This is a genomic window from Thermus sp. (assembly GCF_056332225.1).
In genome coordinates this window covers 1-54,147 of sequence record NZ_JBWGQW010000006.1, presented here as the reverse complement: position 1 = coordinate 54,147, position 54,147 = coordinate 1, and the positions used below count along the sequence as shown (strand labels likewise).

The 54,147-nt window shown below is 68.7% G+C and carries 57 protein-coding genes; 39 read left to right on the top strand and 18 right to left on the bottom strand.

Annotation, left to right across the window (positions count from 1 at the left end; genetic code table 11):
• The first annotated feature begins 42 nt into the window (after positions 1-42).
• From AC01Y6_RS02490 to AC01Y6_RS02480, 3 genes are read left to right on the top strand one after another with little or no spacing between them, the layout of a single operon-like run.
• Positions 43-735 carry a sulfurtransferase gene (locus AC01Y6_RS02490; RefSeq protein WP_476670080.1) on the top strand — a complete coding sequence of 231 codons (693 nt, stop codon included), beginning with the start codon at positions 43-45 and terminating at the stop codon, positions 733-735.
• Positions 732-1,355: an MBL fold metallo-hydrolase gene (locus AC01Y6_RS02485; RefSeq protein ID WP_476670079.1), complete on the top strand. Its 624-nt coding sequence runs from the start codon at positions 732-734 to the stop codon at positions 1,353-1,355. Before AC01Y6_RS02490 ends, AC01Y6_RS02485 begins: the two co-directional genes overlap by 4 nt.
• Entirely contained in the window at positions 1,343-2,098 is a 756-nt protein-coding gene (locus tag AC01Y6_RS02480) for a zinc ribbon domain-containing protein (protein ID WP_476670078.1), read from the top strand. Before AC01Y6_RS02485 ends, AC01Y6_RS02480 begins: the two co-directional genes overlap by 13 nt.
• Before the next feature lie 98 nt (positions 2,099-2,196).
• On the opposite strand, the gene AC01Y6_RS02475 is transcribed toward AC01Y6_RS02480, so the two are convergent.
• Positions 2,197-2,628, bottom strand: a complete 432-nt coding sequence (locus tag AC01Y6_RS02475) for an OsmC family protein (protein ID WP_476670076.1) — start codon at positions 2,626-2,628, stop codon at positions 2,197-2,199.
• 76 nt (positions 2,629-2,704) lie between these two features.
• On the opposite strand from AC01Y6_RS02475, the gene AC01Y6_RS02470 reads away from it, so the two are divergent.
• The 5 genes from AC01Y6_RS02470 (at position 2,705) to truA (ending at position 7,995) form a co-directional block, all read left to right on the top strand.
• Positions 2,705-3,481: a metalloenzyme gene (locus AC01Y6_RS02470; RefSeq protein WP_347241405.1), complete on the top strand. Its 777-nt coding sequence runs from the start codon at positions 2,705-2,707 to the stop codon at positions 3,479-3,481.
• A 70-nt stretch (positions 3,482-3,551) separates the two neighbouring features.
• Positions 3,552-4,535 (top strand): iron ABC transporter substrate-binding protein, encoded by a 984-nt coding sequence (locus AC01Y6_RS02465; protein ID WP_428715812.1) that lies wholly within the window; start codon positions 3,552-3,554, stop codon positions 4,533-4,535.
• Positions 4,536-4,648: 113 nt separating this feature from the next.
• On the top strand, positions 4,649-6,196 hold the full coding sequence (locus tag AC01Y6_RS02460) for an ABC transporter permease (RefSeq protein ID WP_428720037.1): 1,548 nt from the start codon (positions 4,649-4,651) through the stop codon (positions 6,194-6,196).
• Positions 6,175-7,224 carry an ABC transporter ATP-binding protein gene (locus AC01Y6_RS02455; RefSeq protein ID WP_428722270.1) on the top strand — a complete coding sequence of 350 codons (1,050 nt, stop codon included), beginning with the start codon at positions 6,175-6,177 and terminating at the stop codon, positions 7,222-7,224. The genes AC01Y6_RS02460 and AC01Y6_RS02455 overlap by 22 nt, the downstream gene beginning before the upstream one ends.
• Positions 7,225-7,233: 9 nt before the next feature.
• The gene (truA, locus tag AC01Y6_RS02450) at positions 7,234-7,995 is read left to right on the top strand and encodes a tRNA pseudouridine(38-40) synthase TruA (protein WP_476670073.1); all 762 of its coding nucleotides are present in this window, start codon (positions 7,234-7,236) and stop codon (positions 7,993-7,995) included.
• Positions 7,996-8,012: 17 nt separating this feature from the next.
• Here truA and AC01Y6_RS02445 read toward each other — a convergent pair whose 3' ends face one another.
• The 4 genes from AC01Y6_RS02445 to AC01Y6_RS02430 all read right to left on the bottom strand — a co-directional run bounded on the left by AC01Y6_RS02445 (position 8,013) and on the right by AC01Y6_RS02430 (position 12,667).
• Positions 8,013-9,200, bottom strand: coding sequence for an ABC transporter permease (locus tag AC01Y6_RS02445; RefSeq protein WP_428722272.1), 1,188 nt, complete (start codon positions 9,198-9,200; stop codon positions 8,013-8,015).
• A gap of 9 nt (positions 9,201-9,209) precedes the next feature.
• A complete protein-coding gene (locus AC01Y6_RS02440) occupies positions 9,210-10,220 on the bottom strand; it encodes an ABC transporter permease (protein WP_347240603.1) in 1,011 nt (336 codons plus the stop codon).
• A gap of 73 nt (positions 10,221-10,293) precedes the next feature.
• Positions 10,294-12,162, bottom strand: coding sequence for a peptide ABC transporter substrate-binding protein (locus AC01Y6_RS02435; protein ID WP_476670071.1), 1,869 nt, complete (start codon positions 12,160-12,162; stop codon positions 10,294-10,296).
• A gap of 124 nt (positions 12,163-12,286) precedes the next feature.
• Complete coding sequence (locus AC01Y6_RS02430) at positions 12,287-12,667, bottom strand: HesB/IscA family protein (protein WP_476670070.1); 381 nt, start codon at positions 12,665-12,667, stop codon at positions 12,287-12,289.
• Between the two features lie 71 nt (positions 12,668-12,738).
• On the opposite strand from AC01Y6_RS02430, the gene AC01Y6_RS02425 reads away from it, so the two are divergent.
• From AC01Y6_RS02425 to speA, 5 genes are read left to right on the top strand one after another with little or no spacing between them, the layout of a single operon-like run.
• A complete protein-coding gene (locus tag AC01Y6_RS02425) occupies positions 12,739-13,869 on the top strand; it encodes a M24 family metallopeptidase (RefSeq protein WP_476670068.1) in 1,131 nt (376 codons plus the stop codon).
• Positions 13,870-13,894: 25 nt separating this feature from the next.
• Entirely contained in the window at positions 13,895-14,827 is a 933-nt protein-coding gene (locus AC01Y6_RS02420) for a ribose-phosphate diphosphokinase (RefSeq protein WP_347240607.1), read from the top strand.
• Entirely contained in the window at positions 14,827-15,537 is a 711-nt protein-coding gene (locus tag AC01Y6_RS02415) for an alpha/beta hydrolase (RefSeq protein ID WP_428715822.1), read from the top strand. The genes AC01Y6_RS02420 and AC01Y6_RS02415 overlap by 1 nt, the downstream gene beginning before the upstream one ends.
• Positions 15,527-16,081, top strand: a complete 555-nt coding sequence (locus AC01Y6_RS02410; protein WP_476670066.1) for a DUF72 domain-containing protein — start codon at positions 15,527-15,529, stop codon at positions 16,079-16,081. Before AC01Y6_RS02415 ends, AC01Y6_RS02410 begins: the two co-directional genes overlap by 11 nt.
• A gap of 15 nt (positions 16,082-16,096) precedes the next feature.
• Positions 16,097-17,989, top strand: coding sequence for a biosynthetic arginine decarboxylase (speA, locus tag AC01Y6_RS02405; protein ID WP_476670082.1), 1,893 nt, complete (start codon positions 16,097-16,099; stop codon positions 17,987-17,989).
• A gap of 115 nt (positions 17,990-18,104) precedes the next feature.
• Here speA and metK read toward each other — a convergent pair whose 3' ends face one another.
• Positions 18,105-19,283, bottom strand: a complete 1,179-nt coding sequence (gene metK, locus AC01Y6_RS02400; RefSeq protein ID WP_347240655.1) for a methionine adenosyltransferase — start codon at positions 19,281-19,283, stop codon at positions 18,105-18,107.
• 88 nt (positions 19,284-19,371) lie between these two features.
• Between metK and murI the strand changes: the two genes are divergently transcribed.
• The 12 genes from murI (at position 19,372) to AC01Y6_RS02340 (ending at position 32,500) form a co-directional block, all read left to right on the top strand.
• Positions 19,372-20,145: a glutamate racemase gene (murI, locus tag AC01Y6_RS02395; protein ID WP_428719949.1), complete on the top strand. Its 774-nt coding sequence runs from the start codon at positions 19,372-19,374 to the stop codon at positions 20,143-20,145.
• Positions 20,146-20,473: 328 nt separating this feature from the next.
• A complete protein-coding gene (locus AC01Y6_RS02390; protein ID WP_347240610.1) occupies positions 20,474-21,313 on the top strand; it encodes a metal ABC transporter substrate-binding protein in 840 nt (279 codons plus the stop codon).
• Between the two features lie 556 nt (positions 21,314-21,869).
• A complete protein-coding gene (gene rdgB, locus AC01Y6_RS02385) occupies positions 21,870-22,481 on the top strand; it encodes an RdgB/HAM1 family non-canonical purine NTP pyrophosphatase (RefSeq protein ID WP_428716782.1) in 612 nt (203 codons plus the stop codon).
• Positions 22,478-23,509: a hypothetical protein gene (locus tag AC01Y6_RS02380; protein ID WP_428721824.1), complete on the top strand. Its 1,032-nt coding sequence runs from the start codon at positions 22,478-22,480 to the stop codon at positions 23,507-23,509. The genes rdgB and AC01Y6_RS02380 overlap by 4 nt, the downstream gene beginning before the upstream one ends.
• Positions 23,510-23,661: 152 nt before the next feature.
• Positions 23,662-24,855: a sugar ABC transporter substrate-binding protein gene (locus AC01Y6_RS02375; protein WP_476670063.1), complete on the top strand. Its 1,194-nt coding sequence runs from the start codon at positions 23,662-23,664 to the stop codon at positions 24,853-24,855.
• A gap of 59 nt (positions 24,856-24,914) precedes the next feature.
• Complete coding sequence (locus AC01Y6_RS02370) at positions 24,915-26,243, top strand: ABC transporter permease subunit (RefSeq protein ID WP_476670062.1); 1,329 nt, start codon at positions 24,915-24,917, stop codon at positions 26,241-26,243.
• A complete protein-coding gene (locus AC01Y6_RS02365; protein WP_476670061.1) occupies positions 26,244-27,563 on the top strand; it encodes a sugar ABC transporter permease in 1,320 nt (439 codons plus the stop codon).
• A gap of 4 nt (positions 27,564-27,567) precedes the next feature.
• Positions 27,568-27,855: a nucleotidyltransferase family protein gene (locus tag AC01Y6_RS02360; protein ID WP_347240616.1), complete on the top strand. Its 288-nt coding sequence runs from the start codon at positions 27,568-27,570 to the stop codon at positions 27,853-27,855.
• Entirely contained in the window at positions 27,852-28,184 is a 333-nt protein-coding gene (locus AC01Y6_RS02355; RefSeq protein WP_476670059.1) for a HepT-like ribonuclease domain-containing protein, read from the top strand. The genes AC01Y6_RS02360 and AC01Y6_RS02355 overlap by 4 nt, the downstream gene beginning before the upstream one ends.
• A complete protein-coding gene (locus AC01Y6_RS02350; RefSeq protein ID WP_476670057.1) occupies positions 28,181-29,893 on the top strand; it encodes a glycoside hydrolase family 13 protein in 1,713 nt (570 codons plus the stop codon). Before AC01Y6_RS02355 ends, AC01Y6_RS02350 begins: the two co-directional genes overlap by 4 nt.
• A gap of 5 nt (positions 29,894-29,898) precedes the next feature.
• The gene (locus tag AC01Y6_RS02345) at positions 29,899-30,225 is read left to right on the top strand and encodes a hypothetical protein (protein WP_428719944.1); all 327 of its coding nucleotides are present in this window, start codon (positions 29,899-29,901) and stop codon (positions 30,223-30,225) included.
• 22 nt (positions 30,226-30,247) lie between these two features.
• On the top strand, positions 30,248-32,500 hold the full coding sequence (locus tag AC01Y6_RS02340; RefSeq protein ID WP_476670055.1) for an endonuclease MutS2: 2,253 nt from the start codon (positions 30,248-30,250) through the stop codon (positions 32,498-32,500).
• Here AC01Y6_RS02340 and AC01Y6_RS02335 read toward each other — a convergent pair.
• Positions 32,484-32,822: a DUF1640 domain-containing protein gene (locus AC01Y6_RS02335; RefSeq protein ID WP_476670054.1), complete on the bottom strand. Its 339-nt coding sequence runs from the start codon at positions 32,820-32,822 to the stop codon at positions 32,484-32,486. The genes AC01Y6_RS02340 and AC01Y6_RS02335 overlap by 17 nt on opposite strands.
• A gap of 69 nt (positions 32,823-32,891) precedes the next feature.
• Entirely contained in the window at positions 32,892-33,293 is a 402-nt protein-coding gene (locus tag AC01Y6_RS02330; RefSeq protein WP_476670053.1) for an acyl-CoA thioesterase, read from the bottom strand.
• A 49-nt stretch (positions 33,294-33,342) separates the two neighbouring features.
• Here AC01Y6_RS02330 and AC01Y6_RS02325 point away from each other — a divergent pair, with 49 nt between their 5' ends.
• Positions 33,343-35,037 (top strand): M3 family oligoendopeptidase, encoded by a 1,695-nt coding sequence (locus AC01Y6_RS02325; protein ID WP_476670051.1) that lies wholly within the window; start codon positions 33,343-33,345, stop codon positions 35,035-35,037.
• 26 nt (positions 35,038-35,063) lie between these two features.
• Positions 35,064-35,516, top strand: coding sequence for an arsenate reductase ArsC (locus AC01Y6_RS02320; RefSeq protein ID WP_428719940.1), 453 nt, complete (start codon positions 35,064-35,066; stop codon positions 35,514-35,516).
• On the opposite strand, the gene ubiE is transcribed toward AC01Y6_RS02320, so the two are convergent.
• Positions 35,513-36,217, bottom strand: coding sequence for a bifunctional demethylmenaquinone methyltransferase/2-methoxy-6-polyprenyl-1,4-benzoquinol methylase UbiE (gene ubiE, locus AC01Y6_RS02315; RefSeq protein WP_428716472.1), 705 nt, complete (start codon positions 36,215-36,217; stop codon positions 35,513-35,515). The genes AC01Y6_RS02320 and ubiE overlap by 4 nt on opposite strands.
• A gap of 49 nt (positions 36,218-36,266) precedes the next feature.
• Here ubiE and AC01Y6_RS02310 point away from each other — a divergent pair, with 49 nt between their 5' ends.
• Together AC01Y6_RS02310 and AC01Y6_RS02305 are read left to right on the top strand one after the other, a co-directional pair.
• Positions 36,267-38,081: an ABC transporter permease gene (locus AC01Y6_RS02310; RefSeq protein WP_476670050.1), complete on the top strand. Its 1,815-nt coding sequence runs from the start codon at positions 36,267-36,269 to the stop codon at positions 38,079-38,081.
• The gene (locus tag AC01Y6_RS02305; RefSeq protein WP_428719938.1) at positions 38,078-39,001 is read left to right on the top strand and encodes an ABC transporter permease; all 924 of its coding nucleotides are present in this window, start codon (positions 38,078-38,080) and stop codon (positions 38,999-39,001) included. Before AC01Y6_RS02310 ends, AC01Y6_RS02305 begins: the two co-directional genes overlap by 4 nt.
• Here AC01Y6_RS02305 and AC01Y6_RS02300 read toward each other — a convergent pair.
• From AC01Y6_RS02300 to AC01Y6_RS02280, 5 genes are read right to left on the bottom strand one after another with little or no spacing between them, the layout of a single operon-like run.
• Entirely contained in the window at positions 38,989-39,246 is a 258-nt protein-coding gene (locus AC01Y6_RS02300) for a hypothetical protein (protein WP_347240628.1), read from the bottom strand. The genes AC01Y6_RS02305 and AC01Y6_RS02300 overlap by 13 nt on opposite strands.
• A complete protein-coding gene (locus AC01Y6_RS02295; RefSeq protein WP_347240629.1) occupies positions 39,243-39,779 on the bottom strand; it encodes a flavin reductase family protein in 537 nt (178 codons plus the stop codon). Before AC01Y6_RS02295 ends, AC01Y6_RS02300 begins: the two co-directional genes overlap by 4 nt.
• Positions 39,776-40,543, bottom strand: coding sequence for a PSP1 domain-containing protein (locus tag AC01Y6_RS02290; RefSeq protein ID WP_428719937.1), 768 nt, complete (start codon positions 40,541-40,543; stop codon positions 39,776-39,778). The genes AC01Y6_RS02295 and AC01Y6_RS02290 overlap by 4 nt, the downstream gene beginning before the upstream one ends.
• Positions 40,540-41,349 (bottom strand): DNA polymerase III subunit delta', encoded by an 810-nt coding sequence (locus AC01Y6_RS02285; RefSeq protein WP_428716466.1) that lies wholly within the window; start codon positions 41,347-41,349, stop codon positions 40,540-40,542. Before AC01Y6_RS02285 ends, AC01Y6_RS02290 begins: the two co-directional genes overlap by 4 nt.
• Positions 41,316-42,038: a metallophosphoesterase family protein gene (locus tag AC01Y6_RS02280; protein WP_347240633.1), complete on the bottom strand. Its 723-nt coding sequence runs from the start codon at positions 42,036-42,038 to the stop codon at positions 41,316-41,318. The genes AC01Y6_RS02285 and AC01Y6_RS02280 overlap by 34 nt, the downstream gene beginning before the upstream one ends.
• 23 nt (positions 42,039-42,061) lie before the next feature.
• Here AC01Y6_RS02280 and AC01Y6_RS02275 point away from each other — a divergent pair, with 23 nt between their 5' ends.
• Positions 42,062-42,685, top strand: a complete 624-nt coding sequence (locus tag AC01Y6_RS02275; protein WP_476670048.1) for a hypothetical protein — start codon at positions 42,062-42,064, stop codon at positions 42,683-42,685.
• A 12-nt stretch (positions 42,686-42,697) separates the two neighbouring features.
• Positions 42,698-42,898: a hypothetical protein gene (locus tag AC01Y6_RS02270; protein ID WP_347240636.1), complete on the top strand. Its 201-nt coding sequence runs from the start codon at positions 42,698-42,700 to the stop codon at positions 42,896-42,898.
• A gap of 25 nt (positions 42,899-42,923) precedes the next feature.
• Here the strand turns inward: AC01Y6_RS02270 and AC01Y6_RS02265 are convergent, their stop codons facing one another.
• Positions 42,924-43,343: a hypothetical protein gene (locus AC01Y6_RS02265; protein ID WP_476670045.1), complete on the bottom strand. Its 420-nt coding sequence runs from the start codon at positions 43,341-43,343 to the stop codon at positions 42,924-42,926.
• Between the two features lie 109 nt (positions 43,344-43,452).
• Positions 43,453-44,418, bottom strand: a complete 966-nt coding sequence (locus AC01Y6_RS02260) for a tetratricopeptide repeat protein (protein WP_476670043.1) — start codon at positions 44,416-44,418, stop codon at positions 43,453-43,455.
• On the opposite strand from AC01Y6_RS02260, the gene AC01Y6_RS02255 reads away from it, so the two are divergent.
• The 3 genes from AC01Y6_RS02255 to AC01Y6_RS02245 all read left to right on the top strand — a co-directional run bounded on the left by AC01Y6_RS02255 (position 44,375) and on the right by AC01Y6_RS02245 (position 46,194).
• Positions 44,375-45,595: an MFS transporter gene (locus AC01Y6_RS02255; protein ID WP_476670042.1), complete on the top strand. Its 1,221-nt coding sequence runs from the start codon at positions 44,375-44,377 to the stop codon at positions 45,593-45,595. The two genes, AC01Y6_RS02260 and AC01Y6_RS02255, sit on opposite strands and share 44 nt — an antisense overlap.
• A gap of 81 nt (positions 45,596-45,676) precedes the next feature.
• Entirely contained in the window at positions 45,677-45,940 is a 264-nt protein-coding gene (locus tag AC01Y6_RS02250) for a septum formation initiator family protein (RefSeq protein WP_347240640.1), read from the top strand.
• Positions 45,937-46,194, top strand: coding sequence for a hypothetical protein (locus AC01Y6_RS02245; protein WP_428720301.1), 258 nt, complete (start codon positions 45,937-45,939; stop codon positions 46,192-46,194). The genes AC01Y6_RS02250 and AC01Y6_RS02245 overlap by 4 nt, the downstream gene beginning before the upstream one ends.
• On the opposite strand, the gene AC01Y6_RS02240 is transcribed toward AC01Y6_RS02245, so the two are convergent.
• Positions 46,191-47,048 (bottom strand): LysR family transcriptional regulator, encoded by an 858-nt coding sequence (locus tag AC01Y6_RS02240; protein ID WP_347240642.1) that lies wholly within the window; start codon positions 47,046-47,048, stop codon positions 46,191-46,193. The genes AC01Y6_RS02245 and AC01Y6_RS02240 overlap by 4 nt on opposite strands.
• Before the next feature lie 111 nt (positions 47,049-47,159).
• On the opposite strand from AC01Y6_RS02240, the gene aceE reads away from it, so the two are divergent.
• From aceE to AC01Y6_RS02215, 5 genes are read left to right on the top strand one after another with little or no spacing between them, the layout of a single operon-like run.
• Entirely contained in the window at positions 47,160-49,877 is a 2,718-nt protein-coding gene (aceE, locus tag AC01Y6_RS02235; RefSeq protein WP_476670041.1) for a pyruvate dehydrogenase (acetyl-transferring), homodimeric type, read from the top strand.
• 9 nt (positions 49,878-49,886) lie between these two features.
• The gene (locus tag AC01Y6_RS02230; protein ID WP_428721808.1) at positions 49,887-51,125 is read left to right on the top strand and encodes a 2-oxo acid dehydrogenase subunit E2; all 1,239 of its coding nucleotides are present in this window, start codon (positions 49,887-49,889) and stop codon (positions 51,123-51,125) included.
• 25 nt (positions 51,126-51,150) lie between these two features.
• Entirely contained in the window at positions 51,151-52,062 is a 912-nt protein-coding gene (gene hemC / locus AC01Y6_RS02225; RefSeq protein WP_476670039.1) for a hydroxymethylbilane synthase, read from the top strand.
• Positions 52,063-52,098: 36 nt separating this feature from the next.
• Complete coding sequence (gene perR, locus AC01Y6_RS02220) at positions 52,099-52,494, top strand: manganese-dependent transcriptional regulator PerR (protein WP_347240647.1); 396 nt, start codon at positions 52,099-52,101, stop codon at positions 52,492-52,494.
• Complete coding sequence (locus AC01Y6_RS02215; RefSeq protein ID WP_476670037.1) at positions 52,494-53,738, top strand: bifunctional folylpolyglutamate synthase/dihydrofolate synthase; 1,245 nt, start codon at positions 52,494-52,496, stop codon at positions 53,736-53,738. The genes perR and AC01Y6_RS02215 overlap by 1 nt, the downstream gene beginning before the upstream one ends.
• A gap of 140 nt (positions 53,739-53,878) precedes the next feature.
• Here AC01Y6_RS02215 and rplL read toward each other — a convergent pair.
• On the bottom strand, positions 53,879-54,147 hold a 269-nt coding region (rplL, locus tag AC01Y6_RS02210), incomplete at its 5' end, for a 50S ribosomal protein L7/L12 (RefSeq protein WP_476670035.1).

Sequence of the window (54,147 nt, the reverse complement as noted above, 5' to 3'; positions counted from 1 at the left end):
TACTCTTTTGGGCTTACCCATGCGCCCCCTATAATCAGGCCTATGGACCTGCCCAAGGACGCCGTCCTGGTGGACACCCGCCCCCGGGCCGCTTACGAGGCGGGGCACCTCCCGGGAGCCCGCCACCTGGACCTCTCCGCCCCCCGGCTCCGCCTGCGGGAGGAAGCGGAGCTCAGGGCCCTGGAAGCGGGCCTCACCGAGCTCTTCCAGACCCTGGGCCTGAAAAGCCCCGCGGTCCCTTACGATGAAGGGCTCACGAGCCGCCTCTGCCGCACCGCCTTCTTTTTGGGCCTGGGGGGGCTGGAGGTGACCCTCTGGACCGAGGGCTGGGAGCCCTACGCCACGGAGAAGGAGGAGCCCAGGCCCGAGCGCACCGGGGTGGTGGCCAGGCTCCGGCGGGACTGGCTCCTCACCGCCGACGAGGCCGCCCGCCACCCCCTCCTCCTGGACGTGCGGAGCCCTGAGGAGTTCCAGGGCAAGGTCCACCCCCCCTGCTGCCCCCGGGGGGGTCGCATCCCGGGAAGCCGGAACGCCCCCTTGGAGCTTTTCCTGAGCCCGGAGGAGGTTCTGGAGCGGCTTGGCCTGGAGCCGGGCCAGGAAGTGGGGGTCTACTGCCACTCCAGGGCCCGGAGCGCCGTGGCCTTCTTCGTTCTCCGGAACCTCGGGGTCCGGGCCCGGAACTACCTGGGCTCCATGCACGAGTGGCTCCAGGAGGGCCTGCCCACCGAGCCATGAGGGTCTTTCCCGTCGCCTTAGGTCCCCTGCAGGAAAACGCCTACCTGGTGGAGACGAGAGAGGGCCCGGTCCTCATTGACCCCGGGGACGAGCCGGAAAAGCTCTTCGCCCTCTTCCGAGAAACCGGCCTCACCCCCCGGGCCATCCTCCTCACCCACGCCCACTTTGACCACGTGGGGGCCGTGGCCCCCCTGGTGGAGGCCCTGGACCTCCCCGTCTACCTCCACCCCTTGGACCTCCCCCTCTACGAAGGGGCGGACCTCGCCGCCCGGGCCTGGGGCTTCACCATCCCCAAGCCCCCCCTCCCCGTGAGGCCTTTGGAAGAGGGGGCGAGGCTTTTCGGGTTCCATGTCCTCCACCTCCCCGGCCACAGCCCGGGGCACGTGGCCTTCCACGACCCCGAAGGGGCCCAGGTCTTCTCCGGGGACCTCCTCTTCCGGGGGAGCATCGGCCGCTACGACCTGCCGGGAGCGGACCCCCAGGCCCTCTTCCGGTCCCTCAAGCGCCTCCTCGCCCTTCCCCCAAAAACCCGGGTCCACCCCGGGCACGGGCCCGGAACGAGCTTGGGCCTCGAGGCCCGGACGAACCCCTTCCTCACCGGGTTAGAATGGGAAACGTGAACGGGGCGGACGCTCCTCAACGGGGACAGCTGGAGGCGCTGAAGGCCCTTTACGCCCTTCAGGAAAAGGATCTGGAAATAGATCGGCTAAAGAAGGAGGCGGAAAGCCTCCCGGAGGAACTCCTGGCGGTGAAGGCCCAGGTGGAGGCCCTGGAGCGGGAACTGGGCGACCTCTTGGAGCGCCAGGCGGAGCTGCGCAAGGCCTACACCCGGCACAGCCTGGACATAGAAGATCTCACCGCCAAGGAGAAGCAGGCGGAGGCGGAGCAGCGACAGGCCCAAAGCGCCCGGGAGCAGACCCAGTACGAAAACCGCATCCAGCAGATCAAGGACCGCATCAAGGAGCTCCTGGAGCTCTCCACCCCCATCATGGAGGCCATGGAGGAGGTGGAGGCCCAGATCGCCCGGGTAGAGGAGGGTCTCGCCGGCCTCCGCCCCCGCCTCGAGGCCCTCCTCCAGGAAAACGCCCTGAGGGTGGAGGCCCTGGAGGTGGAGATCCAAAAGCTCAGGGAGGAGCGGGAGGCCATGGCCCAGGGCATCCCCGCCTCCGTGCTCAAGGAGTACGAGGCCATACGCCGGGCCCGCAAGGGCACCGGCATCGTGCGCATACTCCGCCAGGGCCAGGTCTTCCGCTGCGAGGGGTGCAACGTGGTCCTGCCCACCCACGTGGCGCAAAAAGTGGTCCAGGGGCAGCTCACCCGCTGCCCCTCCTGCGGCCGCCTCCTGTGGAAGGGGGAAGGCTAAGTACCCCACCGCGGCTTTTGCCGCGGTGGGGACCCCAAAAGAGCTTTCCCACAGACCAAGCTCGGGCATCCCATGTTGCAAAGCCAAGGTGCGGGCGCTTAGCCCACCAGGCGGGCCGTAAGAGCGATCTCCTTTACCCCCGCGAGCGCCCGGGACACGGGGCAGCCCGCCTTGGCCGCCTCAGCGATCTCCAGGAACTTCTCCGGGATTATCCCCGGCACCTCGGCCTCGGTGACGAGCTCAATCCGGGTGAGGGTAGCCTTGCCCTCCACCATCTCCAGGTGGACCCTGGCCTCGGTAAAAACCCGCCTGGGCGGGAAGCCCTCCCGCTCCAGGCTGGCCGCCAGGGCCATGGAGAAGCACCCCGCGTGGGCCGCGGCGATGAGCTCCTCGGGGTTGGTGCCCGGGCCTTCCTCAAAGCGTGAGGGGAAGGAATAGGGCCCCTCAAAGGCCTGGCTTCCCAGCCTCATAACCCCCTTGCCCGAACGCAAACCCCCTTCCCAAAAGGCCTCGGCCTTCCTCACCGGCATAAGGACACCTCCTCCCCCAGGATACCCGGCCTTGCCCAAAGGTGTTGGAAACGGCACCACCTTTTACACTAAGGGGGTGCTCTTCCTCTTCGTGGACGGGCTGGGGCTGGGAGGGGCTCTTTCGGACCTCTTCCCCCTTCTTCTGGAGCTTTCCCCCCATCCCCTGGACGCCACCTTGGGGGTGGAGGGCCTGCCCCAGTCGGGCACGGGCCAGACCGCCCTTCTCACCGGGGAGAACGCCGCCAAGCTCCTCGGCCACCACCAGGGCCCCTTCCCGAGCCCCAGGCTCAGGCCCCTCCTAAGGAAAAGCCTCTACGCCTGGGCCAAGGGCAGGGGCCTGAAGGTCCTCCACGCCAACGCCTACCGCCCGGAGTACCTCAGGCGGGCCACGGAGGGAAAAAGGCTCCTCCTTTCCGCCTTCGCCCAGGCGGCGAGGATTTCCGGCCTCCCCCTCCTTCCCCTGGGGCACCCCCTGGCCCTTCCCCCCGGCTTCTGGGAGGACCCCTACGGGGCGGGGGCCAAGGCGGCGGCCCTGGCCCGGGGCTTTGACCTCGTGGTCCTGGAGTACTGGGCCCTGGACCTCGCCGCCCACCGCCACCCCGAAAGCCTCCCCGACCGCTTCCGGGAGCTCACCCTTTTCCTCCAGGGCTTCCTCGCCGAAGGCGGCCTCCTCCTCCTCGCCTCGGACCACGGCAACGCCGAGGAGCCCTGGCACCCCCGGCACACCCTCAACCCGGTCCCCCTGGTCTACACCGGGGAGGCCCCGCCCCCGCCCAGGGACCTCACGGGCGTATTTCCCTGGCTGCGAACGATTATCGCTTCTAAAACCAATAAATCCGACCGGAATACTTGACATTTTCCCCACCCCGGGGTACCCTCCTTCCCGGGAGGGGCCCCTCCCGAGGAGAACGGAGGCACCCACGGTGAAGCGCTACCTTCTGACCCTCGCGGCTTTCGCGGCCTTAGGCGCCCTCGCCCAAAGCCCCACGCTCACGATCTACTCGGGACGGGGACAGAGCCTGGTGGAACCCTTGGTCAAACAGTTTGAGGCGGAGACCGGTATCCGGGTCCAGGTCCGCTACGGCACCGACGCCCAGATCCTCGCCGCCCTCCAGGAGGAGGGAAGCCGCTCCCCCGCGGACGTCTTCTGGGCCAACACCGCCGGGGCCCTGGGGCAGGCCTCGGCCCGGGGCCTTCTCAGGCCTCTCGGGGACAGCGTCCTCAAGCTGCCCCAGGCCTTTGTGCCCGCCTCCAGGTCCTGGGTGCCGGTGACGGTGCGGCTCCGAGTCCTGGCCTACAACCCCCAGAAGGTGAAGGCCGAGGAGCTTCCGGGAAGCCTCCTGGACCTTCCCCGGTTCGTTCAGGAAAGGGGGCTTCGGCTGGGATGGACCCCCACCTACTCCAGCTTCCAAGACATGGTGGCCGGGATCATCGCCCTCCACGGGGAGGCCAAGGCCCGGGAGTGGCTTCTCGCCATGAAGGCCCTCTCCCCCAAGGCCTACCCCTCCAACCCCGCCATGCTGGACGCCATCCGCGCCGGGGAAGTGGATCTGGGCTCCACCAACCACTACTACGTGGTGCGCTTCCGCCGGGCGGGGTACAACCTGGGCCTCCACCACTTCAAGGACGGGGACGTGGGCAACCTGGCCCTGGTGACGGGGGCGGGCATCCTGAAGACGAGCCGGAACCTCACCGCCGCTACCCGTTTCCTCATCTACCTCCTCTCTCCCAAGGCCCAGCAGTACTTTTTGGGCAACGTGGGGGAGTACCCCTTGGTCAAGGGAGTGGTGGCGGACCCCAACCTTCTATCCCTGGAGGAGGCCCTCAAGAAGAGCCCCAGGCTGGACTTTGAAAAGCTTCCCCTGGAGGAGGCCCTTAAGCTTCTCCGGGAGCTGGGCATCCTCTGATACCACCCCATGCTGGCTTGCGCCAGCATGGGGCCCCGGGAAAGGAGGCCCATTAGAGGCCTTATGGCCTTGGCTTAGGCGAAGGATTCACGCCAAATAGGGTATGAGGCGTAATGACCCTTAAGCTTCCCCACCTCCCCGGGCTTTTGCCCTTCCTCCTCCCCGCCCTCCTCACGGGGGGTGGGGTGGCCCTGCCCCTCCTTTACCTCGTCCTAAGGGCCCTCGAGGCCGACCCCTTGGCCCTCCGGGAGATCCTCCTCAGGCCCAAGAACCTGGAGCTTCTTCGGAACACCCTGGCCCTCCTCCTCGGGGTCCTCCTCCTCACCACCCTCCTCGCCCTGCCCCTGGCCTTCCTCACCACCCGCACGGACCTCAAGGGCAAGCGCCTCCTGGCCCTCCTCCTCTCCTTGCCCCTGGCCGTCCCCGGCTACGTGGGGGCCTTCGTGCTCCTCTCGGCCACGGGGCCTGGGGGGGTGCTGCCCCTCCCCCGGCTCGAGGGGTACTGGGGGGCCTTGCTGGTCCTCTCCTTCATCACCTACCCCTACCTCTTCCTCTCCCTGCGGGCCGCCTTCCTGGGCCTGGACCCCTCCTTGGAGGAAGCGGCCCGGACCCTGGGCCAGAAGCCCCTACCGGCCTTCTTCAAGGTGGCCTTTCCCCAACTCCTCCCCGCCCTCCTTTCCGGCTACCTCCTGGTGGGGCTCCACGTCCTGGGGGAGTTCGGCACGGTGAGCCTTCTCCGCTACGAGACCTTCTCCTACGCCATCTACCTGCAGTACAACGCCGCCTTTGACCGGGTGTACGCCGCCTGGCTCGCCCTCTTCCTCCTCCTCCTCACCGGGGGGCTTCTCCTTTTGCAGGGCCTCTTCCTCCGCCGCCTCGCCCTGGCCCGCACGGGCAAGGGCTCGAGCCGGAAGGCCCGGCCCGTGCGCCTTGGACCCTGGGCCCCCTTGGCCTACCTTTGGGCCCTGACACCGGTCTTCCTGGCCTTGGCCCTCCCCTTCTACGCCCTCTTCCACCTGGCGAGCCGCTTTCCCAGGGAAAGCTTGCAGGGCCTTTACGAGGCCCTCTTCCACTCCGCCCTGGCCGCCTTTCCCGCCGCCCTCCTCGCCGTGGGGATGGCCTTGCCCCTGGCCTACCTCGTGGTGCGCTACCCCTCCTTCGCCTCCTCCCTCTTGGAGCGCCTGGCCTACCTGGGCTACGCCATCCCTCCTTTGGCCTTCGCCCTGGCCTGGATCTTCTTCAGCCTGAGGAGCCTTCCTTTCCTCTATGGAAGCCTAGCCCTTCTGGTCCTGGTGCTGGCCTTCCACCTCCTGGCGGAGACCCTGGGCCCCATCCAGAGCGCCCTGCGCCAGGTGCCGAGGAGGCTGGAGGAGGCGGCGAGGAGCCTGGGGGAGACGCCCACCCGGGCCTTCTTCCGCGTCACCTTTCCCCTCCTCTGGCGGGGGGTGGCGGCGGGAGGCGCCCTGGCCTTCATGGGGGCGGTGAAGGAGCTGCCCATCACCCTCCTCCTGGCCCCCATGGGCTACAGCACCCTTTCCACCCGGGTTTTCAGCTACACTCAGGAAGCCATGTTCGCCGAGGCCGCCCCCTTCGCCCTCCTCATCGCCCTCCTTTCGGCGGCCTTCGTGGGGGTGTTGCTTTGGAGCGAGCGCCGCTTCTAGAACTCCAGGGGATAAGGAAGCGCTTCGGCGGGCACGAGGTGCTGAAGGGGGTAGACCTCCTGGTCTACCCCGGGGAGATCCTGGCCCTCCTCGGCCCCTCGGGCTGTGGCAAGACCACCCTTCTGCGGGTCGTCGCCGGGCTGGAGGCCCCGGACGCCGGCCGGGTCCTCCTCCAGGGCCGGGACGTGACCCCTCTTCCCCCCGAGAGGAGGGGCATCGGCTTCGTCTTCCAGGACTACGCCCTCTTCCCCCACCTCACCGCCCTCGGCAACGTGGCCTTTGGCCTGAAGGGCAAGGACCGCCTCCTCTTGGCGCAGAAGGCCCTGGAGCGGGTGGGCATGACCCTCTTCCAGCACCGCAAGCCCCACGAGCTTTCCGGCGGGCAGCAGCAGAGGGTGGCCCTGGCCCGGGCCCTGGCCCCGGGGCCCAAGCTGGTGCTTCTGGACGAACCCTTTTCCAGCCTGGACGCCGGGCTTCGGGCCGCCACCCGGGAAGAGGTGCGCAAGGTGCTGAAGGAGACGGGCACCACCGCCCTCCTGGTCACCCACGACCAGGAGGAAGCCCTCTCCTTCGCCGACCGCCTGGGGGTGATGCGGGGGGGAGAGATCCTCCAGGTGGGCACCCCGGAGGAGGTCTACCTCCGGCCCAGAACCCCCTTCGTGGCCCAGTTCCTGGGCCGCACCAACCTCCTTCCCGGGGAGGGGAAGGGGCGCTGGGCGGAGACCTGCCTGGGCCCCGTGCCCCTGGCCGAGCCCGCCTTCGGGCCCCTTCTCCTCTCCCTGCGCCCGGAGGCCCTTAAGCTCGCTCCGCCGGAAGAGGGCCCCGTGGGGGAGGTGGTGGCCCGGGAGTTCAAGGGGCACGACCTCACCTACCGGGTGCGCCTCCTAGGCCCCGCGGAGCGGGAGATCCTGGTGCAGGAGAGCCCCGGAGCGCCCTACCGGGTGGGGGACCGGGTGGGGCTTAGGGTGGTGGGGGAGGGGGTGGCCCTCGAGGCCCACCCCTCCAAAACCCCGGTGGGCGCGGATTAAGCTGGGCCCGTGCGCCGACTCCTCCTTCTTTGCGAGTACGACGGCACCCACTTCGCCGGGCTCCAGCGGCAAAGGGAGGGCCTGCGCACCGTGCAGGGGGAGCTGGAAAGGGTCCTGCCCAGGGTTGGCGCCCTCCCCAAGGCCGTGGCCGCCGGGCGCACCGACGCCGGGGTGCACGCCCTGGCCATGCCCTTCCACGTGGACGTGGAGGGCAGGATCCCCGTGGAAAGGGTGCCCGAGGCCCTGAACCGCCTCCTCCCCGAGGACCTCAAGGTGGTGGGGGCCTTGGAGGTGGCCCGGGACCTCCACGCAAGGAGGGACGCCCTCTGGCGGGCCTACCGCTACCGGGTCCTCGTGAGGCCCCACCCCTCTCCCCTCCTCCGCCACCGGGCGCTTTGGCTTAAGCACCCCCTGGACCTCTCGGCCATACGGGAGGCCCTACCCTTCCTTTTGGGCCGGCACAACTTCCTGGGCTTCGCCAAGGAGGAGACCCGGGAGGGGGTGCGGGAGCTCCTCGAGGCCAGGGTGGAGGCGGCGGAGGGAGAGGGCGGCCTCGAGGTGCGCTTTTACTTCAAGGGGCGAAGCTTCCTCCGGGGCCAGGTCCGGGGCATGGTGGGCACCCTCCTGGAGGTGGGGCTCGGCAAGCGGCCCCCGGAAAGCCTTCGGGCCATCCTGGGAAGCGGGGACCGGCGCCTAGCGGGCCCCACCGCCCCGGCCCACGGCCTTTATTTCCTGGAGGCCGCCTACCCCGAGGAAAAGCTCAGGCCCTAAACACCGGGGGCCAGCATTTAGAGCCTGCTCCTCGGGTCCAGGGCGTCCCGGAGGCCGTCTCCCAGGTAGTTGAAGGCCAGCACCGTGATGAAGATCATGAACCCGGGCGGCAGGGCGAGCCAGGGGGCGGTGAAGATGTACTCCTGGGCGTTCGTCAGCATGTTGCCCCAGGTGGCCACCGGGGGCTGGATGCCGAAGCCCAGGAAGGAGAGGGCCGCTTCCACCAAGATGGCCCCGCCGATCTGCAGGGTGGCCTGGACGATGAGGGGGGCCAGGGTGTTGGGCACCAGGTGGCGGAACATGATGCGGAGGTCCGAGGCCCCCAGGGCCTGGGCGGCGGTCACGTAGTCCTGCTCCCTGAGGGAGAGGATGTTCCCCCGCACGAGCCGCGCGGTGCCCAGCCAGCCGAAGAGGACCAGGATGAGGATGATGATGAAGACGCTGGCGGCATCGCCGAAGACGCTTTGCGCCCACTGCCCCACCTTCACCCCGGGGTCGCGGAGGAGGGCCGAGAGGACGAGAAGGAGGGGCAGGGTGGGGATGGTGAGCATGAAGTCGATGAGGCGGCTGATGGCCACGTCCAGGTCCAGGCGGATTTCCCCCTTGAGGCCGTACCAGGCGGCGTAGAGCACCAGGGCCAGGGTGAGGCCGAAACCCAGGTAGCTTCCCGGGTTCCCGGCCTGCAGGCCGTCCTTGGCCAAGGCCCAGGCGATGGTAAGGGCCAGATAGAGGATCCCGTAGTAGAGGAACCAGGAAAGGACCCGCCAAAGGGCGAAGGTCCAGGGATAGAACCCGTCCCTTTCCCGGCGCAAGGGGCCCAGGTAAAAGCGGAGGGGCCTACCGGAGAAGTACCCCGCCAGGGTGCCCATGAGGGTCCCCAGGAAGACGCTGGAAAAGGCCACGGCGAAGCCCACCAGCAAGGAGATGCGGGAGCCATAGATGATGCGGGAAAGCACGTCCCGCCCCAGGTCGTCCGTGCCCAGGAGGTGCTCCCTCGAGGGCGGGTTGAAGTAGTACTGGCCCACGTCCTCCCCCGTGGGCTGGGCCGTGGGGTCGTAGGGCGCGAGCCAGGGGGCGAAGATGGCCATGAGGATGAGGAGGACGATGACCACCAGGCCCGCCATGGCCATGCGGTGCCGCCTCAGGCGGCGCCAAAAGAGGCTAAAAAAGGTGCGGGGTTTGGCGGAAGCGGTTGCGGTCGCCATGGTTCACCTCTAGCTGTAGCGGATGCGGGGGTCCACCACCGCGTAGGCCAGGTCCGCCAGGAGGTTGAAGAGGGCCGTCATGAGGGCGAGGAAAGCCAAGGCCGCCATGGCCACGTTGTAGTCCTTCTCCACCAAGGCGTCAAAGATGGCCCGCCCCATCCCCGGGTAGCTGAAGATGGTCTCGGTGATGGTGGCCCCGCCCAAAACCCCGGGGATGGCCAGGCCCACCAGGGTCACGATGGGGATGAGGGCGTTCCTGAGGGCGTGCTTGTAGAGGACCACCCGCTCCGAAAGCCCCTTGGCCCGGGCGGTGCGGATGTAGTCCTGGGAAAGCACCTCCAGGAGAGAGGCCCGCATGAACCGGGTCCACTCGGCCATCTGCAGGGAGGCCAGGGTGAGGACGGGAAGGACCAGGTGCCAGGCCCACTGGCCCAAGAACTCCCAGAGGCTCACCGCCCCGGAGCGCACGTCCTCCCAAAGCACCCCCGGCACCCCCCCGGTGGGGAAGCGGGGGAAGCCCGGGACGTGGTCGGGAAGCCAGATGGCGAAGAGGTAAAGAAGGAGGATGCCCAGGAAAAAGACGGGCATGGAGAAGCCCACGAAGGAGAGGAAGGTGATGACGTAGTCCGCCAGGGAGTACTGGCGCACCGCCGAGAAGACCCCCACCGGAATGGCCACCACGAGGGCCAGGGTGAGGGCGAGCCCCGAGAGGAGAAGGGTCTTGGGCAGGCGCTGGGCGAAGATGTACTCCGCCGCCGGGATCCCGTAGGTGCGGCTGTAGCCCAGGTCGCCGTGGAGGGCCCGGTTGAGCCACTTGAAGTAGCGGATGTAAAGGGGCTGGTCCAGGCCGTAGGCCCGCTTCAGGGCCTCAAACTGCTCGGCGGTTATGCGGGGGTTCTGCCGCTTGAGCTCCTCCAAAGGGTCCCCCGGCTGCAGGGCCAGGAGGGCGTAGATGACCACGCTGGCCGCAAGGAGCAGGGGGACCATCTGCAAAAGCCTGCGCACCGTGTAAGCGAACACCCTTGTACCTCCCGTTTATGGCACTAAAAAGCCCGCTGGGAAAACCCCAGCGGGCCCCACTATACCACCCGGGCTACTTGAGGGAAAGGGAGTACTTCGCCTGGTCCCACTTCTTCACGGCGCCGCGGCTCTCCCAGCCGATCTCCCAGGCGTTCCAGCCGGGGTAGCCGAAGCTGCCGGAGTAGGCGCTGGCCACGTAGTTCACCAGGCCCTTCCGCACCACGTAGGGGTTGGCGCGGAAGTAGAGGGGAAGGGCGGGGAGCTCCTCCGCCCAGATCTCCTGGGCGCGGGCGAAGAGCTGCTTCCGCTTGGCCTCGTCAAACTCCAGGACCCCCTGGCTCGTCAAGCGGTCAAACTCGTCGTTGCGCCAGCCGCCGATGTTCTGGCCCTGGTAGTTGTTCTCCTTGGTGGGGACCTGGATGGTGCCGGTGTTCAGGTTCTTGTACTGGAAGAAGGAGCCGTCCTCCGCCAGGTTAGACACCCAGGCGAACTCAAACATCCCCGTCCACTTGCACTCGCTGGCCCGCTGGATGTAATCGTCAGAGAAGACCACGGCGGAGGGGGCGTTGTTGATCTTGACGGCGATGCCGATCTTCTTCAGGTCCTCGGCGAAGAACTGCTGGGTGCGCTCGCGGATGGCGTTGCCCGCGGTGGTGACGTACTCGATCTCAAAGCGCACGGTGCGGCCGCCCACGGTGCGCTGGAGGATGCCATCGGGCCCCTTTTTCCAGCCCATCTCCGCCAGGAGGGCCTCGGCCTTCTTCAGGTCAAACTCGTACTTCTTCACGTTGGGGTTGAAGAGGGGGTTGACGGGGGCGATCCAGGTGTGGGCCACGGGCTGGAGGCCGTCAAAGAAGGCCTTCACCAAGCCCTCGCGGTTCAGGGCGTGGAGGAGGGCCTGCCGGGTGCGCTTGTCGTTGAGGCCGAGGTCCTTGACCACCTGGCAGTTCTCAAACTTGTTGATGTCGATGTGCTCCCAGATGGCCCCGGGAACGAACCAGATATCGAAGCGGCCGGGGGCGCGGGAGGTAAGCTGCCTGGAGCGGGCCTGGTCAAAGGTGAGGGAGACGCTGGAGGTGGCGTCAATCCCCCCGCCGATCACCGCCACCAGCAGGGAGTTGGTGTTCTGGATGAAGCGGTAGACCACCTTCTGCACGTACTTGCTCTCCCCGCCCTCGGGCTTGATGGGGAAGTTGGGGTTCCGCTCCATCTCGATGGAGTTCCCCGGCACCCAGCGCTTGAGCTTGAAGGGCCCGGAGTAGACCATGGCCCCCTTGTTGAGGTTGGCGGGGGTGGCGAACTTGAGGAAGAAGTTGCGGTAAAGCTCGTTGAGCTTCTCCGCGTCCTTGTCGGGGTCCAGGCCCTTGGCCGCCGCCTTCACCTTCTCCCACTCGGGCCCCATGATGTGCTTGGGGGCGTAGCCGATGGGAGAGCCGTAGGTGTCGTAGTAGTAGGCGGGCTCAAAGATCACGGTGAAGTTGCGGGCGTCCTTCACCTTGAGGTTCACCCGCTCCCAGTAGTCCGGGTTCAGCACAGGCATGCCCTTGGCCTTCCCCACCTCAAAGTAGAACTGCACGTCCTCGGTGGTGATGGGCTTGCCGTCGGACCACTTGGCGTCTTGGCGGAGGGTGAGGTCCATCTCCAGGCGCTTCTTGCCCCCGCCGATGTCCGTGACCCGGAGGCGCCCGTTCTGCAGGGTGGGCACCTCGGTGACCAGCACGGGGAAGTTCTCGCTGTTGGCGTTGAAGCCGATGAGGGGGGCGAAGAGGTACTGCTCAATCTCCGACTTGATGGCCTGGTTGGAGATGACGCTCAGGAAGTCCCCCGCCAAGACCCTGGGCTCCTGGGAGGCCCCGACGACCAGGCTGTTGTCCTGGGGCCCCGCCAGGGCCAGGCCCAGAGCGGTTATACCGAGCACGGCCAGCTTGCCTACCTTCCTCATACCGCCTCCTTTCGTGGCACTATCCTAGTGGCCGAGGTTATTATACGACCCCCAGGGTGAAGGTCAACACGGCCCAAAGCTAAAGGGGCCTGAAGCCAGGCCCCTTCCCCGCGGGCAAGGTCCCCTAGTGGCCGCAGGTGCGGGCCTCCCCCTCCTGGTCCTTGGTGCGGAAGGAGTGGCCGCAGCCACAGGTGCTGGCGGCGTTGGGGTTATTCACGGTGAACCCGCCCCCCATGAGGCTGTCCACCCAGTCAATCTCCGAGCCCACCAGGTAGGGCAGGTACCTAGGGTCCACCACCAGGCGCACCCCGTGCATCTCCACGAAGGTGTCCCCCGGAAGCTCCCTTTCGTCCACGGCCATGCCGTACTGGAAGCCAGAGCACCCGCCGGACTTGATGTAGAGGCGGATGGCCGCGCCCTCCTTGCCGTAGCGGGAGAGGATCTCCCGGGCCTTTTCCGCCGCCAGGGGGGTGATGCGGATGACCGCCTCTTGGGTTTCCACCATGCCGAACCTCATTACCCCTAAGCCTAACACGGCACGGGTAGGAGAAGGTGAACCGGGTTAGCATGGAAGCCATGGACGTGGTCAAGGTACAGGAAGCCCTGAAGGCGGAGGGCCTCGAGGGCTGGCTCCTCTTCTCCTTCGGAAGGAGTAACCCCCTGGCCCTCGAGGTCCTGGGCCTCACCCACCTCCACCTCACCCGCCGCTTCGCCTACCTCATCCCGAGGGAAGGGGAGCCCACCCTCCTCTGCCACGCCATTGAGGAAAGCCTCTTCCCCGCCTTGCCGGGGAGGCTTCGGACCTACCACACCTGGCGGGGCTTCGTGGAAGGGCTGGAGGAGGCCCTTTCGGGAATAAGGCGCCTCGCCCTGGAGTACGTCCCCGGAGGGCAGGTCCCCTACCTCTCCCGGGTGGACGGGGGCACCCTGGACCTACTCCGGGGAATGGGCCTCGAGCTCCTCTCCTCTTGGCCCCTCCTCCTCCCCTTCCAGGTCTGGGAGGGGGCCAAGCTCCAAAGCCACCGGCGGGCCGCCCAGGGCCTGGTGGAGGCCCGGGACGCGGCCCTCGCCCTCCTCCGGGAAAACCCCAGGGCTACGGAGCGGGAGGTGCAGGCCAGGATGGCGGAGGTCCTGGCCAGGCGGGGCCTCGTCTTTGACCACCCCCCCATGGTGGCCTTCGGGCGGCACAGCGCCAACCCCCACCACGTGCCCACGGAGAAGCCCCTGGAGGAGGGGGAGGTGGCGCTTCTGGACCTCTGGGCCAAGGAGCCGGGAGGGGTCTACGCCGACCTCACCTGGATGGCGGGGCTAAGGGCCCCGGAGGCCGCCCACCGGGCCTTCCAAGCGGTGGCCCGGGCCAGGGATGCGGCTATCGCCTTCGTGGCCGAGGCCTACCGCGAGGGGCGCCGCCCCAAGGGTTTTGAGGTGGACCAGGTAGCGCGCGAGCTCCTGGAGGAGGAAGGCTATGGCCCCTACATCCGCCACCGCACCGGGCACAACCTGGGGGAGGAGGTCCACGGCTCTGGGCCCCACCTGGACGACCTGGAGACCCACGATTTCCGCCCCCTGGTGGCGGGCCTGGCCTTCACCGTGGAGCCCGGGGTGTACCTGGAGGGTTTCGGCGTGCGCACCGAGGTGGACGTCTACCTCCACCCCACGGGTCCCGAGGTCACCACCCCCTTGCAAAGGGAACTCACCCCCCTTTAGAGGGCGTGGTATCTTGGGGGACGGCATGGACCGCCCCCTCCTGATCTTCTCCGGCCAGTCCAACCGCCCCCTGGCCCAGGCCATCGCCGACACCCTAGGCCTCCCCCTGGGGAAGAGCACCACCTTGCGCTTCGCCAACGACAACCTCTTCGTGCGTTACGAGGAAAACCTCAGGGAAGGCGACGTCTTCATCGTCCAGTCCCTCACCCCCCCGGTGCAGGACCACCTCATGGAGCTCCTCATGATGGTGGACGCCGCCAAGGGGGCGAGCGCCGCCCGGGTCACCGCCGTCATCCCCTATTTCTCCTACGCCCGGAGCGACAAGAAGGACGCCCCCCGCATCTCCATCACCGCCAGGCTCATCGCCGACCTCCTGCAGACGGCGGGGGCCGACCGGGTGCTCACCATGACCCTCCACTCCCCCCAGGTCCACGGCTTCTTCAAGGTGCCGGTGGACCACCTCTCCGCCGAGCCCGTCATCGCCAACCACTTCGCCACCCGGCTGGACCTGGAGAACGCCGTGGTGGTGGCCCCGGACGCCGGGGACCTGAAGCGGGCGAGCTCTCTGGCGAGAAGGCTCCGCCTCCCCCTGGCCTTCATTGACAAGGAGCGGGTCTCGGACACCGAGGTGCGGGTGCGGATGCTGGTGGGGGAGGTCAAGGGAAAGACCGCCCTCATCGTGGACGACGAGATCTCCACGGCGGGAAGCCTGGTGGAGGCGGTGGAGGCCCTCATGCAGGCCGGGGCCAAGGAGGTCTACGCCGCCGCCACCCACGGGGTCTACGTGGGCCCGGCCCTGGAGCGCATCGCCAAGAGCCCCGTGAAGGAGGTGGCGGCCACCGACACCTGCCCCCCCAAGGAAGGCCCCAAGCTCAGGACCCTCACCGTGGCCCCCCTCTTCGCCGAGGCCATCTGGCGCATCCACCGGGGGGAGTCGGTGTCCAGCCTCTTCACGTGATGGTAAGGACCGAGCGCCTCACCCTCGCCGGGCTCCCCCTCCTGGCTCAGGTGCCGGAGCGCCCCAAGGCCCTCCTCCTCGCCCTCCACGGCCTCCAGGGTTCCAAGGAGGGGATCCTTTCCCTCCTCCCCGGCTACGCGGAAAGGGGGTTCCTCCTCCTCGCCTTTGACGCCCCGAGGCACGGGGAGCGGGAAGGCCCTCCCCCCTCCGCCAAGAGCCCCCGCTACGTGGAGGAGGTCTACCGCGTGGCCCTGGCTTTCAAGGAGGAGGCCCGAAGCGTGGCGGAGGAGGCCAAGGAGCGCTTCGGCCTTCCCCTTTTCCTCGCCGGGGGAAGCCTGGGGGCCTTCGTGGTCCACCTCCTCCTCTCCGAGGGGTTGCGCCCCAGGGCCGCCCTGGCCTTCATCGGCTCGGGCTTTCCCATGAAGCTCCCAAAGGGGCAGGTGGTGGAGGATCCCGAGGTCAAGGCCCTCTACCAGGCCCCGCCCGCCACCCGGGGGGAGGCCTACGGCGGGGTGCCCCTTCTTCACCTCCACGGCACCAAGGACCTCATCGTCCCCCTGGAGCGGATGGAGAAGACGGTGGAGGCCCTGAGGCCCCACTACCCCGAAGGCCGCCTGGCCCGCTTCCTGGAGGAAGGGGCGGGGCACACCATAACCCCCCTCATGGCCCGGGTGGGGCTGGCCTTCCTGGAGCACTGGCTTGGCGGCTAGCGGGGAAATCCTCGAGGGGCTTAGGGGCTACCGGGGGTTTCCCGGGGGGTTCAAGGCCTACCGCAAGGCCTTCCCCACGGTGGAGCTTTCCTGGTGGCACCGGGTGGGGGACCTGAGGACCATAAGCCGCCTCCGGGCCCTGGCCCCGGAGGGGTTTCGCTTTAGCGTGATGGGCCACAAACACCTCGCCTTCCGCCCCACCGGGGAGGAGCGGCGCACCCTGAGGCGCTTCTTACGAAGGTTCCGGCGCTTCGGGGACAAGGCAGGGGCGGTCCGCCTTCTGGTGCCCGAGGTGGAGCCGGAGGCCTTCGCCCGTTGGCTTGACCTGCTTTCGGGGGTGCTGGAAGAGGTGGGCCCCGTCCCCCTGGCCTTCCAAGCGCCCCGGCCTCTCCACCCCCTCATCCGGGCCAGAGGCCACGCCCTGGTCAACGAGGGAGGGGGGCCCTTCCTCTACCTGGTGGACCCGGAGGAGGTCCCCGAAGGGGAGGGCTACCTCTACCGAAGCCACCCTTCCCAAGAGGGTCCATCCGCCCTACACTCATAGCGGAGGTTGACCGGGTTGCGAACGGCCAAGCGCTTTACCCCCAAGGAAGCGGAGGAGATCTACCTGGTGCCCCACTGGAGCGCGGGGTTTTTCCGCATCGGGCGGGACGGGGAGATGGAGGTCACCCCCTCAGGCCCCGGGGGGCCCGCCGCCTCCCTTCTGGAGATCGTGGAGGCTCTCCGGGACGAAGGGAGGCCCCTGCCCTTGGTCCTCCGCTTCCCCCAGATCCTCGAGGCCCGGGTGCGGGAGCTCAACGAGGCCTTCCAGAGGGCCATGGAGAAGTACGGTTACCAGGGGGGGTACCAGGGGGTCTACCCGGTGAAGGTGAACCAGCGCCGCCTGGTGCTGGAGACCGTGGCCAGGGCGGGAAGGCCTTACCACTACGGCCTCGAGGCGGGTAGCAAACCCGAGCTCGCCCTCATCCTGGCCCAGGACCTCTCCGAGGAGGCCCTGATCACCACCAACGGCTTCAAGGACGACGACTTCATCCGCCTGGCCCTCATGGGGAGAAAGCTTGGCCGCAACGTGGTCATCACCCTGGAGAAGTTCGCCGAACTCTCCCGGGTCCTCCGCCTCTCCAAGGAGCTCGGGGTCAAGCCCCTCTTGGGCATCCGCTACAAGCTCAAGGCCAAGGGGGCGGGGCAGTGGGAGGCCTCGGGAGGGGAGAACGCCAAGTTCGGCCTCACCACCCCGGAGATCGTGCGGGCGGTGGAGCTCCTGAAGGAAGCGGACCTCCTGGACGCCCTGGTCATGGTCCACGCCCACATCGGTAGCCAGGTGACGGACATCCGCAAGATCAAGGCCGCGGTGCGGGAGGCGGCCCAGACCTACGTGCAGCTCAGGAAGCTCGGGGCGCCCCTCCGCTACCTCAACCTGGGCGGGGGCCTGGCGGTGGACTACGACGGCTCCAAGACCAACTTCTACGCCTCGGCCAACTACACCCTCTCCGAGTACGCCGAGGACCTGGTCTACGTGACCAAGGAGGTGGTGGAGGGGCACGGGGAACCCCACCCCATCCTGGTCACCGAGTCGGGACGGGCGGTCACCGCCTACCACGAGGTCCTGGTCCTGGAGGTCATTGACGTCATCGCTCCTCCCGGGGAAAGAAGGCCCGAGGCCCCCCCGGAGGAGGCCCACCCCTTGGTCAAGGAGCTTTGGGAAAGCCTGCAAAGCCTCGGCCCCAAGAACTTCCGCGAGGTCTACCACGACGCCTTCGCCGACAAGGAGACCCTCCAGACCCTCTACGACCTGGGCCTGGTCTCCCTAAGGGATCGGGCCCTGGCGGAGGAGATCTTCTACCACATCGCCCGCAAGGTTTACGCCCTGGTACGGGAACTCCCCTACGCCCCCGACGAGTTTGAGGACCTGGAAAAGCTCCTCGCCGACAAGCTGGTGTGCAACTTCTCCATCTTCCAGAGCCTGCCCGACGCCTGGGCCATCCACCAGCTCTTTCCCATCGTGCCCTTAAGCCGCCTCCACGAACCCCCCACCCGCCAGGCCACCCTGGTGGACATCTCCTGCGACTCCGACGGGAAGATTGACCGCTTCATTGACCTGCACGACGTGCGCCAGACCCTTCCCGTGCACGCCCTTAGGCCAGGGGAGTCCTACTACCTGGGCGTCTTCCTGGTGGGGGCCTACCAGGACGTTCTCGGGAGCAACCACAACCTCTTCGGCCAGGTGGGGGAGGCCCACGTGAGGGTGGACGAGGAGGGCTTCGCCATAGAGCGCTTCGTGCCCGGGGAGACCGCCGAGAAGGTCATTGAAAAGATGGGCTTCGCCGCCCGGGAGCTCATGCTCGGGGTAGAGCGCCTGGTGCGGCAAAGCCGCCTTTCCCCGGCGGAGAAGGGGGTCTTCCTAGAGCGCTACGCCCGGGAGCTCCAGGGGTACACCTACCTCGAGGACTGAGGCCCCTTTAGTGCGAAGCCTTGGCCCAAGCCAAGAAGCGGAGGTCCTGCGGGCCTAAGCCCACGTGAGGGAAACTTATTGGGGCCCCGCTCTGGCTTTCGCCAGAGCGGGGTACCTAAAGCCCCGCCTCCCGCCTCAAGGCCTCCACCCGGTCCGTCTCCTCCCAGGGGAAGCCCGGGCGGCCGAAGTGGCCGTAGGCCGAGGTGGGGGTGTAGATGGGCCGCAGGAGGTCCAGCTCCTCGATGATGGCGAGGGGCCTCGGGTCAAAGACCTTCCCGGCGATCTCCGTGAGCTTCTCGTCGGGGAGGACCCCGGTGCCGAAGGTCTCCACCCTAAGCGAGACGGGCCTCGCCTTGCCGATGGCGTAGGCGAGCTCCACGAGGGCCCTCCTCGCAAGCCCCGCCGCCACCAGGTTCTTCGCCATGTAGCGGGCGTAGTAGCTGGCGGAGCGGTCCACCTTGGTGGGGTCCTTGCCGCTGAAGGCCCCGCCCCCGTGGGGCACCGCCCCCCCGTAGGTGTCCACGATGATCTTGCGGCCCGTGAGGCCGGTGTCCGCGTGGGGTCCGCCCAGGATGAAGCGGCCCGAGGGGTTGATGAGGTACTCCGTCTCCCCTTCCTTCAGGTACTCCCCCGGGATGGCCTGGCGCACCACCTCCCGGATCAGGTCCTCCCGAAGCTGCTCCTGCTCCACCTCCGGGGAGTGCTGGGCCGAGACCACCACGGTCTTCACGTAAAGCGGCTTGTCCCCCTCGTAGACCACGGTGACCTGGGCCTTGCCGTCGGGGCGGAGGTAGGGCAGAAGCCCTGTCTTCCGCACCTCGGCGAGGCGCATGGTGAGGCGGTGGGCCAGGGTGATGGGGAGGGGCATGAGCTCGGGGGTCTCGTCGGTGGCGTAGCCGAACATGAGCCCCTGGTCCCCGGCGCCCACCCGGTCCAGGGGGTCGGTGGACTTCAGGACCCGCCACTCGTAGGAGAGGTTGACCCCGCCCGCGATGTCCGGGGACTGCTCGTCTATGGCGGTGAGGACGGCGCAGGTGTCGGCGTCAAAGCCGTACTTGGCCCGGGTGTAGCCCACCTCCCGCACCGTCTTGCGCACCAGGCCGGGGATGTCCACGTACCCCTCGGTGGTGATCTCCCCCGCCACGAAGACGAGCCCGGTGGTCACCAGGGTCTCCGCCGCCACCCGCGCCTTCTTGTCCTGGGCGATGAGGGCGTCCAGGATGGCGTCGGAGATCCGGTCCGCCAGCTTGTCCGGGTGCCCCTCGGTTACCGACTCAGACGTGACCAGCCTCAACTTGCGCACCTCCTTCAGGACCCGCCCCCTCGGGGCAACCCCGATAGTATAGCACCCCCCCTTGGCCGTCCAGGTATGATGGCGGCCCGTGAAGGACCCCAAGGCCCCCATCGGCGTCTTTGACTCGGGGGTGGGCGGGCTCACGGTGCTCTCCGCCCTCCGCCAGGCCCTCCCCCAAGAAGACTTCCTCTACTTCGGGGACACGGCCCGCGTGCCCTACGGGGGGAAGCCCCTCCCCATGGTGCGGCGCTTCGCCTGGGAAATCGCGGGCTTTCTCCTCAGGGAAGGGGTGAAGGCCATCGTGGTGGCCTGCAACACGGCGAGCTCCGCCGCCCTCCCCGACCTCGCCGAGGACCTCTCCGTGCCCGTCTTCGGGGTCCTGGAGCCCGCGGCGGAGGAGGCCAGGGCCTACGGGAAGGTGGGGCTCATCGGCACCCAGGCCACGGTGGAAAGCCGGGCCTACGAGCGCTACCTGCGCCTCTCCTGGGCCCGGGCCTGCCCCCTCTTCGTGCCCTTGGTGGAGGAGGGGCTCTGGGACGACCCCGTGGCCCTCCTGGTGGCCCGGCACTACCTGGAGGAAGCCCCCAAGGACCTCGAGGCCCTCATCCTTGGGTGCACCCACTACCCCTTCCTGAAGGGGGCCATCGGGAAGGTCCTCCCCGGGGTGCGCCTCATTGACTCCGCCGAGGCCACGGCCCGCCGGGTGGCCCGGGCGCTGGAAAGGGAGGGCCTTTTGAGCCCTGGGGGCCAGGGGCGGGTGGTCCACTACGTGACCGGGGACCCGGAGAGCTACCGGGCCCTGGCGGAGCGCCTGGGGGAGAGGGTGGAAGACCTGAGGCGGGTGAGCCTGGAGGAGCTCTAATACCCCCATGCGGGCTTTTGCCCGCATGGGGCCCCGGGAGGGGGTTCCTCCTCTTGGGCTAAGCTAGGGGCATGCCCAAGAAGCCCCTCATCGACCAGCTCCACCACGAAGCTGGCGGCTTTTCCGCATCCTGTCGGGGTTCGTGGTGGGCGAGGACCTCCTTGGGGCTTGCCTCCCCGCGAATAAAGCCTCGCTTGCCCATCGGGAGATATACACCCGTCGCCCTCATCTTTGCAAGGTAAGCCTGGATGATATTGACATTGCGTTCTCATATACCCTACCATGGGACTGCCCTATACCTCCACGGGGTATAGGGCGGAGGTGAAGCATGTGGAAAAGACTTTCGGCGCTCCTATTGGTCCTGGGACTGGCCTTGGGGCAAAAGCCCACGGCGGTGGCCACCATCCAGCCCCACGCCCTCTTCCTGCGCTCCCTGGTAGGGGACCGGATGGAGGTGGGCCTTCTGGTGCCTCCTTCCACCAACCCCCACGTCTTTGACCCCTCCCCCTCCCAGGTGCAGGCCGTGGCCAGGGCCCGCCTGGTGGTGGCCAACGGGGCCAAGCTGGACGACTGGATCCTGGATAAGGTGGTGCGGCCCAACAGCCTGAAGACCCCGGTGGTGGTGCTGGCCGAGGCCCTGGAAGCCGGCCTGATAAAGACCCCCACCGGGCCGGACCCCCACTTCTGGCTGGACCCCCTCCTCATGGCCAAGTCCCTTCCCTCCTTGGTGGAGGCCTTGTCCCAGGTTGACTCCGCGGGAGGGGCGGTCTACCGCGCCAGAGCCGCCCGCCTCGAGGCGGAGCTCGCGCGGCTGGACCGGGAAGTGGCCGGGCTACTCCAGACCCGGAAGGCGCCCGGGGTCCTCACCTTCCGCAACCCCCTGCGCTACTTCGCCGCCCGGTACGGGGTGAGGGTTCTCTACAACATCGTCCCCAACCCGGAAGCGCCGGACGTAAGCGCCAAGGCCGTGGCCGAGGCCCAGAGGGTGGCCAAGGAAGCCGGGGTGCGGCACCTCCTGATCCCCCTGGCCGCCAAGGAGCAGGGCGTGGCTGTGGCCCGGAACCTGGGGTTGGAGCCCGTGCTGGTGGATGTCTTGGGGGAGGGTGCGAGGGACTACCCCACCCTCCTTCGCGGGGTGGCGGAGGCCTTCGCCCAGAGCCTACGCTGAGGGACGGGCCGGGGGGGGCTCACCCCTTCATACCCCTCCGGTCCGTGAAAGGAGGCCCATAAGCTTCCACCCCTTTCCCTCATAGCGCAGGCGCCACACCCTTCCCGTGCCGCCGGGGTAAGCCTGAAGTGCTGGGCGCGCTCTCCCAACGTCCCCTGGAGAAGCGGGCCACTAGCGGGGCCTACCCCGGCATCCCCTTGAGCCCCTTCTAAGTACCCCACCGCGGCAAAAGCCGCGGTGGGGGCCCCAAAAGGGCTTTCCCACAGCCAAAGCTTGGGCGTCTTGTGTTGCAAAGCCAAGGTGTGGGCACTTAGCGGACGCCCCCATCCAAGGGCCGGGTCCCTGGAAGCACGCCCAGGTGCGGGGTTCGGCCACCTGGACGCCTTTCCCTGCTACCGCCACCATACCCGGGGCCATGGAGGCCCACAGGTCTCCTTCGGGGCGAACCCGCTGACCGGCCACCCAGAGGTCCTCCCCCGTCACGCCCTCCACCTCCTCACCCCCTGGACACCCCCTAGGAGGTGGTGGCCGCCTTAAAAGCGGTATCCTAGGGAGGATGCGCCTCGTCCTGGCCACCTCCAACCCCGGCAAGGTGCGGGAGCTCAAGGAGGGCCTCGCCCCCTTGGGCTGGACCCTCCTTTCCCTGGCCGACTTCCCCTTGCGCATGCCCAAGGAGGAGGGGGCCACCTTCCTGGAAAACGCCCTCCTCAAGGCGGCCTACGTGGCCAAGGCCACGGGGCTTCCCGCCCTGGCCGACGACTCGGGCCTGGTGGTGCCCGCCCTGGGGGGCGAGCCCGGGGTCTACTCCGCCCGCTACGGGGGGCGGGAGACGGACCGGGAAAGGAACGTCTTCCTCCTGGAGAGGATGCGCCACCTCAAGGGGGAGGAGCGGAAGGCCCGCTTCGTGGCGGTTTTGGTCCTGGCCTACCCCGACGGGCACGCCGAGGCCTACGAGGGGAGCGTGGAGGGGGTGATCCTCGAGGCCCCCCGGGGGGAAGGGGGCTTCGGCTACGACCCCCTCTTCTTCGTGCCCGAGGCGGGGAAGACCTTCGCCGAGATGACCCTGGAGGAGAAGGCCCGCCACTCCCACCGGGGAAAGGCCCTCAGGGCTCTCCTGGAAGCTTATAAGAACGGGCCTCCTCCCCGGGAAGTCTCCAAGCTGGAATGAACCTCCTCTCCCCCCACATCGCCCTCTACCGCCTCTTTGACCTGGCGGACGAGATTGACCTGGGCCGCCTGGCCACCCCCCGCCTCCGCCTCTCCCGGCCGAGGCTTGGGGCGGTGCGCTTCCAGAACCCCCCGGCCCAGGTGGAGCTTGGGGTGCGGAGCGTGGAGGGGGTCTCGGGCCTCCTCACCGCCCGGCTTTACGAGTTCGGGGTGGCCTCCCTCTCCTTCCGCATCCACCTGGGGGAGCGGGTGCCGTGGGAGGCCTTTTTGGAAAAGGCCCTCGCCCTCCCCGAGCTTCCCTTTTGGGAGGGGTTCTTCCTGGCCGAGCTCGCCGCCCTGGAGCCCTACCTCCAGGGGGCCCTCCTCCGCCCCGAGGAGAAGCGCCTCTCCGAGGAGTTCACCGTCTACCACGCCCTGGGCCTGGAAGGGGCCAAGGCCCACAAGCCCCCGGTGGACCTCGCCCCCCTCTGGATGGGGGCCAGGGAGGAGTTCGCCCCCGAGGTGCGCCGGGAGATGGCGCGCTACCGCTACAGCTACTCCACGGAGGACCTGGCCCTTTTGGGGTTTGACCGGGTCCTCATCCTGGACTCCGAGGGGATCTGGGACGTGGCCGACCTGGTGGAGTTCGTCCACGCCCAGCTTCTGGAGCTCTCCTACTACGACCGGGTGCTCACCGAGGAGCTGGAGGCCGTGCCCCTGGTCTTGAGAGAACGGGGGCTTTGGGGCTACGGGAGGCTTCAGCGCCTCCGCCGCCGCCTCATGGCCCGCCACGCCGAGATCGCCGACGTGAAGGCCCGTATGGAAGGGGCCCTTCGCATCACCGAGGACCTCTTTTACGCCAAGATCTACCGGGCGGCCCTGGAGCTCTACGGGGCCCACGAGCTGGAAAGGAGCGTGGAGGAGAAGCTTAGGGTCCTCGAGGCCACCTACGAGATGGTGACCGAGGAGGTGGTCCACCTGAGAAGCCAGGCGGTGGAGGTGGGGATCCTGGCCCTCATCGCCTTTGAGGTGGCGCGGGCCCTCCTTTAACCCCCCAGCCTGGGGGGCCCCGGACGACGCTCAGGAAGGGGATTTGCCTCGGCTTGGGCGAATGCTTAGTCCGGCACCGGGTGGTATACTTGGCGCCGAGGGCGCGCTGAAAAACCTAAGCGGAAACGCTACCACGCGCCCGGAGGTGGGATATGAAAAAAGCGCTGGCCCTGCTCTTTGGCCTCTCCCTGGCCCTCGCCCAGGGGAAGATCACGGTTTGGACCCACTTCGGCGGCCCGGAGCTGGAGTGGCTCAAGGCCCAGGCCCGGGCCTTTGAGAAGACCTCCGGCACCAAGGTGGAGGTGGTGGAGGTTCCCTTCGGGGACATCAAGCAGAAGTTCATCCTGGGGGCCCCCCAGGGCCAGGCGGCGGACCTCGTGGTCACCATCCCCCACGACTGGCTCGGGGAGATGGCCCAGGCCGGGGTCCTGGAGCCCGTGGGCAAGTACGTGACCCCAAGCTACCTCGCCGACCTCCAGCCCGTGGCCGTGGAGGCCTTCACCTTCGGGGGGAAGCTTCTGGGCCTTCCCGCCTTCGCCGAGAGCGTGGCCCTCATCTACAACAAGAAGTACGTGAAGGAGCCCCCCAAGACCTTTGAGGAGTTCCTGGCCCTGGCGCAGAAGCTCACCACGGGCTCTACCTTCGGCTTCCTCTACAACATCGGCGACCCCTACTTCAACTTCGGCTTCTTCAAGGCCTTCGGCGCCGAGAACGTCTTCGCCAAGGACGCCCGGGGCAACCTGGATCCCTCCAGGCTCCTCATCGGGGGCGAGGTGGGGGAGAAAGCCCTCCAGTTCATCAAGGACCTCCGCTTCAGGTACAACCTGGTCCCCGAGGGGGTGGACTACGGGGTGGCGGACGGGGCCTTCAAGGACGGGGCCTTGGCCATGATCATCAACGGCCCCTGGGCGCTTGGCGACTACAAGAAGGCCAAGATTGACTTCGGCATCGCCCCCTTCCCCACCCCGCCCGGGGCCAAGGGGCCCTGGGGACCCTTCCTGGGGGTGCAGGGCGTGGTGGTGAACGCCTACTCCAAGAACAAGACCCAGGCGGTGAACTTCGCCAAGACCCTGGTGAGCGGGCGGAACCTGGTCTCCTTCAACCAGGCGGGGGGGCGCATCCCCGTCTCCAAGAGCGCGGTGAGGGAGCTGGAGAAGGACCCCGTGGTGGCGGGCTTCTCCCGGGTCTTCCCCCTGGGCACCCCCATGCCCAACATCCCCGAGATGGGCAAGGTCTGGGGCCCCTGGGGGAACGCCATCTCCCTGGCCATCCAGAAGCCCGACTCCAACGTGAAGAAGATCGTGGAAGACATGGTGGCCGAGATCAAGAAGGCCATCGGCAGGTAGGCCCCTATGCCCACCCCCCACGGGACACCTGGCCCCCGTGGGGGGCGTATCTTTAGGCCATGAAACACCCCCCAGGTCTCGGCGGCTTCCTCCTGGCCCTGGGCCTCCTCCTGGGCCTCCTCCTCCTCTCCACGGGGGCGGGACTTCTGGCCTACTTCCTCCTCCAGGTCCACTTCGCCCCACCCGGCTGGACCATCCTGGGGGTGGCCCTCCTGGTCCTGGTCCCTGGGGCGGTGGGGGTGGGCAGGCTCTTTCCCTGGCTCACCGACTGGTACTACTTCCTTCCCGCCCTCGCCTTCCTCCTGGTCTTCACCCTCTACCCCGTGGGCCTCACGGTCTACCTGGCCTTCACCGACTACTCGGGCCAGAGAAACGGCTTCCCCGACCGCTCCACCGAGACCCGGGTGGTGGCCCAGGAAGGGGCGAGGCTTTCCCTCGAGGCGGGGGTGGCGGAGGCCCTGCGCTGCGACCCTTGCCGGGGCGAGCCCGTGGAGGTGTACGCCGAGGGCCACCGCCTGCGGGCGAGAATCGCCCAGGCCGAGGGAGAAACCCTTCTTTTGGACCGCGTCCCGCCCTTTAGGGCGGAGTTCGTGGCCAAGGTGAACGCCTTCCACTTCGTGGGCCTGAGGAACTTCGCCTTCATCCTCTCCCAGGCAAACCAGGCCCTCCTCCCCGTCTTCCTCTGGAACCTGGTCTTCGCCACGGCCACCGTGCTCCTCAACGCCCTCTTGGGCCTCGTCCTCGGGCTCATCCTCAACAACAAGGGCCTCAAGCTCCGGAACTTCTACCGCACGGTCCTCATCGTGTCTTGGGCCCTTCCCGGCGTGATCACCGTGCAGGTCTGGGTGGCCCTCCTCAACTACAACTTTGGGGCGGTCAACCGCCTCCTCGGGGTCTTAGGCGTCTACCCCATCCCCTGGCTCAACGACCCCGACTGGGCCAAGGTGGCGGTCCTCCTGGTCAACCTCTGGCTCGGCTTCCCCTACATGATGACCGCCACCCTGGGGGCCCTTTCCACCATCCCCGACGAGCTCTACGAGGCGGCCAAGGTGGACGGGGCCACCCCCTGGCAGGCCCTCTTCGGCATCACCCTGCCCCTCCTGGAGAAGCCCATGCTCCCCATCCTCCTCTCCTCCTTCGCCTTCAACTTCAACAACTTCTACCTCATCTACCTCCTCACCGGAGGAGGACCGGCCCAGGAGGGGAGGCTCGCCACGGCCCAGGCCACGGACATCCTCATCTCCTGGGCCTACAAGACCGCTTTTAGCGCCGAGGGGCAGTCGGCCTACGGCCTGGGGGCGGCCATTAGCCTCGTCATCTTCGCCATCACCGTGCTCATCAGCCTGGTGAACTTCCGGGCAACGGGGGCCTTGAGGGAGGTGCGGTAGATGCGGAAGGTGCTGGGCTTCCTCCTTGTGGGCCTTGCCCTCTACGGGGCCTACTGGTTCGCGGCGAACCGCCTCTTTGACGCGGGCTCCTACCGCAAGCAGGTGGCCTTCGGGAGCGTCTTCGTGCCCTTTGGCTGGGCCTACGCCCTGGGCTTCCTCGGGGCCTTGGTCCTCCTCATCCTCCTCTATAGCCTCCTCTACACCGCCCTCGCAAACCGCTTCCAGGGAAGGCGGAAAAGCCCCTGGCCCCTCTTCCTCCAGGGGGTGACCCACCTCTTCCTCTGGGTGCTGATCCTCTTGGTCTACTACCCGGTGGTCCAGGTGGTGGCGGCGAGCCTGGACCCCACCAACAACCTCTTCAGCTTCAAGAGGCCCGAGACGGGCTTCCTCCTCCTGGACGCCAAGGTGATCCCTTACCTGCCCGCGCCCTCCCTGGAAAACTACGCCAAGCTGGTGGAGGGCGTGGTCCTCTACCCCTACCAGGTGGGGCTCGCCCTCCTCGCGGGGCTCGCCCTCCTGGGGGTGGCGGGCATCGGGCTTCTAAGGCGGCTTCTCCCCCCGGAGGCCTGGATGGACCTCTGGCAGGGGAGGCTCCTCCTCCTCATGGCCCTCTTCGTCTTCGCCCTGGCCCTTCTCCTCTCCCCCCGGCAGTTCACCGGGCAGGGCACCGAGGCCAAGTTCCTCCTCTGGGTGCGGAACACCTTCCTCATCTCCGGTCTCACCGGGCTTCTCGCCGTCCTCCTCACCGCCACGGCGGGGTACGCCTTCGCCCGCTTCCGCCACCTGCCGGGGCGCTACCCCCTCCTCCTCTTCTTCATCTTCGTCCAGATGTTCCCGGGCTTTTTGGCCCTGGTGGCCATCTACTACCTCCTCTCGCGGCTTGACCTCCTGAACACCTTCACCGGGCTCGTCCTGGCCTACTCCGGCGGCATCATCAGCTTCGGCACCTGGGTCTACAAGGGCTACCTGGAGAGCGTGAGCCCGAGCCTCGAGGAGGCGGCCATGGTGGACGGGGCCACAAAGTGGCAGGTCTTCACCAAAATCCTCCTTCCCCTTTCCGCCCCCATGTTCGTCTTCATCTTCCTCCTCCAGTTCGTGGGCACCTACTCGGAGTTCGTCCTGGCCAACCTGGTCCTCACCGGGGTGGAGAGCTGGAACGTGGGCGTGGGCCTAAGAAGCTTCACCACGGGGCAGTTCCAGACCAAGTGGGGAGTCTTCGCCGCGGCGAGCGTCTTAGGCTCCCTGCCCATCCTCTTCCTCTTCTACGGGTTCCAGCAGTACTTCGTCTCCGGCTACACCGCGGGGGCCGTGAAAGAATAAGGGCATGGACCTGGAGACCCTCAGGGCCAGGAGGGAGGCCGTCCTAGGCCTATGCGCCCGCCACGGGGCGGTGAGGGTGCGGGTCTTTGGCTCGGTGGCCCGGGGGGAAGCCCGGGAAGGCAGCGACCTGGACCTCCTGGTGGTCTTTGAGGAGGGGCGCACCCTCCTGGACCACGCCCGGCTCAAGCTGGCCCTGGAGGGGCTTTTAGGGGTCCCGGTGGACGTGGTGAGCGAGGGAGGCCTGGCCCCGAGGCTCCGGGAGCGGGTCCTGCGGGAGGCCGTGCCCCTATGAGGAGCCCCCGGGAGAGGCTTCTGGACATTCTGGAGGCCATCGCGAACGTTGAGCGGTACGCGGCCCTGGGGAAGGCGCGCTTCCTGGAAGACGAGCTGGTTCAGGTCTGGATGGTCCACCACCTAGAGCGCATCGGGGAGGCCGCGGCCAGGCTGGGGCGGGAGTTCCACGAGGCCCACCCGCACCTCCCCTGGCGGGAAATGGTGGCCATGCGCAACCTCCTCGTCCACGAGTACTTCGGCGTGGACTTGGAAGAGGTTTGGCAAACGGTCATCCGGGACCTGCCCCTCTTGAAGGCTCAGGCGCAAACCCTCTTGGAAAGGTTATGAACTATCACGACCTCGAGCACCTCCACCCTCCTTTCCCCGAGCTCGGGGAGGAGGTGGAGATCCGCCTGGAGACGGCGGCCAAGGAGGGGCTTCTCCTCTTTGAGCGGGACGGGGAGCTCCACGAAAAGACCATGGAGCCCTGGGAAGGGGGCCTAAGGGCGCGGGTTCCCGTCCACGCGAGCCCCTTTCGCTACGTCTTCCGCCTTCCCGAAGGCTTTTGGGGAAGCCACGGCCTGGAGAAGACCCTTCCCCGCTACGACCGCTTCTTCCACCTCCTCGCCAAGCCCCTTCCCCCGGAGTGGGCCCTCGGGGCGGTCTTCTACCAGATCTTCCCCGACCGCTTCCGCCAGGGGCGCCCGGAGCCTGCCCCAAGGGACGGGGCCTGGCTTTACGGGGGAAAGCCCATCCGCAAAAAGGCCTGGAACGAACCCCCGGGGGAGGAGGGGGCCAGGGAGTTCTACGGGGGGGACCTTTGGGGCGTGCTGGAGGCCCTCCCCTACCTCGAGGCCCTCGGGGTGGAGGCCCTCTACCTCACCCCCATCTTCCAAAGCCCCTCCAGCCACCGCTACGACACCGAGGACTACGGCCGGGTGGACCCCCACCTGGGCGGGGAGGAGGCGCTTAGGGCGCTCTACGGGGCCCTCGAGGCCCGGGGGATGAGGCTCATCCTGGACGGGGTCTTCAACCACGTGGGGGCGACCCACCCCTGGTTCCAGAAGGCCCTGAAGGACCCCACCTCGCCCGAAAGGGGCATGTTCACCTTCTACCCGGACGGCGCCTACGCCAGCTTCTGGGGCGTGAAGCACATGCCCAAGCTGGACTACGCCTCGGCGCTCACCCAGGAACGCTTCATCTTGGGGAAGGAGGCCCCCGTCCGCCGCTGGATGCGCCTCGCCCACGGCTGGCGCCTGGACGTGGCCCACTCCCTCGGGGAAGGGGGGACGAACCGGAAAAACGCCCGCTGGCTACGGGCCCTGGCCCGGGCCGCCAAGGAGGAGCGGGCGGACGCCCTGGTCTTCGGGGAGCTCTCCTATGACGCCGTGCCCACCCTAAGAGCCCACACCCTGGACGGGGCCATGCACTACGCGGGCTTCGCCCACCCGGTGATGGCGTGGCTCTCGGGGCGGGACCTCCACGGGAACCCCGTGGCCCTGGAGGCGGAGGAGGCCTGGCGGGCGCTCTTGGACCACTACCAGGCCCTTCCCCTCCAGCTCCGCCACAGCATGTACACCCTCCTCTCCTCCCACGACCTCCCCCGGGCCCTCTGGCGCCTTAGAGGGGACAAGGAGCGCTTTAAGACCGCCTACGCCCTCCTCTTCGCCTTCCCCGGAAGCCCCGCCCTCTACTACGGGGACGAGGTGGGCCTCTCCCAGCCCAACCCCTACGAGGTCTGGCGGGGGGACCCCTACTGCCGCGCCCCCTTCCCCTGGGACGAGGCCCTCTGGGACCAGGACCTCCTCCGCTTCTTCCGCCGCCTGGTGCGCCTCAAGAAGACCCACCCCGTGCTGAGGCTTGGGGGCCTCCTTCCCCTTAAGGCCCCTCCGGGGGTGCTGGCCTTTCGCAGGAGGCTTGGGGGGCGGGAGGTCCTCGCCTACTTCGCCAAGGAGGGGGCGAGGCTTGCCGTGCCCCGGGGGCTGGACCTCCTGAGGGAGGAGGAGGTGGCGGGGGAGGTAGCGGCGCGGTACCTCCTCCTGGAGCCCTTAGAATGAGGGGGATGCGCCTAAAGCGGTTTGGGGGAAAGGTGCGGCGGGTGGTGCGAAAGAGGGCTGACCTCCTCGCCGAGGCGGAGGCCCTCCGCAAGGAGGGGACCAGCGCCCAGGGCTTTCGGGAGCGCCTGCGTGCCCTGGTGGAAGGGGCTCAGCGCTGCTGGGAGACCTTAAGCCCTGAGGAAAGGGAAGGGCTCCTTTCCCAGGTTATGGCTCTCCTGACCCGGCTTCCCGCGGGGAGGCTTGGCCGGCTGGGCCTCCTGGTGGCCAAGGGGGCTCAGCTCGGGGCGAAGAAGGAGGTGCTTTCGCTTCTCCTTAAGCTCCTGAAGCGCTAAGCCCGGGGTATACTCTTTCCTTGTGCGGGGGGTCCTCGAGGTCCTGGAGTTCCCGAGGGTCCTGGCCCTTCTGGCGGAGAGGGCCAAGACCCCCCTGGGCCGGGAGCTCGCCCTGGCCCTCGCCCCCCTTCCCCGGGAGGAGGCGGAGAGGCGCCACGCCCTCACGGGGGAGGCCCTGAGCTACCCTTACTCCCTCCCCGAGGCGGGGGCCTTAAGGGAGGCCTACCGGAGGGCCCTCACGGGGGCGAGGCTTTCCGGCCCCGAGCTCCTCAGGGCGGCGAAGGCCCTGGAGGAGGCCATGGCCCTGAAGGGGGAGCTCCTTCCCCTTAGGAACGCCCTAAGCGGGGTGGCCGAGGGCATCGCCGACCACACCCCTTTCCTGGAGCGGGTGAGGAGGGCCCTGGACGAGGAGGGGGCGGTGAAGGACGAGGCGAGCCCGAGGCTTGCCCAGATCCGGAAGGAGCTCAGGCCCCTCCGCCAGCAGATCCTGGACCGCCTCTACGCCCTCATGGACCGAAACCGGGAGGCCTTCCAGGACCGCTTCGTCACCCTAAGGCGGGACCGCTACTGCGTCCCCGTGAAGGCGGGGATGGCGAAGAAGGTGCCGGGGATCCTCCTGGACGCCTCCGAGTCGGGGGCCACCCTTTTCATAGAGCCCTTCTCCGTGGTCAAGCTCAACAACCGCCTCCAGGCCCTGAGGCTGGAGGAGGAGGAGGAGGTTAACCGCGTCCTCCGGGACCTCTCCGAAAGGCTCGCCAAGGACGAGGGGGTGCCGGGGACCCTGGAGGCCCTGGGCCTTTTGGACCTCGTCCAGGCCCAGGCCGCCTTGGCCCGGGACCTCTCGCTTTCCCGCCCCGCCTTTGGGGAGCGGTACGAGCTTTTCCGGGCCTTCCACCCCTTGATCCCAAACCCCGTGCGGAACTCCTTCGCCCTGGACGAGAAGAACCGCATCCTCCTCATCTCCGGGCCCAACATGGGGGGGAAGACCGCCCTCCTAAAGACCCTTGGCCTCGCCGTCCTCATGGCCCAGTCGGGCCTCTTCGTGGCGGCGGAAAAGGCCCTCCTCGCCTGGCCCGACCGGGTCTTCGCGGATATCGGGGACGAGCAGTCCCTCCAGGAGAACCTCTCCACCTTCGCCGGGCACCTAAGGCGCCTCAAGGAGATGCTGGAGGAGGCCACAGAGGGGAGCCTCGTCCTCATTGACGAGCTCGGGAGCGGCACCGACCCCGAGGAAGGGGCGGCCCTTTCCCAGGCCATCCTCGAGGCCCTCCTGGAGAAGGGGATCAAGGGGATGGTCACCACCCACCTCTCCCCCTTAAAGGCCTTCGCCCAGGGAAGGGAGGGGATCCAGAACGCCTCCATGCGCTTTGACCTCGAGGCCCTCCGCCCTACCTACGAGCTCGTGCTGGGGGTGCCGGGGAGGAGCTACGCCCTAGCAATCGCGAGGAGGCTCGCCCTCCCCGAGGAGGTCCTTAGGCGGGCCGAGGCCCTCCTCCCCGAGGGGGGGAGGCTGGAGGCCCTTTTGGAGCGCCTGGAGGCCGAGCGGTTGGAGCTCCAGGCGGAGCGGGAGAGGCTCCTTAGGGAGCTCGCCGAGGCGGAGCGGCTGAAAAAGGCCCTGGCCGAGCGGGAGGCCCGCTTTGAGGAGGAGCGGGCGGAAAGGCTAAGGGCCCTAGAGGAGGAGGTGCGGGCCGAGCTCAAGAAGGTGGAGGCCGAGCTTAAGGCCCTCAAGGAAAAGGCCAAGACCGAGGGCAAGCGGGACGCCCTCCGGGAGCTCATGGCCCTAAAGGAGCGCTACGCCAAGAAGGCCCCGCCGCCCCCGCCCCCCCCGGGCCTCGCCCCGGGGACCCTGGTGGAGGTCCCCTCCCTGGGCAAACGGGGCCGGGTGGTGGAGCTCAGGGGGGAGGAGGCCTTGGTGCAGGTGGGGCCCCTGAAGATGAACCTGAAGGCGGGCGAGCTCAAGCCTCTTCCCCAGGAGGCCCCGCCCAAACCCCTCCTCGCCAAGCCGAGCCGGGAGGTGAAGGAGGTGGACCTCCGGGGCCTCACCGTGGAGGAGGCCCTCCTCGAGGTGGACCAGGCCCTGGAGGAGGCCCGGGCCATGGGCCTTTCCACCCTCCGCCTCCTCCACGGCAAGGGGACGGGGGCCCTTAGGCAGGCCATCCGGGAGGCCTTAAGGCGGGAAAAGCGGGTGGAAAGCTTCGCCGACGCCCCGCCCCACGAGGGGGGGCACGGCGTCACGGTGGTGCTCCTTAGGGGCTCGGCTAGCGAAAAAGGGTGAGAACCCCGAGGACCACCGCGATCGCCGTGAAGTAGAGCATGGCCTTGTTGAAGGCCGTGTTGATCTCCGCCCTCACCTCCTGGCGGAGCCCGTTGAACTTCTCCTCCATCTCCTGGCGGAGGCCCGCAAGCTCCCCCTTCACCTCCTGGCGAAAACCGCCGATCTCCGCCCTCACCTCCTGGCGGAGCCCGGCGATCTCCGCCCTCACCTCCTGGCGGAGAAGGTCCATCCTCGCCTCCAGGGCCGAAACCCGGTCGGGGAGGACGGCCATCACCCCCTCCACGATGCCCTCCAGCTTGTAGAGGCGCTCCTCTACGGTCATTGGCCTCAGGATAGCAGAGCCGGGGAGAACGCGAAAAGGACCCCCCGGAACCATTCCACCGGGGTGGCCTTAAAGGGGGCGGCCTTCCAGGGCCCGTATCCGCTCCCGGATGGCCTCGGGCAGGGGGGCGGGGCGGCCCCCCTCCAGCCAGACCTGCACGGTACGGCCCCGGGCCGCCTCCTCCCCCCGGGCCTCCACCCGGTACTCCATCTCAAAGCTGGAGCGGCCGAGCCGCACCACCCGTACCCCCACCGCCACGGGGTCCTCGAGGAGGATGGGCCTCAGGAAGTCCACCTCGGCCCGGGCCAGGATGAAGTGGCCCCGCTCCAGCCAGTCCTCCTTCAGCCTTCGGAAGTAGGCCACCCGGGCCACCTCAAAGTAGGTGAGGTAAACGGCGTTGTTCACGTGCCCCAAGGCGTCCAGATCGCGAAAGCGCACCTGCACGGGGACCACCACGGGAAAGCCTTCCACGAGAGGAGAGCTTACCACGGCTGACCGGAGGGTCAGGTAAAGTAGGGGCATGGAAACCACCTGGGACCTGACCCCCCTCTTCCCCGGCCTGGAAAGCCCCGAGTTCCAGCGGGCCTGGGAGGGCCTGAAAGGGAGGATCGCCGGGCTCAAGGGGCTTCTTGAGGGGGAAGCTCCCCTCCCCGAGGTCCTCGCCGCCTTGGACGCCTTCCTGGAGGAGGCCACCCCCCTTCGGGCCTACCTCTACGCCCGCTACAGCGCCGACACCCGGGACGAGGCCGCCCTGGCCAAGCTCTCCGAGCTGGAGGTCCTCTTCCTGGACTTCCAGCGCCTAAGGCCCCGCCTCACCCGCTACCTGGCCCTCAAAGACCCCGAGGAGGCCGGCCCTTACCGCCTCCTGGTGGAGGAGGCCAAGGAGGAGGCCCTGCACCTGATGCCCGAGGGGGAGGAGGTCTTGGCGGCGGAGCTTTCCCTCTCGGGGAGGCAGGCCTGGGACAAGCTCCACGAGAGCCTCACGAGCCAGGTCACCGCGGTGGTGGACGGGGAGGAGATGCCCATCACCAAGGCGCGGAACCTCTACCTCCACCCCGAGGAAGAGGTGCGGAAGAAGGCCTACGAGGCGGAGCTCAAGGCCTGGGAGGCCCACGAGGTGCCCCTGGCCTTCGCCCTAAACGGGGTCAAGGGGGAGGCCTCGGTCCTGAACCGGAGGCGGGGCTACCGGGACGACCTCGAGCCCACCCTCTTCAAGAACCGCATCACGAGGAAGGCCCTCCAGGCCATGCAGGAGGCGGTGCGGGAGAGCCTTCCCCTCTTCCGCCGCTACTTCCTCCTCAAGGCCAAAGCCCTGGGCAAGGAGCGCCTGGACTGGTGGGACCTCTTCGCCCCCCTGGGCCGGGGAAGGCGCTGGACCCTGGAGGAGGCCCGGGACTTCCTCGTGGCAAAGCTCGCCGCCCTGGTCCCAAAGGCCGCCCAGGTGGCCGAGGAGGCCTTTAGGGAGCGCTGGATGGACCTCCTCCCCCGAAAGGGCAAGGTGGGCGGGGCCTACTGCATGGCCCGGGGCGGGGGGAAGAGCCTCATCCTCGCCAACTACGAGGAGAGCTTTGAGTCCGTCTCCACCCTGGCCCACGAGCTGGGCCACGCCTACCACAACTTCGCCCTGAAGGAGGTCCCCGCCTCCCTCCGCCGCATTCCCATGACCCTGGCGGAGACGGCGAGCATCATGAACGAGACCCTGGTGGTGGAGGCGGCCCTGAAGGAGGCCTCCCCCGAGGAGGGCCTCCTCATCCTGGACGCCTACCTCCAGGGGGCGGCCCAGGTGGTGGTGGACATCCACAGCCGCTTCCTCTTTGAGTCCTGGGTCTTCCAAAGGCGGAAGGCGCGGGAGCTCTCCCCCAGGGAGTTCAAGGAGCTCATGGTGCGGGCCCAGGACGAGGCCTACGGGGAGGCCCTGGCCACCCGCCACCCCTACATGTGGGCGGTGAAGGGCCACTACTACGGGGCCGACTTCTACAACTACCCCTACACCTTCGGCCTCCTCTTCGGCCTCGCCGTCTACCAGGAGGCCAAGGAGGATCCCGGCTTCGCCGGGCGCTACGAGGCCCTCCTCGCCGAGTCCGGCCGGTACCGGGCCAAGGAGCTCGCCCTCCGCTTCGGCTTTGACCTGGAGAGCGTGGACTTCTGGCGGAAGGGCCTTCAGGTCCTCGCGGAGAAGGTGGAGGCGCTGGAGGAGCGCCTGACCAGGGGCTGACAGAGGGCCTCTAGGCTCGAGGGAAGATGCGCCTTCTCGTCCTCTGCACCCACAACTCCGCCCGCAGCCAGATGGCCGAGGCCTGGCTTAGACGTTGGGCGAGGGGGCTCGGGGTGGACCTCGAGGTCCACTCCGCGGGCACGGAGAAGACCTTCGTCAAGGAGGAAGCCCGGCAAGCGATGGCCGAAGTGGGGCTGGACCTCTCGGGCCACTTCTCCAAGACCCTCTGGGAGGTCCCCGATCCCTGGGGGTTTGACCTGGTCCTCACCGTCTGCGACCAGGCCAAGGAGGCCTGCCCCGCCTACCCCGCGAGGACAGCGAAGCGCCACGTCTCCTTCCCCGACCCCACGGGAAAACCCCTGGAGGAGTGGCGCAAGGTGCGGGACGCCCTGGGGCGTATGGCCCGGTACCTGGTGGAGGCCCTCAAGGAGGGAAGGGTCCCAAGCGACGAGGAGCTGAGGAAGGCGGCGGGGCTTTAGGGCTTGTCCCCCACGTGGATGGCCGCCACCCCGAAGGTGAGGAGCTCGTAGCGCACGGAAAACCCCGCCTCCTCCATCAGGGCCTTCAGGGCCTCAGGGGAAGGAAAGGCCTCCACGCTCTCGGGCAGGTAGCGGTAGGCTCCGTAGTTTCCCGAGATCAGCCCTCCCAGGAAGGGGAGGAGCCGCTGGAAGTAGACCCGGTAGACCAGGCCGAAGGCCCCCTTGGGAGGCGGGGGGAACTCCAGGATCACGAGCCTCCCCCCCGGGGAAAGGACCCGGAAAAGCTCGGCGAGGGCCTTCCGGTAGTCGGCGAAGTTGCGGAAGCCGAAGGCGGTGGTCACGGCCTCAAAGCTCCCCTCAGGAAAGGGGAGGGCGAGGGCGTCCGCCTCCTGGAAAAGAACCCTTAGCCCCCTCCTCTCCGCCTTCCTCCGGGCGATCTCCAGCATGGGCGGGGCGAAGTCCGCCCCCACCACCAGGGCCTCGGGGGCCCTCGCCTTGAGCATGAGGGCCAGGTCCCCGGTGCCCGTGGCCAGGTCCAGGATGCGCCTTGGGGCTTTCTCCAGGGCCAGGTCCACCGCCCGCCTGCGCCAGGAGAGGTCCGCCCCGAAGGAGAGGAGGCGGTTTAGGAGGTCATAGCGGGGGGCGATCTCCGAGAACATGCGCCGCACCCTCTTCGCCTTTTCCTCCGGGGAAGCCGCCACGAGGGGAGTCTAGCACGAAAGGCCACCCCCTTGGGGTAAAATCCTCCGCGTGTTGACGGACCGCAAGCGCCTGGGGCTTCTCGTCCTCCTGGGAGGGGGGGTCACCCTCCTCCTTTGGTACCTGGCCCCCTGGGCCGTGCCCCACCGCTCCTTCGGCGGGGAGGGGGTGCTCCTCAACCCCTTCGGCCACCACCTGCCCCAAGGCCAGCTCCCCCAAGGCTACCAGGACGCCTGGCTCTACCCCCTTTTCTACTTCTCCCTGGCCTGGCTTGGCTTAAGCCTCCTCCTCCCCTGGACCAAGGCGGGCGCAAGGGGGCTCTACTTCGCCGGGGCCTTGGGCCTCCTCCTCTTCCTCCTCGCCTACCTCCTCTTCCAGGGGAGCGTGGCCCAGGCAAACGCCGGTGCGGAAAGGCCCCTTCTGCGCCGCTTTAGCCTCGGCCTCGGGAGCTACGCCACCTTGGCCTATGGCCTCTACCTCCTCCTCCTCGCCCGGGTGTTCTCCCCTGGGGGCCTGGCCTTTCTTGTGCGCAGGCGGGGCGTGGTGGTGCCCCTCTTCTCCCTCCTCCTCGCTTCTTTGCTGGGGGGGGTCATCGTGGCCCTCCTCAAGGAAAGCCCGGGGGAGGCCCTGGGCCTCCGGGAGGGGGTCATGCTCAAGCTGGACCTCATCACCTACACCTACCAGCTCCTCTTTAGCCCCCTGGTGAACCCCTCCGGGTTCCTCCAAAGCCTCCTCCTCGCCACCCCCCTCGTCTTCACCGGGCTTTCCGTGGCCCTGGGCTTTAGGGGGGGGCTCTTCAACATCGGGGCCCCGGGGCAGCTCATCCTGGGGGCCATCGCCGCCATGCTGGTGGGGGTCTACCTCCCGGGCCCCAGGTGGCTCGCCCTGCCCCTCGCCCTCCTCGCCGCCGCTCTCGCCGGGGGGCTTTGGGGGGCGATCCCGGGCTGGCTCAAGGCCCGCTTCGGGGCCCACGAGGTGATCAACACCATCATGTTCAACTACATCGCCGCGAGCCTCTTCCTCTTCCTCATCTCCGCCAACGAGTACAAGTTCTTCGGGAAAACCCTCTACCTCCCCTTCAAGTACCCCGGCTACGAGGCGAGAAGCTACGAGATCCGGCCCGAGGCCCGCATCCCCCACTGGACGGACCTCGTGGCTCCCGGCGGGGAGCTCTCCTTCGCCCTGCCCCTGGCCTTCCTCCTCGGGCTTTCGGGCTACTTCCTGGTGCGGAAGAGCCTCGGCCACCGGGTCCTGGCCGCCCTTCTCCTGGGGGTCTTGGGCTATGGGCTTGGGGGGCTTCTTCCCGGGCCCCAGGTGGCCTTCGGCCCCGACCTCACCTCGGTGCGCCTGAACGGGGCCTTCCTCCTCGCCCTCCTCGCCCTCCTTTTCTTCCACCTCTACGTCTTCCGCCACGTGGGGGGGTACGAGCTCAGGGCCCTGGGCCTCGCCCCCAAGGCGGCGGAGTACGGGGGGGTGGCCCCCGGGAGGAAGATGGTCTGGATCATGTTTCTGGCGGGGGCCTTGGCGGGCCTCGCCGCCGCCCACTACGTCCTGGGGGGCGGGGTGGACGAGTACCGCTTAAAGCAGTCCCTCCCCTACTCCGTGGGCTTTGACGGGATCGCCGTGGCCCTCATGGGGCAGAACACCCCCCTTGGGGTGGGGCTTGCCGCCTGGCTTTTCGGCATCCTCCTCACCGGGGGGCTCCAGGTGAACCTGCAGCTCGGCGTAAGCCGGGAGCTGGTGGCGGTATTGCAGGCCCTCATCGTCCTCTTCATCGCCGCCGGGGGTTTCCTCCCCCGCTACTTCACCGATCCCCTAAGGGCCGCCGAGGTGGAGCTCAAGGCGGAAAAGGAGGCGCGGGAATGACCCTGGACGCCGCCTTCCTCACCGCCCTTCTCCTCTCCACCCTGCGCCAGACGGCCCCCCTCCTCCTCACCGCCCTTGGGGGGATGTTCTCGGAAAGGAGCGGGGTGGTGAACATCGCCCTCGAGGGCATCCTCCTCTTCGGCGCCTTGACGGCCGCGGTGGTGGTGGAGCGCCTCGAGGCCGCCCTGGGCCCCGGGCCCCACCCCTGGCTCCCCTGGGTGGGGGTGCTCGCCGCCATGGGGGTGGGGGGCCTGGTGGCCTTCGTGCACGCCCTGGTCTCCATCAAGTACCGGGCGGACCAGATCATCAGCGCCACGGCCATCAACCTCCTGGCCCTGGGGGCCCCGAGCCTCGTCCTCACCTACTTCTACGGCAACGCCACGAGCTCCAAGGAGGTGGAAAACCGCCTCCCCCTCTGGGGCCCCGAGGGCTTCCAGCTCTCCCCCTTGGTCTACCTGGCCTTCCTCCTGGTGCCCCTCGCCTGGTGGGTCCTCTTCAAGACCCCTTTCGGCCTAAGGCTTAGGGCCGTGGGGGAGCACCCCGAGGCCGCCGACACCCTGGGGGTGAACGTCCACCGCCTGCGCTACACCGGGGTCGTCCTCTCCGGGGTCCTCGCGGGCCTCGCCGGGGCCTACCTCTCCATCGGCTTCCTCAACCAGTTCGTGCGGGGCATGTCGGCGGGGATGGGGTTCATCGCCCTGGCGGCCATGATCTTCGGGAAGTGGCACCCCGTGGGGATCCTCTTCTCCACCCTCCTCTTCGGCTTCGCCTCGGCCCTCGCCATCCAGCTCCAGGGGAGCGAGGTCCTGCCCGCCGTCTTGGTCCAGGCCTTCCCCTACGTGGTCACGGTCCTGGTCCTGGCGGGCTTCATCGGGAAAAGCCGCCCCCCGGCCGCCGTGGGCAAGCCCTACGAGAAGTAGGCGCGAAGCCGCCCCAGGCGGTGGAGGAGCCTCAGGCGGCTCCCGTCCCGGAAGACGAGCTCCACCCCGTTTTCCAGGAGGGCGAAGCCCTTTAGGCGCTCCGCCCCCACCCCCTGGGCGAAGCGGGCGTGGGCGTCCGCCCGGAGGTAGAGGAAGCCCTCCTCAAAGAAGACCTGGGCCTCCGTCCCCTGGCGGTTGAGGACCAGGCGGCGGGCCCTCTTCCCCCAAACCTCCGCCTCCCTCACGGCGCGAAGGTCTCCTCGGCGGGGCGCCCGTAGAGGCCCTTGCCGTAGTAGAGGAGGGAAAGGCCGGGCTTGGGCCTTCCCTTTTCGTCCAGGAGGCCTTCTTCCTCCCAGACCGCCACCACCCGGCCCACGAAGAGGTCGTGGTCGCCGAAGGTGCGGACCTCCACGAGCTCCAGCTCGTAGGCGGCGTAGGCCCCCTCGAGGACGGGCACCCCGAGGTGGCCCAGGAAGTGGGGCACCTGGCCCTTGTCCACCTCCCGGCCCGAGCGGCTTCCGAGCCACTGGACGAGGTCCCTTTGCCCATAGGGGTGGAAGCTCGCCGAGAAGCGGCGCGCCTTAAGGAGAAGCCCGTGGGTGAAGCGCTTGGGGCTGATGGAGACCCCGAAGAGCGGGGGGTCGGCGGAGAGGCCCGTGTTCCACACCGCCGGGCAGAAGTTCACCCTCTCCCCCACCCGCACCCCCACCACGGCGGGGACGCCGGGGTAGTAGTGGTAGAAGCCCGGCAAGGGACCCTGCGCCCGGTAGGACCTCATGCCAGATCCTCCTTGGGAACTTCCAAGGTCTTCCCGTCCTCCAAGTAAAGCTCCACCGTGCCCTTCAGGGGGTGGACCTTCTGCACCTTGCCGCAGAGTCCGGCCTTGGTGCAGACCCGGGCGTTCACCCGGGGAAGCCCCTTGAGAAGCTCCTGGTACACGGGGTGCTCGTAGGTAAGGCAGCAGAGGAGCCTCCCGCAGGGGCCCGAGATCTTCTCCGGGGAGAGGGGCAGCTGCTGGTCCCGGGCGAGCTTGATGGACACCTGGGCGAAGCCCTGAAGCCAGGTGGAGCAACAGGACTCCATGCCGCAGGCCCCAAGCGTCCCCAGGTACTGGGCCTCCTCCCGGGGGCCCTCGGCCAGGAACTCCACCCGCGCCCGGTAGCGCTCCCCTAGCTCCCGGCTGAAGCGCCTGAGGTTCACCCGCTCCTCTGCGGCGTAGTGCACCGTGAGGTGGCCCCCGTCCAGGGTGAAGTCGCACCCCAGGGCCTTGGCCGCCACCCCTTCCTCCTTCAGGCGGGCCCGGAGGTAGAAGAGGACCTCCTCCGCCCGGGCCCTGAGCCTGGCCGCCTTGTCCAGGTCCTCCTTGGTGGCGAGGCGCACCACCTCCCCCTCCTCCCGCTTCCCCGCCGGGGGGGTGCGCACCTTGCCCACCTCGAGGCCCCTCTGACTCCGCACCACCACGTAGGCCTCCAGGGGCGGGGGCTCGCCCTGGAAGCGGAAGTAGCGGAGAAGGGGGGTGCGGAAGCGGACGCCCACGGTCATGGTTCTAAGTCTAAGGCCAGGCGGGCCAGGACGAGGTCGGGGTTCACGTACCCCTCCAGGGCCTCCCGGGCCCTTTCCAGGGCGAGGAGGGCCTTGGGGCGCTGGCCGAGGAGGGCGCGGAGCAGGTGGAAGCCCTCCTCCTCGGAGAGGAGGGATTTTAGGAGGGCAAGGCGGGAGAGAGGAGGGCTTTGGAGGAGCCTCTCGGCCTTTTCCAGGCGCTCCCGGAAGCCTTGGGGGTCGGAAAGCGCCCGGAGGAGGCGGCCCGGGGCCCCGGCGGCGTAGGCCAGGAGGTGGGGGTCTTCCGTGAGGGCCATAAGGCGCTCCTCCGGCACCGGGCCGAAGGCCACCTCCAGGGCGCGGCTCGCCAGGGTGGGGAGGAGGGTGGTGCGGCTTGGGGCGATGAGGACGATGCGGGCGTAGGAGGGGGGCTCCTCCAGGAGCTTGAGGAGGGCGTTGGCCGCGGCCTCGGTGAGGAGGTGGGCCGAGTCCAGGACGGCCACCTTAACCCGCTCCCGAGGGTGGCTGGAAAGCCAGGCAAAGAGGGGCTCCACCTCCTCCAGGCGCACCTCCTTCCGCCCTCTGGGTCCCCCCTCCTGGGGACCGATCTCCAGGAGGTCGGGGTGGGCCTCCAAGGGGGGTGGAGGGAAGCCCCGGTTGAGGCCTATGGCGTACCAGCGGGCCACGAGGCGCCTGCCCACCCCTTCCGGGCCGGAAAAGAGAAGGGTGGGGGCCTGGAGCTTAGGCAGGAGCTCCAAGACCCTCTCGTGGCCGATTATTCCCCCAGGGTTAAGCGGGTGTAGAGCCATGGGGGAAAGCCCTCCTCGGCGAGGCGGTGGGCCACGTCCTCCAAGGGGTAGGCCACCCGGAAGAACTCCAGCCTATCCCCCTCCCAAAGGGCGAAGGCCGCCCCCGGAACCCCGTCTCTGGGCTGGCCCACCGAGCCCGGGTTCACCAGGGCGCGCACCGTGGGGGGAAGGACGAGCTCCCCCCCCTCGGGGAAGGCCTGGTAGCGCACCCAAGGGCGCGGGCCTTGAAGCTCCAAAAAGGCCCCCGCCAGGTGGGTGTGGCCGTGGAAGGCGAGGCGGGCCTCGGTGCAGCCAAAGGCCTCCCGCGCCAAGGGGAGGTCGTCCAGGTACTCCAAGGGGTCGCAGGGGCTTCCGTGGACCAGGAGGGCCCCTTCCACCTCCTTCTGCCAGGGCCAGGAGGCGAGGAAGGCGAGGTCTTCGGGGGAGAGGCGGCGCCTTTGCCACTCCAGGATCTCCAGCACCACGCCCTCCACGGGGAGCCGGTCCAGGGCGAGGAGCCAGGCGTCGTGGTTCCCCAGGACGCACTCCGCCCCCACCTCCCGGAGCCAGCCGAGCACCCGGTCCCCGTCCGGGTAGTAGCCCACAGCGTCCCCCAGGAAGAGCACCCGGTCAAAGGCCGGAGCCTCCCGGAGAACGGCCTCCAGGGCGGGCCAGTTCCCGTGGATGTCGGAGAGGACCAGGTAGCGCACGGGGTTCAGGATACCATAGGGGCATGGCTTCGGCCCTCCTGGAAAGGCTTTCCCTGGACCTCGAGGTCCTCTCGGAGCACCTCCGGGCAGGCCTGGACGAGTTCGGCACCCTCCTTTGCTACCTGGAGGGGGGAAGGGGCGGGGGCACCACCCTCCTCCACGCCCCCTACACCGAGGCCCTCCCCGTGCTTCAGGCCCTAAACGGCCTCGCCTTCCGGGGGCGCATCCTCCTCGCCCTGGACCCCTCCCCCCTCTGCCCCACCCTGGAGGGCCTCCCCCTCACCGGCCCCGCCCGAAGCCCCCTGGAGCACCTCCTCCGGGCGCACCGGCCAAGCCGCCTCCTTCTCGCCTTCCCCGGCGAGGGCCTGGGGGTGCGCTTCCCGGGGGGCAAGGAAACCGAGGGGGGCTGGCGCCCCCTCGAGGCGGAAGGCGAGCCCCTGGTCCTTCGCGTCCAGGCCCCCACGGGCCTCACCTACCGGGAGGTGCGGGCCTACGAAGCCTGGGAAAGCCCGCTCCTCCCCCTCTCCCTGCCCCAGGGGGAGGGGCCCTACCTGGGGGCCGTGGGCCGGGCCCTAGGGGTTCCCACCTACGGGGTGGGGCTGGTAAACTTGAGGGCGAGCCTCGAGGCCCTCCTGGGCCTCTGGTAAGGGAGGAAGCCTATGGCCTATATCGCCCTGTTCGCCCTAGGAGCGGCCCTGGTGACCCTGATCTTCTACCTCATCCTCAACCCCCGGGTCCTCACCACCGAGGGGGAGACCTTTGACCTGAGCTTCATCCTCTTCATGCTGATCTTGATCGTCCTGGCCGCCTCCACCGTGGCCCTCATGCTCATCCTGGGGAAGATGTACCATCTGCTCTAATCCCTCCCCGCGGGGAGAGGCGGGGTCAAGTGGATCCGACCAGGCCCGTCGGGGCCCTTTGGCCCCGGAGGTAGTCCAGGTCTTTTTGGAGGAATTCCTGGGTGGCCTCGAGGACCGGCAGGAACTCCGGGGGAAACTCCCTCTTCAGGTGGTCCATGCAGCGCAAAAGCCCCTCCACCAGCTCCCCCTCCTGCTCCCGCCGCCTCTTCCCCCCCCGGAGGGCGCTCCAAGCCAGGCGCTCTAGCCGCCTTACCAGGCAGACCCGGGGCTCCCCCCCCACCCCCTGGCAGGGGAGGCCCTGGGCCCCAGAGCAGCGGGCGTAGGCCCCTTCGTAAAGGGGAGCGAGCTCCGGGCGCCCGAGGAGGGCGGGCCCCAAAGGCCCGGCGTGCACCGCCGCCAAGCGCAGGTACTGGGCGTGGCGGGCACGGCGGACCTCCACCTCCATGCCTCGAGGATACCCCTTCTCCCACGGGACAAATGACCCCGGGCTCAGGCTAGGCCTCCCTGGAGGGCTCTTTGGGGCCCCCGCCGCGGCGAAAGCCGCGGCGGGGTACCTAAAGGCGGAAGGGGCTCCTCAGGCCCGCCCGGGCGAGGGCCCGGGCCTCCTCCGGGGCCCAGGAGAGGGCCAGCACCCCCCGGTAGGCCCTTAGGGCCCGCTCCCGCTCCCCGGCCAGGTCCAGAAGCTGGCCGAAGCGGGCGAGGACGTAGCCTGGGAGGTACTCCGGGTGCTGGAAGTCCGTCCGCACCACCTCCTCCATGAGGCCCAAGGCCTCCCGCCACTCCCCCGCCGCCAGGTAGACCTGGGCCGCGAGGTACAGGGCCTCGGGGCTTCCGATGGCGAAAAGCCCCTCCAGAAGCTTCCCCCAGTCGTCCTCCTCCCTAAGCTGCCAGGCCCGGTCCAAGAGGGCCCTTTCCCTTTCCGCCTCCCCGGGCTCGTGGCCCTGGGGCAGGGCCTCGGGAAAGGCCTCGGCCAGGAAGGGATAGTCCAGGAGGTCCGCCACCACCGCCCCTTCCTTCCCCCTTAGGGCCCCCGCCACCCGCTCCATGCGCCTCTTGCGGAAGCCCGTGGCCGGGCCTTCTCCGAAGGCCTGGGCGAAGCCCCCGTAGACCTCCCGAAGCCGCCCCAGGAAGGCCTCCGAGGCCAGGGCCTCGGGGGTTAGGGGCTCCCTTAGGAGGGCGAGGAGGGCCTCGTCAAAGGCGGCCATGGCCTGAAGGTGCGGCCTCCCCCCGGGAAACTGGCCTAGGGCCTCCCGGAAGGCCTCGGCCTCGGCCTTGAGGTGGGCCTCCTCGTCCAGGGCCACCACGGGGATACCCCTCGCCTCCGCCCAGGGCAGGAGGTGGAAGAGGAGGGGGTCCTCCTCCCGCCAGCGCCCCTCCCTTAGCCCCTCCTCCGAGTGGGAGGCCAGGTAGAGGACGGGGGGCTTGGCCCTTTCCAGGATGGCGAGGACCGTGGCCGCGTTGTAGCGTGGGTGCAGGATGTGGAAGGCCCCGAGGGACGGGAGAAGCACCATCCTCACCATCTTAGACCTTAAGGAGCGGAACTACCGCCTGGCCGTGGTGAACGGCTGGCTGGTGTGGCTCGGAGACGCCTTTTTAAACCCCAACATCGTCCTCTCGGGCTTCGCCGCGAGGCTAGGCGCCCCCGGGGCCTTAATCGGCCTCCTCCCCGCCCTCCTCCAGGCGGGGGGGATGGTGCCCCAGGCCTTCCTCGCCCCCTGGGTGGCGAGGCTTCCCCGGAAGATCGTCCTCTACCGGAGGGTGGCCGCCCTGAGGCTTTCCGGGGTCCTCCTCATGGCCCTCTCCGCCTTCCTCTTCGGGGAAAACCCCTCCCTCCTCCTCCTCGGCTTCCTCCTCGGGCTTCTCCTGAACGCCCTCTTCACCGGGGTCTCCAGCCTCCCCTTCTGGGAGGTGGTGGCCAAGACCACGCCCCAAGGGAGGCGAGCCGCCCTCTTCTCCGCCCGGAACCTGGTGGGGGGGCTTCTCGCCTTCCTGGCGGGGTTTCTGGTGCGGGAGGTGCTTTCCCTCCCCCTCCCTTTCCCCCTGCCCTACGCCCTCCTCTTCGCCCTGGGGGCCTTGGCCTACGGGCTTGGTTGGTACCTCTTCGGCCTCACGGAGGAACCCGAGGAGGCCCCCAAGGAGGCGAGGCTGGACCTGAAGGCCCCTCTCCTCTCTCCCGCCTTCCGCCGCTACCTGGGGGTGCGCCTCCTCCTCGCCTTGGCGGGCCTCGCCGAGCCCTTCTACGCCGCCTACGCCGTGAGGGCCCTGGGGCAGGGGAAGGAGCTTGGCCTCTACCTCTCCCTCTACGCCCTGGCCTTCACCCTCTCCAACCTCCTCTGGGCCCGGATGGCGGAAAGGGGGTCCAGGGGGGTGCTAAGGGCGGGGGCTTTCCTCGCCCTCCTTAGCCCCCTCCTCGCCCTCCTCCTTCCCCCGGGCCTCTTCGGCCTGGTCTTCCTCCTCCAGGGGGCTTATCTAGCCGCCCTGGGCCTTTCCACCACCACCTTGCTCCTCAACCTGGCCCCCCCTGGGGAAAGGAGCGCCGCCATCGGCCTCGCCAACACCCTGGCGGGCCTCTTCGCCTTCTCCCCGGTCCTCGGGGGGTACCTGGCGGACCGCCTAGGGTTTCCCGCCCTCTTCCTCCTGGCCGCCCTCCTCTACGCCCTGGCCCTCCTCCTCGCGAAGGGGCTTCCTGAAGCGTGAGGAAGAAGCCGCATATTGGCCGAGTCTGCCCTTCCCGCACCCCCCACCCCGTGTTGGGCACGGGGGTATAATGGCCCCACCTTGGAGCGCCCCATCTACCGCATCCTCCCCCTGGTCTTCGCCCTGGGCCTGGTCCACGCCCTCTTCCTCCTGGCCCAAGAGGGGGTGCGGGCCCGCGAGCTGGCCCAGGAGCGGGCCCGCCTCGAGGCCGAGCTCCGGAGGAAGGAGGCCGCCATCGCCCGCCTCGAGGCCCTGGTGGCCGCGGCCCAAGACCCCGCCCACCTCGAGGCCCTGGCCCGCAGGCTAGGCATGGTGCGCCAAGAGGAGATACTAAAGAGGCGATGAGGGAAGACCCCGCCCACCTGCTTTTGGAAGACGAAGCCCTGACCGATGGCCTCACCGACGAGGAAGCCGAAACCCTCCTCTCCTGGCTTTTGGGCCTGGCCCAGGAGGCCGGGCCCGCCCAGCTCGCCCACCTCCGCCGCCTAGGCCACGAGATCACCCGGCTTTCCCGGGATTATGGGGTGCCCGTGGAGGACCTCATCGCCCTGGTGGAGCTCGCCTGGAGCGAGGGGGAGGTTCCAGGGCTCCAAGCTTAAAGAACCAGGGCGGAAAGCAGGGCCCGCACCTCCTCGAGGCGGGGGGGTTGGGGGTGCTTGCAGTAGATCAGGGAGACCTGCAGGGCGGCCTCCTCCTTCAGGGGCCGGAGAACGGTGCCGGGATGGGGAAAGACCCGGTACGGGGCCAGGGTCAGGTAGACCCCAACCCCCGCGGCCACCAGGCTCACCGCCTGGGGAAAGCGGGCCACCTCCCGCACCACCTTGGGGACGAACCCCGCCTTGCGAAAGACCTCCATGAAGGCTTCGTAGAGGGGGGGAAGGATCTCCTTTGGAACGAGAAGAAAGGGCTCTTCCCGCAGGTCGGAGAGGGCCACCCGTTCCTCCCCCGCCAAAGGGTGGCCCTCGGGCAGGAGGGCCACGATGGGCACCTTGAACAAGGGTTCCTCCCCGATCCCCGGGTCTTCCACCTTCAGCCCGGCGAGCCCGTAGTCCAGCCGTCCCTCCCTGAGGGCCCGCACCTGCTCGGGGGTGTGCATCTCCAAGACCTCCACGGGCTGGCCGAGCCCCCGGCGCAGGTGGTCCAGGAGGGGCATGAGGTCGGGGAGGAGGTTCTCCGGCACGCCGAAGCGGAGCTCCCGCCTTCCCGCCCGGCGCACCCTTTCCTTGAGGGCCTCCACCTCCTTTAGAAGCCTCTCCCCCTGGTCCTTCAGGGCCTCTCCCGCAGGGGTCAGGCGGAAGGGCCTTCGCTCCACCAGCTTGACCCCAAGCTCCCTTTCCAGGGCCTGGATCTGTTGGGAAAGGGCGGGCTGGGAGAGGTAGGCCCGCTCCGCCGCCTTACGGAAGTTTTTTTCCTCGGCGAGGAGGAGGAAGAGGCGCAGGCGGCGCAGGTTCATGATAAGAAAAGTTTATCACCTTGGCCCGGCAGGTTCTATTGGACAAACCGGCTCCCCTGCGCCACACTTAGAGGTGAGTCGGTGTAGTGTAGTTTTCCGCAAGGGGGAGGCATGACGGAGAAAGCGCTGGTGGAAGCCTTCAGGACCCTCTCGCCGGAGGAGCGGGAGCGCCTTAGGCAGGTGGAGAACCGGGAGTGGGTGGAGTCCTTGGAGTACGTGCTCCGGGTGGAGGGGCCCGAGAGGGTAGCCGAGCTCCTCCGGCTCCTAGACGAGTACCTCTACCTGCAAGGGGTCTCCCCGCCGAACCGCCTCTCCACCCCCTACCTGAACACCATCCCCAAGGCCCTAGAGCCCCCCTACCCCGGCGACTTGGAGATGGAGCGGCGCATCGCCAACATCCTCCGCTGGAACGTGGCGGTGATGGTCACCCGGGCCAACCAGAAGGCGGAGGGCATCGGGGGGCACATCGCCACGTACGCCTCCATCGCCGAGCTTTACGAGGTGGGCTTCCACCACTTCTTCCGCGGGCCGGAGGCGGGGCTTGACCGGGACCTGGTTTTCTTCCAGGGCCACGCCTCCCCCGGCAACTACGCCCGGGCCTTTTTGGAGGGGCGGCTTAAGGAGGAGGACCTGGAGAACTTCCGCCGGGAGGTCCACCCCCCGGTGCCGGGGGGCCGGGGGCTTTCCAGCTACCCCCACCCCTGGCTCATGCCCGACTTCTGGGAGTTCCCCACGGTCTCCATGGGCCTAGGCCCCATCCAGGCCATCTACCAGGCCCGCTTCATGCGCTACCTCGAGGACCGGGGCCTCAAGCCCAAAAGCTCCGCCAAGGTCTGGGCCTTCCTCGGGGACGGGGAGCACGACGAGTCGGAGACGGTGGGGGCTTTGCACCTCGCCGCCCGGGAGGGGCTGGACAACCTCATCTTCGTGGTGAACTGCAACCTCCAGCGCCTGGACGGCCCCGTGCGGGGCAACTCCAAGGTCATCCAGGAGCTGGAGAGGCTCTATAGGGGCGCGGGCTGGCACGTGATCAAGGTGGTCTGGGGCTCGGCCTGGGACGCCCTCCTCGCCAAGGACCAGGAGGGCCACCTCCTCCGCCGCTTTGAGGCCCTGGTGGACGGGGAGAGCCAGCGCTACGCCGCCTTCGGGGGGAAGGAGCTCAGGGAGCGCTTCTTCAACACCCCCGAGCTCAAGAAGCTCATTGAGGGGATGACGGACGAGGAGCTCACCGAGCTCACCCGCTCCCGGGGCGGGCACGACTTGGTCAAGATCTACGCCGCCTACAAGGCCGCCCTCGAGCACAAGGGAAGCCCCGTGGTCATCCTCGCCCGCACCATCAAGGGCTACGGGATGGGCCCCACGGCCATGGCCAAGAACGTGGCCCACCAGGTGAAGAAGCTCACCGAGGAGGACCTGAAGGAGGCGCGGCGCTTCCTCGGCATCCCCATCCCCGAGGAAAAGCTCCCCGAGCTCCCCTACTACCACCCGGGGCCGGACTCCCCCGAGGTCCGGTACCTCCTGGAGAAGAGGAAGGCCCTGGGCGGCTTCGTGCCCGAAAGGAGGGTGCGCTTTGGGGGGGGCCTCGAGGTCCCGGAGGAGGAGTTCTTCCGGGAGTTCTACGAGGGCTCCGGGGGGCGGGAGATCTCCACCACCATGGCCTTCGTGCGCATCCTCGCCAAGCTCCTCCGCCACCCCAAGATCGGGAAGCTCATCGTCCCCATTGTGCCCGACGAGGCCCGCACCTTCGGCATGGAGGCCCTCATCGCCCAGGTGGGCGTCTACTCCCCCCAGGGGCAGCTCTACATCCCCGTGGACGCGGGCACCCTCACCGCCTACCGGGAGAGCAAGGAGGGCCAGATCCTGGAGGAGGGAATCACCGAGGCCGGGGCCATGGCGGACTTCATCGCCGCCGGGACCGCCTACGCCCACTGGGGCATCCCCACCATCCCCTTCCTCATCACCTACTCCATGTTCGGCCTGCAGAGGATGGGGGACCTGGTCTGGGCCGCCGCCGACCAGCGCACCCGGGGCTTCCTCCTCGGGGCCACCGCCGGGCGCACCACCCTGGCGGGGGAGGGCCTCCAGCACCAGGACGGCCAGAGCCACGTCTACGCCCTGGCCGCCCCCAACCTCCTCGCCTACGACCCGGCCTTCGCCTACGAGCTCGCGGTGATCCTGGAGGACGGCCTCCGCCGCATGTACGGCCACGGAGAGGACGTTTTCTACTACATCACCATAGAGAACGAGAACTACGTCCACCCCCCCATGCCCGAGCCCAGGGACCGGATCCGGGAGGGCATCCTCAAGGGGCTCTACCTCTTCCGCCCCGGGGAAGGGCAGGGCCCCAGGGTGCAGCTTTGGGGCTCGGGGTCCATCCTGAACGAGGCCCTGAAGGCTCAGGAGCTCCTGGCCAAGTACGGCGTGGTGGCGGACGTCTGGAGCGCCACCAGCTACAAGGCCCTCTACTTGGACGCCATAGAGGCGGAGCGGGAGACCCGCCTTTTGGGCAAGGCCCGGAGGCCCTACGTGCAGGAGGTCCTCGAGGGCCACGAGGGGCCCGTGGTGGCCGCCACCGACTACCTGAAGGCCCTGCCCAACCTCGTCCGGGGGTACGTGGACCGGCCCTTCGCCGTCTTGGGCACGGACGGCTTCGGCCGCTCCGACACCCGGGAGGCCCTTAGGGACTTCTTTGAGGTGGACGCCCGGCACATCGTCTACACCGCCTTGGCCCTGCTCCACGAGGAGGGCAAGGTGACGGGGAAGACCCTGGAAAGGGCGAGGAAGGACCTGGGCCTTAAGCTTAAGGAGGTGCCGCCCCACCGGCGGTAGGGGGAGAGCATGGAGGTCAGGCTACCCGAACTCGGCGACAACGTAACGCAGGCGACCGTGGTGGGCGTCCTGGTGAAGGAAGGGGACCGGGTGGAGCCGGGCCAGCCCCTTCTGGAGCTGGAAACGGACAAGGCGGTGGTGGAGGTGCCCGCGGAGGTGGGCGGCGTGGTGAAGCGGGTCCTGGTCAAGGTGGGAGACCAGGTGCGCCCCGGCCAGCCCTTCCTGGAGCTTTCCGAGGCCGAGGGCGGGGCGGAAGCGCCCCCTAGAGCGGAGGAAAAGCCCGAAGCGCCCGCCCCCAAGGCCGAGGAGGCGCCCCGCCCCGCCCCGAAGGAGCCCTCCGGGCCCGAGCGCCGCCTCATCCCGGCGGCCCCCTCCATAAGGCGGCTCGCCCGGGAGCTCGGGGTGGACCTGGGCCAGCTCCGGGGCACGGGGCTTGCCGGGCGCATCACCGAGGAGGACGTGCGCCGGGCGGCGGGCCTTGCCGAGGCCCCCGCGGCCCCTCCGGCGGTCCCCGCCCCCAGCCTTCCCGACTTCGGCAAGTGGGGCCCCGTGCGCCGGGAGCCCATGAGCGGGGTGCGCAAGGCCACCCTGCGCTCCATGAGCCAGGCCTGGGCCCAGGTGCCCATGGTCACCCACTTTGACGAGGCGGACATCACCGAGCTGGAGGCTTTGCGCAAGCGGTACGCCAAGAAGGCCGAGGAGAAGGGGTTCCGCCTCACCCTCACCGCCTTCCTCCTCAAGGCCCTGGCCCTCACCCTGAAGACCTTCCCCAAGTTCAACGCCTCCTTGGACGTGGAGGCCCAGGAGATCGTCTACAAGGACTACGTCCACATCGGGGTTGCGGTGGACACGCCCCACGGCCTTTTGGTCCCGGTGATCCGGGACGTGGACAAGAAGGGGGTCCTCGCCCTGGCCCGGGAGCTTCAGGCCCTTTCCGAGAGGGCCCGCGAGCGCAAACTCGCCCCCGAGGAGATGCAGGGGGGCACCTTCAGCCTCTCCAACCTGGGGGGGATCGGGGGCACCGGCTTCACCCCCATCGTCAACTGGCCGGAGGTGGCCATCCTGGGGGTTTCCCGCTCCCAAATGAAGCCCCTTTGGGACCCCGAGAAGGAGGCCTTCGTGCCCCGCCTCCTCATGCCCTTCGGCCTCACCTACGACCACCGCCTCATTGACGGGGCCGACGCCGCCCGCTTCTGCCGCCACCTGGCGGGGCTTCTGGAGGACCCCGTGGGGCTCGCCCTGGAGTGAGGGGCCTCGTGTAGTATGGGAAAGTATGCGCGTCATCGTGGTGGGAACCCGGGGCAGCGCCCTGGCCCTGGCCCAGACCCGCTTTGTGGTGGAGCGCCTCAAGGAGAGCTGGCCGGAGGCCGAGTTTAAGGTCAAGACCATCAAGACCCGGGGGGACCAGGGGGCGAGTCCCAGGGAGCAGGCCATCTTCGTCAAGGAGCTTCAGGAGGCCCTCTTGGCCCGGGAGATCGACATCGCCGTCCACTCCCTCAAGGACCTCCCCACGGAGGAGCCCAAGGGGCTCAAGATCGCCGCCATCCCCAAGCGCCAGGACCCCCGGGACGCCTTCCTGGGCCGGACGGCCAAGCGCCTCGAGGACCTGCCCCCGGGGGCGGTGGTGGGCACCAGCTCCCTGCGCCGCAAGGCCCAGCTTTTGGCTTACCGCCAAGACCTCCTTGTGAAAGATCTCCGGGGCAACGTGGACACCCGCCTGACCGCCCTGGGCAACGGGGAGTACGACGCCATCGTCCTGGCGGCGGCGGGGCTCATCCGGCTGGACCTGAGAAACCGCATCGACCAGTTCCTGGAGCCCGAGGTCATGCTCCCCGCCCCGGGCCAGGGGGCCCTGGCCCTAGAGGTCCGCCAGGGGGATGACCTCGCGGAGGAGCTCTGCTACGCCCTCCACCACCCCCCCTCCCACGACCGGGTGCGGGCGGAGAGGGCCTTCCTGAAGGGCCTTGGCGCCGGGTGCCTGGCCCCGGTGGGGGCCCTGGCCCAGGTGGCCGAGGACGGCGCCCTCTTCCTGGAAGGGGGCCTCTTCTCCCCCGACGGCAAGAGCTTCATCCGGGCGGAGATCGAGGGGGACGCCTCCGAGGCGGAGGAGCTCGGCCTAGAGCTCGCCCGGGACGTCCTGGAGCAGGGGGGGCGGGAGATCCTTGAGCAAATCCGACCCTTTTAGTGGAGATTCCCCCGGCTTTGGGGTATAGTGAAAGGGATGGCGCTGAAACGCTTGACCCGCCAGCGCAGGGCCGTCCTCGAGGTGGTGCGCCGGGCCAAAAACCACCCGGACGCCTCCTGGATCTACCAGGAGGTGCGCAAGGTGGTCCCCAGGGTGAGCCTGGCCACGGTCTACCGCACCCTCGAGGCCCTGGTAGAGGAGGGCTACCTGGTGCCCATCGCCCAGGCGGGGGAGGCCACCCGGTACGACGCCAACCTCCACCCTCACCTGCACCTGGTCTGCGAAGGATGCGGGGCCATCGTGGACCTGGAGGTAGACCTCCCCGACCTCGAGGCCCTAGCCCGAAAGGCCCATCCTGGCGTGGAGGTGCGGGCGGTAGAGGTCACTTACCGGGGCCTCTGCCCCACCTGCAAGGCGGCCCTCAAGGGCTGATGGACCCCCTGGCCTGGCTCTACGCCCGGCAGAGCCAGCTCACCCTGGGCCTGGAGCGCATCCGGGCCCTTCTCGCCCGCCTCGGCCACCCGGAGGAGGCCTACCCCGTGGCCCTGGTGGGCGGGACCAACGGCAAGGGCACCGTGGCCCGGGCCCTGGCCGCCATCCTGGAGGAGGCGGGGCTCGAGGTGGGCCTCTACACCAGCCCCCACCTGGTGGCCTTCTCCGAGCGCATCCAGGTCCGGGGAAAGCCCATTCCCGAGGGAACCCTCCTCGCCCTCCTGGAGGAGGTCCGCCCCCACGCCGAGGCCTTGGGGGCGAGCTTCTTTGAGGCCGCCACCGCCCTCGCCCTCCTCCACTTCGCCCGGGAGGGGGTGGAGTTCGCCGTGCTGGAGGTGGGGCTGGGTGGCCGCCTGGACGCCACCAACGCCGCCGAGCCCGCCCTTTCCGTGGTCACCAACATCGGCCACGACCACCTCGAGGTCCTGGGCCCCACCCTGAAGGACGTGGCCCGGGAGAAGGCGGGGATCTTCCGCGGGGGCACCCCCGCCCTCACCGCCGCCAAGGGAGAGGGCCTCGCCGCCCTGAAGGCGGAGGCCCGGGCCCGGGGGACGCCCCTTTGGGTCCTGGGGGAAGACTTCCAGGTGGAGGGGGTGGAGGCCCTGCCCGAGGGCCTCGCCTTCACCCTGCGCCTGGAGAGGACCGGGGAAGCCCTGAGGCTCGCCGCCCGCCTCCTCGGCCCCCACCAGGCGGAGAACCTGGCCCTGGCCGCCCTGGCGGGCCGCTTCCTTGGGGCTTCCTGGGAGGCGGTGGAAGCGGGGCTCCGCCAGGCGGAAAACCCGGGCCGCCTCCAGCGCCTCGCCCACGGAGGAGGGGAGCTTCTCCTGGACGGGGCCCACAACCCCGAAGGGGCCCAGGCCCTAAAGGAAGCGCTCCGCTTCCACGGGCTTCTGCCCGCCGCCTTTGTCCTGGCCTTTTCCAGGGACAAGGACCACGCCGCCATGGCCGAGGCCCTGAGGGGACTTGGCCCCGTGGTGCTCACCCGCTACGCCTCCCCGAGGAGCCAGGACCCCAGGGCCCTCCTCCCCCTCTTCCCCGGAGCCCAGGTGGAGGAAGACCCCATGCGGGCCCTGGAGCGGGCCTTGGGGCTTGCGGATCGGGTGGTGGTGGCGGGAAGCCTCTACCTGGTGGGGGAAGTGCTGCGGGGCCTAAAGGGGCTTCCCCCCGAGGAGCGCTGGCAGTAATACCACCCCAGGCTGGCGCCAGCCTGGGGGCCCCGGGAAAGAAGGCCTAGAGAGGCCTTATGGCCTTGGCTTAGGCGAAGGGTTCACGCCAATAGAAAGCCCCGGGCCTAAAGGCCCGGGGGGCACCCCGTGGGACGGCCCTACTTCAGCTCCACCACCGCGCCCACGGCCTCGAGCTTCTTCTTGATCTCCTCGGCCTCGGCCTTGGAAACCCCCTCCTTGATGGGGCCGCCCTTCTCGGCCAGGTCCTTGGCCTCCTTGAGGCCGAGCCCGGTGATGGCCCGAAGCTCCTTGATGACCTCCAGCTTCTTGGCCCCGGCCTCCTTGAGGATCACGTCAAACTCGGTCTTCTCCTCCGCAGGAGCCGCCGCGGCCGCCGCCGCCGGGGCCGCCGCCACGGCCACAGGGG

Coding starts and splice junctions, on each gene's coding strand:
- AC01Y6_RS02490 (WP_476670080.1), top strand. CDS start 43: ATGGACCTGCCCAAGGACGCCGTCCTGGTGGACACCCGCCCCCGGGCC.
- AC01Y6_RS02485 (WP_476670079.1), top strand. CDS start 732: ATGAGGGTCTTTCCCGTCGCCTTAGGTCCCCTGCAGGAAAACGCCTAC.
- AC01Y6_RS02480 (WP_476670078.1), top strand. CDS start 1,343: ATGGGAAACGTGAACGGGGCGGACGCTCCTCAACGGGGACAGCTGGAG.
- AC01Y6_RS02475 (WP_476670076.1), bottom strand. CDS start 2,628: ATGCCGGTGAGGAAGGCCGAGGCCTTTTGGGAAGGGGGTTTGCGTTCG.
- AC01Y6_RS02460 (WP_428720037.1), top strand. CDS start 4,649: ATGACCCTTAAGCTTCCCCACCTCCCCGGGCTTTTGCCCTTCCTCCTC.
- AC01Y6_RS02445 (WP_428722272.1), bottom strand. CDS start 9,200: ATGGCGACCGCAACCGCTTCCGCCAAACCCCGCACCTTTTTTAGCCTC.
- AC01Y6_RS02435 (WP_476670071.1), bottom strand. CDS start 12,162: ATGAGGAAGGTAGGCAAGCTGGCCGTGCTCGGTATAACCGCTCTGGGC.
- AC01Y6_RS02430 (WP_476670070.1), bottom strand. CDS start 12,667: ATGGTGGAAACCCAAGAGGCGGTCATCCGCATCACCCCCCTGGCGGCG.
- AC01Y6_RS02425 (WP_476670068.1), top strand. CDS start 12,739: ATGGACGTGGTCAAGGTACAGGAAGCCCTGAAGGCGGAGGGCCTCGAG.
- AC01Y6_RS02420 (WP_347240607.1), top strand. CDS start 13,895: ATGGACCGCCCCCTCCTGATCTTCTCCGGCCAGTCCAACCGCCCCCTG.
- AC01Y6_RS02415 (WP_428715822.1), top strand. CDS start 14,827: ATGGTAAGGACCGAGCGCCTCACCCTCGCCGGGCTCCCCCTCCTGGCT.
- AC01Y6_RS02390 (WP_347240610.1), top strand. CDS start 20,474: ATGTGGAAAAGACTTTCGGCGCTCCTATTGGTCCTGGGACTGGCCTTG.
- rdgB (WP_428716782.1), top strand. CDS start 21,870: ATGCGCCTCGTCCTGGCCACCTCCAACCCCGGCAAGGTGCGGGAGCTC.
- AC01Y6_RS02380 (WP_428721824.1), top strand. CDS start 22,478: ATGAACCTCCTCTCCCCCCACATCGCCCTCTACCGCCTCTTTGACCTG.
- AC01Y6_RS02375 (WP_476670063.1), top strand. CDS start 23,662: ATGAAAAAAGCGCTGGCCCTGCTCTTTGGCCTCTCCCTGGCCCTCGCC.
- AC01Y6_RS02370 (WP_476670062.1), top strand. CDS start 24,915: ATGAAACACCCCCCAGGTCTCGGCGGCTTCCTCCTGGCCCTGGGCCTC.
- AC01Y6_RS02365 (WP_476670061.1), top strand. CDS start 26,244: ATGCGGAAGGTGCTGGGCTTCCTCCTTGTGGGCCTTGCCCTCTACGGG.
- AC01Y6_RS02360 (WP_347240616.1), top strand. CDS start 27,568: ATGGACCTGGAGACCCTCAGGGCCAGGAGGGAGGCCGTCCTAGGCCTA.
- AC01Y6_RS02355 (WP_476670059.1), top strand. CDS start 27,852: ATGAGGAGCCCCCGGGAGAGGCTTCTGGACATTCTGGAGGCCATCGCG.
- AC01Y6_RS02350 (WP_476670057.1), top strand. CDS start 28,181: ATGAACTATCACGACCTCGAGCACCTCCACCCTCCTTTCCCCGAGCTC.
- AC01Y6_RS02345 (WP_428719944.1), top strand. CDS start 29,899: ATGCGCCTAAAGCGGTTTGGGGGAAAGGTGCGGCGGGTGGTGCGAAAG.
- AC01Y6_RS02335 (WP_476670054.1), bottom strand. CDS start 32,822: ATGACCGTAGAGGAGCGCCTCTACAAGCTGGAGGGCATCGTGGAGGGG.
- AC01Y6_RS02325 (WP_476670051.1), top strand. CDS start 33,343: ATGGAAACCACCTGGGACCTGACCCCCCTCTTCCCCGGCCTGGAAAGC.
- AC01Y6_RS02320 (WP_428719940.1), top strand. CDS start 35,064: ATGCGCCTTCTCGTCCTCTGCACCCACAACTCCGCCCGCAGCCAGATG.
- AC01Y6_RS02305 (WP_428719938.1), top strand. CDS start 38,078: ATGACCCTGGACGCCGCCTTCCTCACCGCCCTTCTCCTCTCCACCCTG.
- AC01Y6_RS02295 (WP_347240629.1), bottom strand. CDS start 39,779: ATGAGGTCCTACCGGGCGCAGGGTCCCTTGCCGGGCTTCTACCACTAC.
- AC01Y6_RS02290 (WP_428719937.1), bottom strand. CDS start 40,543: ATGACCGTGGGCGTCCGCTTCCGCACCCCCCTTCTCCGCTACTTCCGC.
- AC01Y6_RS02285 (WP_428716466.1), bottom strand. CDS start 41,349: ATGGCTCTACACCCGCTTAACCCTGGGGGAATAATCGGCCACGAGAGG.
- AC01Y6_RS02275 (WP_476670048.1), top strand. CDS start 42,062: ATGGCTTCGGCCCTCCTGGAAAGGCTTTCCCTGGACCTCGAGGTCCTC.
- AC01Y6_RS02270 (WP_347240636.1), top strand. CDS start 42,698: ATGGCCTATATCGCCCTGTTCGCCCTAGGAGCGGCCCTGGTGACCCTG.
- AC01Y6_RS02265 (WP_476670045.1), bottom strand. CDS start 43,343: ATGGAGGTGGAGGTCCGCCGTGCCCGCCACGCCCAGTACCTGCGCTTG.
- AC01Y6_RS02255 (WP_476670042.1), top strand. CDS start 44,375: ATGTGGAAGGCCCCGAGGGACGGGAGAAGCACCATCCTCACCATCTTA.
- AC01Y6_RS02260 (WP_476670043.1), bottom strand. CDS start 44,418: ATGGTGAGGATGGTGCTTCTCCCGTCCCTCGGGGCCTTCCACATCCTG.
- AC01Y6_RS02245 (WP_428720301.1), top strand. CDS start 45,937: ATGAGGGAAGACCCCGCCCACCTGCTTTTGGAAGACGAAGCCCTGACC.
- AC01Y6_RS02240 (WP_347240642.1), bottom strand. CDS start 47,048: ATGAACCTGCGCCGCCTGCGCCTCTTCCTCCTCCTCGCCGAGGAAAAA.
- aceE (WP_476670041.1), top strand. CDS start 47,160: ATGACGGAGAAAGCGCTGGTGGAAGCCTTCAGGACCCTCTCGCCGGAG.
- AC01Y6_RS02230 (WP_428721808.1), top strand. CDS start 49,887: ATGGAGGTCAGGCTACCCGAACTCGGCGACAACGTAACGCAGGCGACC.
- hemC (WP_476670039.1), top strand. CDS start 51,151: ATGCGCGTCATCGTGGTGGGAACCCGGGGCAGCGCCCTGGCCCTGGCC.
- perR (WP_347240647.1), top strand. CDS start 52,099: ATGGCGCTGAAACGCTTGACCCGCCAGCGCAGGGCCGTCCTCGAGGTG.
- AC01Y6_RS02215 (WP_476670037.1), top strand. CDS start 52,494: ATGGACCCCCTGGCCTGGCTCTACGCCCGGCAGAGCCAGCTCACCCTG.